The organism is Alteromonas sp. 07-89-2, assembly GCF_013113925.1.
GTDB classification, from domain to species: Bacteria; Pseudomonadota; Gammaproteobacteria; order Enterobacterales; family Alteromonadaceae; genus Alteromonas; species Alteromonas macleodii.
Genome location: NZ_VTYM01000002.1, coordinates 57,672 through 115,342, shown reverse-complemented (window position 1 = coordinate 115,342; position 57,671 = coordinate 57,672). Strand labels below are relative to the sequence as shown.

Below are 57,671 nucleotides of genomic sequence, written 5' to 3'. Positions count from 1 at the left end.
ACGGTCGCATTCATAGCGGTATCGATCCAAACTATGGTGCGTATTGGATTCTAGACCTTAAAGACGGGTATGGAAGCTGTCACAACTTCATCATCCACAAAGGCACTGACGATGCCGGAAAAGAAATGGGGGGCGGAGACTTCCAGGGTTCTTTAGTACAAGATGATGAAACATTTGTACGCATGAATTTTACCCTTTCAGGCGAGGCAACCATATTTGAGTTCCCTATCATGTCTCTTGGTCCTCAGCCTGTTGATATCGAGGGTTTTGGCGCGCATTGGTTAGATGCCAACACTATTTTATGGGACGTACCTGAAACCGTTTCAGAGGTGAAACTTCACTATTCAGCACAGGCTGACTTAGAGAGCACGCTGGAAGAGGGTATTAACGGTACTCAAGTAACGTTAATGAGTACAACACTTACCGAAGAGCAAACTGCCCGTGCGCCGCACTTATCGGCTATGCAGGCTTGGGAAGGCGACTGGTCGGTTGAAGATGCTAAAACCGTGTTGACGACACAAGCCGTAGTAGGGGGTTACGATGCTGACGGTGCGCTTGTTGTTGCGACCGGGATCCAACTGGCTAACGGAATAGACGCACTATATACGCTCGGTGAAGACGACGCCGACGAAGCTCAACTTGGTGGTATCTACTCTGATACAGGTATTACTGCCGCATTGTGGGCGCCTACTGCTTCAAATGTTGATCTTCTGATTTATAACGACAACAAGACATTAAGCCAGCGTATTGATATGGTTCGCGATGATACGTCTGGTGTCTGGCGTCATGAAGGCAATATGTCCCTTGACCGTCAGCTTTACCGTTATGAAGTTACCGTCTATCACCCTATTACGGGGAATGTAGAAACGCTGCTTGTTACAGACCCATATTCTGTGTCACTAAGCACAAACGGCCGTTTCTCTCGCTTCGTAAATCTAGCTGATGATGATTTAAAACCACAAGGCTGGGATACTCATACTATTCCGACGGTTGAAAATTATGAAGATGCAGTCATTTACGAAGGACACGTTCGTGACTTTAGCGTACGTGATATGTCTACGTCTGAGGAAAATAGAGGTAAATACCTTGCCTTTACTGAAGAGGGCACAGCACCGGTTGAGCACCTTAAAAAGCTTGTTGAAGCAGGGCTTACTTACTTCCATATACTTCCAGCAAATGACATTGCAACTATCGATGAGGATCCAACAAAAACGGTAGATTTATACGATACGGTAGGCAAACTGTGTCGCTTAAATAGCAGTGCTGCGGTATGTGAAGAAGAAAGCGCTGATGCATTGCTAATTGACGTTTACAACGGTTACGATCCTTTATCTCAAGCGGGTAAAGCCCAGCAGCTTACTAATGATTTACGCAATCTAGACACATTCAACTGGGGCTATGATCCTCATCACTTTAACGCGCCGGAAGGCAGCTATGCGTCGAGTGCAGAGGGAGTAGAACGCATTGTAGAAATGCGCGCCATGATCCAAGCACTTCACGAGATGGGGCTACGTGTTGCACTTGATGTAGTCTATAACCATACCAATGCGTCTGGTGTTTTCAGTAAGTCAGTATTAGACAAAGCGGTACCGGGTTACTATCACCGTTATGAAGTGGATACTGGTGCGATTGTTCGTGAAACGTGCTGTGATGACACAGAGCCTCGCAATGTCATGATGGAAAAGTTCATGGAAGATTCGCTGCTAATGTGGACTGAGCATTATAAGTATGATTCATTCCGTTTCGACATCATGAGCCAAGCTACAAAAGACACTATGGTACGCTTGCGTGATGCAGTCCAAACTATCGATGCTGACAACTATTTCTACGGTGAAGGCTGGACTAAAATAGACCGCGGTTACGAGCAAGCGAGCCAGCTCAATATGGCTGGTACCGAGATTGGTACCTATAACGACCGTATTCGCGAAGCTATTCGCCAGGGCGCTATCTTTAGACCGGAAGATGAAGGGCTATTAAGCGCGCAAGACCGTGTAAAAATGGGCATGATCGGAACGTTAAAAGACTATGTTTTGGAGACGTCTTCAGGAAGTGCAGGCGCTACCAGTAACTTAGGCGGCTACGCAGAAGATCCTGCGGATATCATTAACTACGTGTCGAAGCACGATAATGAAACACTGTGGGATCAGTTAAACTACACGCTTCCACAAGATATTACTTTAGAACAGCGGGTTCGTGCCCAAAATGTAGCAATGGGTATTAATCTTGTGTCTCAAGGTATTCCATTTTTACAAATGGGCGGCGACATGCTTCGCTCAAAATCAATGGATAGAAATACCTATGATGCGGGCGACTGGTTTAACTACGTCGATTTCACCTACGAAACGAACAACTGGAACGTAGGTTTACCGTTGGCACAAGACAACGAAGCCCGTTGGGAAGAAATGGGTGAATTCATTTACAATCCAAATCGCGCGGCCTCAATGGCAGATATAATGTTTGCCTCTGATGTGTTTGCAGAATTGCTTAATATTCGAATGACAAGTCCGCTGTTTAGATTAACCACCGCAGAAGACATCATCGACCGTGTAGGTTTCCACAATATTGGCGAACGCCAGCAGCGTGGTCTTATAGCGATGAGTATTGATGACGGCATATCTGAAAACAGCGAAGTACCTCGCCAAGATTTAGACATGATGAATGATGCGGTTATGGTGCTTGTGAATACGGGGTATGAAGATAAGTCTATCACGGTAAACACAGCAACAGGCTTTTCGCTTCACGCCACACAAATGAATTCTGTCGATGCAGCGGTACGCGGCGCCACATTTGTAGAAGGTGAAGATGGTAATGGAACCTTTACCGTTCCTGCACTAACTATTGCTGTTTTCGTAAAACCACAGTCTGGAGCTCAAGGTTATGGTCTATCAGCGTATGCCACGTCTGGTGCGCCTGATGTTGTTCCTTACGGCGACACCATCGCTTACCTGCGTGGAGATATGAATGGTTGGTCAACGGATGATGCATTTACCTATCAGGGTGACGGTAAGTACACCGTAACAGCTACACTTGAAGGTGGCGTTACATATGGATTCAAATTCGCATCTGAAGATTGGAGTACAGTGAACTTTGGCGCAGCGGATGGTGAAGAAGGTACAGTAATAGCGGGCGAAGAAAAGGTTCTTGCACGTACTAATACCAACCTTTCATTTACACCAGCGACGAGCGCGACCTATCTGTTTACTATTGATGCGACTGATAGCGAAGCACCAATCCTTATGGTTGAGAACGAAGAGCCCTATGTTGGCACACCAGTGTATCTTCGTGGTGCAATGAACGACTGGGGTACGGCTGAGGAGTTTGCTTACCAAGGCGGACGTATTTACACTTTCTCTCGTGATGTTGAGCCAGGGACTTACGAGTTTAAGGTTGCTTCAGAAGATTGGAGTACCGTGAACTTCGGTGCGATATCAGCCGATGATTCAGATCGCAACCTTGCGCCTGGCCAGACTTTGGGGCTCGCCGCTACCAACGACAATCTTATTTTGAACATTGAAACCGCCGACCGCTACGTGTTCGTATTCAACGTCACTGATTTAGTTGCGCCAACCATTGGTGTATTTAAAGAAGCGTTTTGGGGCGACACTCAAGTTTATATCCGTGGTGGTATGAATGGCTGGGGAGCTGTCGATATGTTTGAATATCAAGGAGAAGGTGTTTATACCGCAGACATTGAATTGAGCGCAGGTAGTATTGAATTCAAAGTCGCTTCTGAAGACTGGTCGACAGTAAACCTTGGCAACCCGAACGATGCAGCAAGCAACGTAGTAACGCCTAGCGAGCCGAAAATACTTGGCGCAAGTAACAATAATCTAATGATTGAAGTTGCAGAGTCTGGTCTATACGAGTTTAAGGTATCTGGCCCTGATGGAAATGCACCTACGTTAACGGTTACGAAAAAGTAAGACCGAACAGATGCTAACTTGGTAAATTTCTAATAAACCAAGATTTAAAAACCGCGACGTAGTTCGCGGTTTTTTGTTTTTGGCATATCTCTTGATTCTCTAGTAGTATCACCAAGAAAATAGTGGTCGTACCAGAATGGTTGAATTTATTCAAAAGGAGATGAAAATGAAACGTGCACTTGTTGTTGAAGGTGGCGCTATGCGCGGAGTTTTTGCAGCAGGCGTGTTAGACAAATTCATGGAGCATGACTACCATTCGTTCGACTTCGCGATTGGTGTTTCAGCTGGCGCAACTAATCTTTCAACCTACGTGTCGAAAATGCATGGGCTTAGTAAAACCATCATCACGCAATACGCCACAAAGAGGGAGTTTTTTAGCCCGCTTCGTTTCATAAAAGGTGGGCACATGACAGATGTTCATTGGCTATGGCATCACTCTAAACAGTCCATGAATATTCCTGCACCAGGTGAAAAAAGCAGCATGCCACTGTATGTTGGAATTACTAATGCAGAGTCAGGTGATTGTGAATATATACAAGCCACCAAAGATAATGTTGATGATTTAATGGTAGCTTCCTGTGCGTTGCCAACTGCATACCGAGACGAAATTTCAATAAACGGTACGCGATACTTGGACGGGGGAGTGGCAGATGCAATACCTGCTATTCAAGCATACAAAATGGGTGCGAAGGATATCACGGTTATTCTTTCTCAACCGTTAGGTTTTACAAAACCAGAAGTAAAGTCTGTTTGGCTAATGCAAAAGATGTATGGCAACCAGCCTGCGCTACTCGATAAGATGTTGCAGCGTGCCGCCATTTATAACGAAACGTTAGCTTTTCTCAATAATCCACCCGACGACTGCACAATCCGTGTGATAGCGCCTGATGAAGCTTTTTGCGTTAAGCGCCTAACTATGGATAAGAAGAAGTTATTGCGAGGCTACGGTCAAGGGCGGCGCATGGCAAGACGCTATCTTAAACATTGTTATGAGAATTCAGTGGAAAGACAGCGCAAAAGCGCATAGCTACCAGACTGATTTTTTCTTTCTGTACAAAGCCTGTATGCAAATCGCAACAAATGGCTTATAAAGCTTGGTTTTTTTTCCAAGCTTTTTTTTATCTCCAACAAAACTTTAATTTTCAGTATCTTACCCTGTTTCAATTTGGCAACAGTTAAAGCTTAAGTTACTAATTCTTACTTCTAGTACCAGTCTTACACATCGTGAATTGTTGAATTTAGCAACGCTATTTCCCTTACATCGCTTATAACTAGCGCTGTTGACTTCCCGCTTGAACATAAGTTGCCATTTTTCCTATTTTAGTAACATTTTGAAAAAAATGAATTTTATCGAGTTCATGAAGCATTCTTATGTAAACTTTGCAGGCAATGTGCAATATTTTCATTAAACTGGTCTGCATCTTGCTGAACAGGTGGCAATAAACGCTGTTTTTTTGAAGATGCGAAGATTTCAGATGGTTCATTTATCTCAACACTCAATTCTTCTTAAAAAAGGGATTGAGTAAATAGACCAAACTGTCACACGTTATTAAAATATAGAAATTATAATCGACCACGCTTTGCAATATCACGTGCTTCTCGATAACAAGAGGAGACCAATGCTCATTGGCAGAAATGCTTATTGGCATAGTTGAATCGCGAGTTTTGTGTCTACCGCTTTTTAGATAAATTTAATCATACTTAAGGTTAGTTTACGCTAACCTGTCTAGAAGCGTGAGAAAGAACGTGGCAATATCAAATGCTGAATAAAAAATAAAATAAATACAAACGTGCAAATTGCGAATCAGAAAATGTCAATTGGGTTAATAAACCCTAAAAATCCCGTAAATGTTGCTTCTATACTGCGAGCTGCAGGTTGTTATGGTGTGGCCAGCGTTTTTTATACTGGTCAGCGCTATCGATTTGCTAAAGATTTTAATGCGGATACGAAAGCGTTTCATAAAGTCATTCCGACCATTGGGGTCGACGACTTAAAAGAAGTGGTGCCTGAAGGTGCGTCAGTCGTAGCGGTTGAACTGGTAGAGGGTGCTACACCACTACCTTTGTTTGAGCACCCGAGCAATGCGTTTTACTTGCTAGGTCCTGAAGATGGCAGTATTGGCGAAGACGTTTTGTCTTGGTGCGATCATGTTGTCTACGTTCCTACTTTTTCATGCATGAATTTAGCGGCCACAGCAAATGTGTTGCTGTATGACCGTCTGTCAAAGTCTGATTACGTAAGTGGGGATGCACTTATCAGACAAAGTAGAGATACGAATAACAAATCAAAGATTAAATAGTAATTAATTAACTAAGGCTGTCGTTGCGAACAGGAAGTTACCCACAAGCCTAATAATAAATTAAATCAGGGGAGCTTTGCGTTGAAGATGAGAACAATGAGCGCAGTTCGAGCGTTTAATGGCGCCGTGTCTAACAAACTGAGTCGACTACCACAAACATTTTCTAGGGTACTCCCTAGTCGTTTCTCACTCGAAGAGAGTATTTCTAATTTCTTCTTTAGCCGTTACGAACTTGTGATTGCTAACGAAGAAAGTGAAAAGCAGGTGAGTTATAAAACGCGACACAAAGTGTATTGTGAAGAAATGAACTTCGAGCAGAAAAATGCCACTGCATTAGAAAAAGACAAGTTTGATGATCGCGCGATCAATTGCTATATCAAGCATTTGCCAACAGGAGAGTGTGCAGGGACGATAAGGTTGGTCTTGCCAACTGAAGCTGGCTTGGCACTTCCATTAGAAGAAAAGTGTGCGGAAGTAATTGGCGATGGTGCATTGCTACCTTCAAACTTGTCTCCACAAAGCGTCTGTGAAATCTCTCGCCTTGCAATACCGAGAGAATTTAGAGTGCGGCAATTACGCTCTAAAATCCTACCCTCTGAAAAAATTGAAAAAGTTAAACAAAAGAAAAATGTTCCATTTAACGTTGAGCATTTTCCTTATCTTTCAATTGCGCTGTACTTAATGGCAACGAGTGTGTGCCTTCATTTAAACGTTAAGCATGCCTATGTGCTAATGGAGCCTAAGTTAGCAAGAAGAATGAAGGCATTCGGTATTCATTTTAATCCAGTAGGTGAAGCTATTGAATTCAATGGCAAACGTATGCCATATAGATTGTCACCGCATGTACTGCTTGATGATTTAGCAAAACCACTAAAAGGTTTTCACAGAAAGATTCATTCAGAACTAAATAGTGCGTTACAAGCTATTGGCGATGTGGCCGTTCCCACCATTGAGCATACTCGAAAGCCTCTTCGCATAGCTCATGCAGCATGACACCATGCTATCTGGAATACTAAGCCGCCTCGTCAGGCGGTTTTTTTATGTCTGAATACGTATGCATGTTTTTTAACATCCAGTTAACGCGTATCCTGTTGGCATAATTTACGTTTATCACAATGATTACCATGCCAAATTTCCAATTTCGTTTTTGTCTTAAACCCTTGTCAATTGCTATGCTGTCAATTGGAATAACAGCGTGTACAGGGCCGACCTCTCCAGTGAATAATCAAAAGCCGGTGACCAAAGACGCTAGCCTGAAACCATCTGGTCAGAGCGGCGAAAGTTCGACGCTAAACGATTCGGCTGAAAGGCAAGGTAAACCTGTCGTTTATCAAGTTTTTACTCGCTTGTTTGGAAACACGAATACAAATAACCAGCCTTGGGGCACAATTGAGCACAATGGGGTAGGTAAGTTTAGTGATTTTACTCCCGAAGCGCTAAAGGCCATAAAATCTTTGGGAACCAGTCATATCTGGTATACCGGTGTGCCGCACCATGCGGTGATTAATGACTACACTGATTTTGGTATTTCAAACGACGACCCAGATGTAGTGAAAGGCAGAGCGGGCTCTCCCTACGCAGTTAAAGATTACTACAACGTTAATCCAGACCTAGCCGATGATCCAGCCAAGCGTTTAGAAGAATTTGAAGCGCTAATTGCCAGGACTCACGCAGCGGGAATGAAGGTTATTATCGATATCGTGCCTAATCATGTTGCCCGTGATTACCATTCACTTTCTGCACCTGAAGGTGTAAGTGATTTCGGCGCGCACGACGACACGTCTGTTGAATACGCCCGTGATAACAACTTTTACTATGTAGTAGGTGAAGCGTTTCAAGTGCCCACAGCTGATAACTATCAACCTCTAGGTGGTGAAAAGCATCCACTATCTGACGGTAAGTTCGAAGAGTTTCCAGCAAAATGGACAGGCAACGGTGCTAGAGCTTCGAAACCGGATATAAACGACTGGTACGAGACCGTAAAAGTGAACTATGGCGTGATGCCTGACGGCACTTACGACTTTCCAGTTTTACCTGAAGAGTACAGTGATAAGTCCTTTGAAGAACATGCCGCATTTTGGCAAGGAAAAGACGTACCAGACTCGTGGTATAAATTCAGAGATATTGCACATTATTGGATAGATAAAGGTGTCGACGGTTTCCGCTACGATATGGCCGAAATGGTGCCTGTCGAGTTTTGGTCGTTTCTAAATAGCAGTATTAAACAAAAGGCACCTAATGCGTTCTTGCTAGCGGAAGTTTATCAACCAGATAAGTATCGCGAGTATATCCACCAAGGCAAAATGGACTACCTTTACGACAAGGTGGGTTTCTACGACACATTAAAAACGATTATGCAGGGGAGTGGAGAAGTAAGCAAACTGGTTACTATTCATGATGAAATCAATGATATCGCCCCGCATATGCTCCATTTTTTAGAAAATCACGACGAACAACGTATAGCCAGCCCAGACTTTGCCGGTAGTGCCCAGAAAGGTAAACCCGCGCTTGCAGTGAGTGCGCTTATTAGTAGTTCGCCTACGCTGTTGTACTTTGGTCAAGATGTGGGTGAAGACGGTAGCGAGGAGACTGGTTTTGGAGATCCAACACGTACATCAATTTTCGATTATGTAGGTGTTCCTGCCCACCAGCGTTTTATGAACGACGGTAAGTTTGATGCAGGGAAATCTACCGAAGATGAAAAAGCACTTCACCAATTTTACCAAGACGTGATGGCTATTGCTGCCACAAACCCTGCAGTTACAGGTGAATATCAAAGCCTACACGCGCTCAATCTTGATGTGAAAGATTCAGCCTATACTGAGCAGCAATTTGCTTTTGTGCGCGCACAAGGTGAGCACGGATTTGTGGTTGTGGCTAATTTTAACGATAAGCCTACAGGTGCAATGAAGCTTGTTGTTCCTTCAAATGTTTTAGGTAAAGATAGCGATCGGATCACGCTAGCGCCTATGCTTTCTCATGAAGGCATAACACTAGAAAAAGAGGGCATTAACTACAACGCTTCGTTCTCATTGGAAGGGCTTGAGACTAAAGTATTCGCCTTCTAATTAGGTTTTATTACATGCTGCTGAGTTAACGCGAAACACCATGTTTTTTTACATGGTGTTTCGTGAATACGTATGCAGAGCATTGGTCAGATCGGACGGGCAAGGTAGTATCTCATCACCATCTTGTACTTAACGTATTTTTAACATGGGGTTGATGTGCCAAAACGTAATCGTGTAACTAATGACAGTGGTCATAAAAAAATCCAAAAGCGCGCAATTCCGCTTCTCCTCAGCTGTATCACTACATTTCCTTTGTTCTCAGTTCAATCATCTGCAAACAGTGGCATTGATGTTTACCCGCCGAATTGGTGGGTTGGTATGCAAAACAGTAATGTAGAGTTGATGCTTTATGGTGAAGATGTTGCCGATGACACTGTTTCAATAGCGAAAGGCGATGTAAGAGTTAAGCATAGCCAAGCCCTTGATAGTGAGAACTATCTATTCGTAACGCTAGATACGTCGAATGTTAGTGCCCAGGAACTCGTTATCAGGCTTACTGACAGCGATGGTACGACCCGTGATTTCACTTACACGTTAGAAAAAAGAGCACAAGGCTCAGCGTCGCGCGAAGGCTTTGGGCCTCAAGATGCTATTTACCTTATTGCCCCCGACAGATATGCCAATGGTAATAAGGAAAATGATAATGTTAAGGGTTATGGCGATCCCGCAGACCGTTCATTCAAAGGTGGTCGCCACGGTGGTGACATTCAAGGTATTGTTGATAACCTCAACTACATTCAGGATATGGGCTTTACTCAAATATGGACAATGCCCATGCTCGAAAATGCCATGGATAAATACAGTTATCATGGCTATTCCACCACGGATTACTACAAAATAGACCCTCGATTTGGTTCTAATGACGATTTTATTGCGTTAAGTACTGAAGCTAAATCACAGGGTCTTGGCATTATAATGGATATGGTACTTAACCATATAGGCAGTAATCATTTATGGATGAAAGATACGCCGTCACACGACTGGATCAATAACAACGGTAAGTTTGTAGGGACAACCCACAAGCGTGAAGCTCTTCACGACCCTCACGCCATAGCAAGCGATATACAAGGGTTTAGCGATGGTTGGTTTGTGCCAACCATGCCGGACTTAAATCAGCGCAATCCGCATTTAGCGAACTACCTTATTCAAAACGCGATTTGGTGGGTTGAAAGCGCTGGGCTAAGTGGAATACGTGTGGATACGTACTCCTATCCTGATAAGGCGTTTTTGAGCCAATGGACAAACCGCATAATGGACGAGTACCCGAATTTCAATATAGTAGGGGAAGAGTGGTCAGTTAACCCCGCAATCACGGCATATTGGCAGGCGGGTAGCCACCGCCACGATGATTACGATAGCGCTCTACCATCGGTTATGGATTTCCCGCTTCAAGCCGCAGTCGTTGAAGCGTTGAGCAATGACGAAAGCTGGAATTCGGGCTTCATCTCTGTATACGAAACCTTAGCTACTGACTTTTTGTACGGCGACCCGAATAATTTGGTCATCTTTCCTGATAACCACGATATGAGCCGCATTTTTACTCAGCTCGGTCATGATAAAGACAAATGGAATATGGCTATGACGCTATTGCTCACTACGCGCGGTATTCCACAAGTTTTTTACGGTACAGAAATTTTGATGGGTAACGAAGGCAGTGAAGACCACGGTATTATTCGTTCTGACTTTCCAGGCGGGTGGCCTTCGGACAATGACAAAAACGCTTTTACTGGGCACGGTTTAACGGATGATGAGCGTTGGGCACAGCAGCGTGTGAAGGGGTTACTTCAACTGCGTAAATCACACCCTTTGCAGTTTAAAGGCCTGTTGAAGCATTTTGCACCGGAGAATGGGGTTTATACCTATATTCGAGAGGCAAATCTCGATTCAGCCAGTGGTGCAGATAAATCAAATACTAATCAGTCTGATAAAATATTGGTCATCTTAAATAAAAAGCCAGTGGACCTGCCTCTAAGCAAGTATGCAGAGGTGCTAAGCACACACCAGACGTTAACACGTGTTAGCGATGGGATAACTTTTAAGACAACGGATACCTTAAGCTTACCAGCAATGTCTGCTAGTGTTTTCATTGTGCAGTAATTGTATTAATTATAGTAAAACAATAAATAGAGCAAAGTATGCAAGCAACTCAACCACGCCTTTCTTTCTGGCAAATATGGAACGTCAGCTTTGGCTTTCTAGGTGTTCAATTCGGTTTTGCACTGCAAAACGCAAACGTAAGTCGGATCCTTTCAGACTTAGGGGCAGACCTTCACTCGCTATCACTATTTTGGCTAGTCGCGCCAATCATGGGATTAATCGTTCAACCAATTGTTGGCTCAGCATCTGATAGAACGTGGAATCGATTAGGTCGACGCCGCCCGTTCATCCTTGCTGGTGCAATCGCCGCAGTATTAGGTATGATCTTACTGCCAAATGCGCCGATATTTGTTGCCTTCTTGGCACCTATGGTAATGGGCGCGTTAATGGTTGCACTTATGGACGCGTCGTTTAACGTTTGTTTTCAGCCGTTTCGCTCATTGGTGTCAGACATGGTACCGCCGTCACAACGCAATGTTGGCTATTCGATTCAGTCGTTACTGATTAATATAGGCGCAGTTATCGGCTCAATACTGCCATTTGTACTTACCAATGTTATTGGCCTTGAAAATACGGCACAAATGGGTGAGGTTGCACCTTCTGTTGTTTGGGCTTTCTACATTGGGGCTACAGTACTGCTTGGTACGGTCATTTGGACGGTAGTTCGTACCAAAGAATACGCACCAGATGAATACAACCGCTATAAAGGGCTTACCGAAGAGCAGCCTGCAACTGAAAAAGCGCCTAAAGCACCGCTAGGACAACGCTTAAGTGAGTTTTTCACGTTAGTAAAAGATATGCCAAAGACGATGAAACAACTTGCTGTCGTGCAGTTTTTCTCGTGGTTTGCGCTCTTTATTATGTGGGTATATACCACACCTGCTATCACGCAACATATATGGAATGTAGATAAGCAGTGGTTTGACCCAGCTTATATTGCTGCAGCCCCGATGGTGCCTGAAACCATCATCATGGCCAAGGGAGCTGCTGGTGATTGGGTAGGGATTCTATTTGCTGCGTATTCGGTATTTGCTGCTATTTTTTCTATTTTCTTGGCAAAACTTGCTGACAAGTTTGGTCGCAAAACGGTTTACGCTTCGTCTTTAGCGCTAGGTGGCCTGAGCTACGTAAGCTTCTTGTTATTCCAAGACCTAACGATGATCAACGTAAACTTACTGATTACTGAAGTAACAGTACCTTTGGGCGCAGTGAAGCTGTTAATCCCTATGGTAGGCGTAGGTATTGCGTGGGCTGCTATTCTTGCTATGCCTTACGCTATGTTAGCTGGTGCGTTACCTGCAAATAAAACGGGTGTTTATATGGGTATCTTCAACTTTACTGTTGCCGCCCCTCAAATTGTATCGGGCCTAACTGCTGGTTGGATTCTAAGTTCTGTTTTCGACAACGACGCAAAGTACATTATCGTTGTTGCCGGAGTTTCTATGTTAATTGGTGCGGTTTCAGTTTTCTTCGTGAACGAGGCCGATAAGCAAGACATTGAAGAAGCGCAGGGAGCTTAATATGTCATTTAATCGTACAACAATCGCTTTAACGTTAGCTGGTTTATTTTGCTCAGCCTGCTCGAGTACATCTGTTCCTTCATCTAACGATACACAAGAAAACAGCCATGCTATCGTGGGTACCACTACGCCATTTGCTAGCGAAGCGGTGTACTTTGTTGTGACAGATCGTTTTGTAGACGGCGACCCTTCGAACAATTATGAAGAGCAGGGAGGCGATCACCCTACGTGGCAACTGCCTTTAGAAGGTCCTGAAGGTAAGAAAGCCTATGTGGGTTACATGGGCGGTGATTTACAGGGTATCTTAAACAACGCCGATTATATTAAAGAAATGGGGTTCACGGCAGTATGGATGACGCCTGTCCACGATAACCCGGACTATGCGTTTAATGGCGATGAACCCATTACTTATGGCGGTGCCTTTAAAGACGGTGGTAAAACGGGTTATCACGGCTATTGGGCAACGAATTTCTATAAAGCTGACGAGCATTTGGTTAGCGCCAATTTAAGCGTTAGTGACTATACGGCGAAAATGCGTCAGCATGGCCTCAAGTCCGTGTTTGATATTGTGGCAAATCATGGCACACCAAGCTTCACCATGGAGAAGGACTTACCTGGCTACGGGGAAATATATGACAGGGATGGAAATCTGGTTGCTGATCATCAAAACTTGGCGCCTGAAGAACTTGACCCTGAAAACAACCCACTTCATAGCTTTTTTCACAACTATCCAGATTTAGTTAAGCTTTCTAATCTAGATGACGAAAACCCCGCCGTACGCGATTATCTCATCAACAGCTATTTGTATTGGATTTCTCAAGGTGCTGATGCATTTAGAATAGATACAATCAGGCATGTGCCTCATGCGTTTTGGCGTGAAGCGTCAGATCGTATACGCGAACAAAACCCTGACTTTTTTATGTTTGGCGAAGCATTTGACTATGAGGCGAATAACATTGCCCAACATACGTTGCCGAAAAATGGGGGCGTCAGTGTATTAGACTTTCCTATGCAAAAGGCCATGGTGAATGTATTTGAAAAGCCGCTAGAGAGTGATTTTGCTGACTTAGAAACGGTGCTTCACCTTACGCACGGGCCATATAACAATCCATATGAATTAACTACGTTCTACGATAACCACGATATGGCGCGCATTAATGCCACTGATGAAGGCTTTATTAATGCGCATAATTGGTTGTTTACAGTAAGAGGCATTCCGGTTGTATACATGGGATCTGAAATTGGCTTCATGCGCGGTACGGCGGAACATGCTGGCAATCGTAACTATGTTGGCCAAGAGCGCCTAGACCAAGCCAAGACACATCCTATTCAACAGGCGCTTACAAAGATTGCCAACGTGCGTAAAAACACGGTAGCACTGCAGCGCGGTGTTCAAGTCAACGTTGAACTTGACGGTCATCAAGCGGCGTTTTATCGCGTTGTTGATACTGCAGAAACACAGCAGACTGCACTTGTATTACTTAATAAGGGTAATGCCGCACAATCTTTTGAGGTTAGTGACTTTATGCAATCGGGCGACTGGACGGAACAATTATCTGGAGAAACGCAAACGGTAGAACTCGGTGATGCGTTAACCGCAACGGTTAAGCCCAATGGCGTTCAGGTATGGGTGCGCGAAGGTCAAGTAAGTAACAGTGCATTACTTGCTCAAATTAAGCATCAGTTGGCCCGCCAATAAAAAACGTGTTTAGCGCACAATAAAAAAGCCCCGTGGTTGTTTAACGCCCGGGGCTTTTTTGTTAATCAGTGATTGCTTAATTTCTAGCGTGTAATTTGCGCACGCTTACTCACTGCCACATGACTGCCTAATAATAATATCCGCAGGCATTAAATAATCCTGGACGTCTTCGTTGTTAATGGCTTTTAATAAGGTGTTTACCAATAACTCGCCCGCCAGTTTGGTATTTTGCTGAACAGTGGTGAGCGAAGGCGTGGTGTAGGCTGAAACCGCAATATTGTCATAGCCAACCACGGCTACATCATCAGGCACATTCACTTTTGCCTGGCGCAGCGCTCTAAGCACGCCCATTGCAATAAGGTCTGATGCGCAGACAATTGCTTGGGGAAGTTCGCCACTTTGCAGCAATGATTTCACTGCTTCTGACCCCGCATCCTCAGTCGAAATAGCATTGCGTTGAACACTTGACTGATCAAGCCCATGAGATTGAAGTGTTTCAAAATAACCGTTAAAACGCGCTTTGAATTCAGGGGCGTGATCGCCGTTGTCGCCAATAAACGCAAAGGAAGTTTTACCCAAGCTAATTAAATGTGACGTTATGCTTTGGCCACCTTGATAGTTATCACAACCGATACTAACCCCTGGGTGGGCTTCATCTGGCGCACCCCAACGAACAAAGTGGGTGCCCTGCGATTCAAGTTGCGCGACTTTGTTTTGGTAATCAGTATAGTCGCCATATCCTAATAAAATAATGCCGTCAGCCTTATTTGAGTCTTCATATTCTGCGTGCCAGTCATCATCTAAATTTTGGAAGGACACAAGCAGATCATAGTTTGCTTGCGCACACGCGCGGGTAATACTGCCGAGCATCGCTAGGAAGAACGGATTAATCATCGAATCATCGGACGTAGGATCTTCAAACAAGAGTAGGGCAATTGTGCTGCTCTTTTGCTTTCTCAAGTTACTTGCGTTTTTATCCACTTTGTAATTGAGTTCCCGGGCAATACGCTGAACGCGATCTCTAGTTTCTTGATTAACTAGCGGGCTATTATTTAACGCTCGCGAAACCGTCGACTGCGAAACACCTGCCAAGTGGGCAATGTCAAAAGAGGTTGCTTTTTCTTTCATAAACACCATGATTTGCTGCTACGACCTTGTTGTCGCGAATTTAGATTACCATATTTTTATAATGACGCGCGCATTTTGAGACGGAGTCGCTCAAATGCCACGCAAAGTTACGATTTCGTTAGTGCTTATTTATATTTGGGAAGTCATAACGGCATTTAGTTTTAGAAGGTATTTGCAGATCGCTCTTAATTCAATCACTTGTCAGGCTTCTTTGAATAAAACATGGTTGAAGTAATTGCGAGAGTGTTATACTCAGCGAGATTTTGAAATATTACGTGCATAAGGGGAACAAGCGAATGGCCGAGACTGAACACCGTCCGACCAATTTTATCCGTCAGATTATTGATAAAGACCTGTCTAGTGGTCTACATGACGCAATTAAAACACGGTTTCCACCAGAGCCGAATGGCTTCTTACACATTGGCCACGCCAAGTCTATCTGCTTGAATTTTGGTATTGCTCAAGACTACACAGGTACGTGCAATTTACGCTTTGACGATACCAACCCTGCAAAAGAAGACATTACCTTCGTTAATTCAATTAAGGAAGATGTGCAATGGCTTGGATTTACGTGGGACGGAGAAGCGCGCTATTCATCGAATTACTTTGACCAACTACACGCATACGCCGTTGAACTTATTGAAAAAGGCTTAGCCTATGTAGATTTTTCAGCGCAAGACGTTATGCGCGAAATGCGCGGCACACTTAAAGAGCCTGGTCAAAATAGCCCTTATCGCGATACAGACGTTGAAACCAACCTCAGCGAGTTTGCCAAAATGACGGCAGGCGAATATAAAGAAGGTGAGTGTAGTCTGCGTGCGAAAATTGACATGGCATCGCCATTTATGTGTATGCGTGACCCGGTAATTTATCGTGTTAAGCATGCTCACCATCATCAAACTGGTGATAAATGGTGCGTGTATCCAATGTACGATTTTACACATTGTATCTCAGACGCCATTGAGGGAATAACGCACTCCCTGTGTACACTAGAGTTCCAGGATAACCGTCGTCTTTATGATTGGGTTATCGAAAACATTTCTATCGACTGCACGCCAAGACAGTATGAATTCTCACGTCTTAATTTAGAATATACGGTATTAAGCAAGCGTCGTCTTATTCAGTTAGTCGACGAAAACCATGTACATGGCTGGGACGACCCACGCATGCCTACCATTGCGGGTTTACGCCGTCGTGGCTACACACCGGGTTCAATCGTTGAGTTTTGTAAACGCATTGGTGTGACTAAGATGGACAACATGGTTGAAATGTCCATGCTAGAAGCGTGTATACGCGACGACCTAAATGCAAATGCTCCTCGCGCAATGGCCGTACTAGATCCAATAAAGCTCGTTATCGAAAATTATGAGGAAGGCCAGACAGAAACGCTTGTTGCGCCAAATCATCCTAACGATGAAAGTATGGGTACGCGTAACATCGGCTTCAGTCGCGAAGTGTATATAGAAGCAGAAGACTTCCGAGAGTCGGCGAACAAGAAGTTTAAGCGCTTAGTGCTTGATAAAGAAGTTCGTCTTCGCAACGCCTACGTGGTTAAAGCTAATCGCGTTGAAAAAGATGAGAATGGTAATGTAACAACCGTTTTTTGTACTTATGACGCGGATACTCTAGGTAAAGATCCGGCTGATGGCCGCAAAGTTAAAGGTGTTATTCATTGGGTAGATGCAGCAACAGCACAGGCAGCGGAGTTTAGGCTTTACGACCGCTTGTTTAACGTGCCTAACCCAGCAGCGGAAGAAAGCTTTACCGATGCGATTAACCCTGATTCGTTGGAAGTAAAACACGGTTGGGTAGAAGCCGGATTGGCAGACAATGTTCCTGAAGTAGGAGCATGGCAGTTTGAACGCACTGGCTACTTCTGTGTAGATAAAGACAGCACAGACGACAAGCCGGTCTTTAACCGCACTGTAGGTCTACGAGATACATGGGCCAAAATGGGCGAGTAGGCACTGGCCTTTAGCCATTTATGCGCTGTAAATAAAAAACCGCTTAAGTGCTGCTTAAGCGGTTTTTTTGTTTAATGGAACATTGCTTTCGTTAATTACTTTGGTTGGCAATCAAGTGACTGTCCGGTTGTTTCCTTACTGTCTTCGCCCATAAGATAAAGATACGTAGGCATAATATCTTCAGGTGTTTTTAGTGTATCAGGGTTTTCTGCTGGAAACGCTTGAGCGCGCATTTGTGTGCGGGTACCACCTGGATTAATACAGTTAAAGCGCAGTGACTTATTTCGATATTCATCAGCAAGGGTTTGCATAACGCCTTCTGTTGCGAATTTTGATACGGCGTACGTTCCCCAAAATGCGCGACCTTTTCTGCCTACGCTAGAGGTGGTGAAAATTACCGATGCACTTTCTGCCTTCTCTAGAGCGGGAATAAGCGCTTGTGTCATGAAAACCATGCCATTTAGGTTAATTTGCATCACGTCTTGCCATTCTTGCGCATCAATATCTTTAAATGCACTAAGGTGGCCTAAAATACTCGCATTGTGAAGAACACCATCTAATCGGCCAAACTGGTCAATAATGGTTTGCGTCATTTGCTGATAATGAGAGGGCGTTGCGCCTTTGATATCTAAAGGAACAATGGCGGGTTCTTGACCACCTGCTGCGACAATGTCGTCGTACACAGCTTCAAGTTTAGACACAGTGCGGCCCAATAAAATACAGATAGCGCCATGTGCAGCATACGTTTTTGCGGCTTGTGCACCAATTCCATCGCCAGCCCCGGTGATAAGAATAACTTTATCGCGCAATAAATCCGCTGGTGCGTTGTAATCGTTCATCATTTTCCTTCAAAAGGTTCATTTATATCGCAATGATTGGGGCCTGTAGACCCAATTAAGAATCAAACCCCAGATCATACTCAGCCTGACTCACAAGTAAAACAATGAATGAAAATTTCTTCAAACGTAAAAAAAGTTAACAAAAGTAGTTAACAAAACTTTGCAAAGTTGCAACAAAGTCAATAAGATTGAGGAAGATACAACTGGTCTAACATGTTTAAAACTATCATCTACGCCTGTAAAGACAGGGTAGACCAAGCTACTTTTAATAGAGTTAAGTTTTAGACACAGAATAACAACAATGCTTGTAGGGAGTAGAGATGAGAAAACTCGTATTAAGTTCCAGTGTGGCCCTTGCGCTGGGTCTAGCAGGCTGTGGTGGCTCCGATGAAACCCTTTCCGACATTCAGGCCGAAACAGAAGTCCAAACACCATTTTCACGAATCGTTTTTGACCCAGCTAATGGGAACTTAAACATTCCAAACGACCTTCTGATGCTTCCAGGCGATGATGGTTTCTTTGATTACACACTGAATATTCCGGTCGATGACCCTACAGATTTTGCTGACCCGCAAAATGCACTCAACGTGTTAGACGGTTGGTCAACTCAACACCCGTTTGTAATTAATGTAGAAACACCTGCCGGCGCATCGCTTGATGCAAGTACATTATCTTCTGGCGTGTTGCTTTTTGAAGCAACGTTAGGTCTTGACCAAAGTGATCCTGACTGTGCGCAGGTTACAACACCTTCTGCGGGTTGTAAGCTTGGCGATCAACTTACCTTTGGTGTTGATTACGTACTCAGCCTTGCTGATAGTAACACAATCACTTTTGTCCCTCTTAAGCCGCTAAAAGCAGCTCAGGGCTACATGTTAGTAATGACCACTGATTTGAAAGACTCTTCTGGCAAGTCGGTTCAGGGCTCAACTACGTGGGACTCAGTAAGACAAGACATCGACACTAATCCTCTATCAAGTGCAGCACAGCTTCAATTACAAGGCTTAGTTAATTCGTTAGTTAATCCAGTACTTGGTGCGGGTTTCGACCGTGAAGACATCACTTACGTATCAGCTTTCACCACACAGTCTATTGCCAACTCGCTTGATACCATCAAGAAGGTCATGATTAGCCGTTTTGCACAACTGGCTGCTGGCGGAGACCCGTCTGCTCCAACCGCACTACCTGCAATCACGGTAAGCGATGTATCTGCAGCGCCTAATGTCATGGAAGCACTTGGTCTTGTAAACGCTACTGTTGTAGCTGGCGCAGTAGAGCTGGGTAAACAAGGTCAACCTGATAACATTCAAGCAGCGATTGACGCTACTGATTTCAGCTTGTTAGAAACTTGTGCAGGACTTGCGGGTACGGCGTCAGGTCAACTTGCTGCGCAGTGGGGGGCGCTAAATGAATTTGCTGTTGGTGTTTCTACGGGCATTTTAGCGCAAGCCGGACCATTCTGTGCAGCTCAACGTTATGAAGGTAATATTGCATTGCCTTATTTCTTGGGTGTTCCAAGTGCAGAGAACCCACTTGCTCCAGTTAATGATTTCTGGAAGGCAGCTTGTGACAGCGGAATTGTTTTAGCTGGTGCTCCTCAAGAATTACTTGCAGACGCAGAGCCAGGTCCTAATGCAGCAATGTGTTCTTCACTAGGCCTTGCTGACGTTCGTATTAACGGCGAAATGTTAGATAGCGCAAGAAACATTACTAAATTCAACCCATATCCACAGCCTACTGGCGGAAACATGGGTAAAGAAACGTTAGACGTTCAGGTTACTATTCCTGACCCAGCAATTGCAGGTGCTTTAGGTTTTCCTATCAGCATGCCTGAAGCCGGTTGGCCAGTGGTTATTCTAGCGCACGGCATTACCAGCCAAAAAGAAGATATGCTTGCCATCACAGGTACTCTGTCTCTAGCAGGTATTGCGTCAGTAGCAATCGACCAACCATTACACGGTAGCCGCGGTTTTGACCTTAATGGCGACGGTACAGATGAACTGAATGCGACTACGGTTAGCGCAACTCACTATATGAACCTTGCCAGCTTGCCTACGGCTCGCGACAATCTACGCCAAAGCGTGTCAGATTTACTTGGTCTACGTTTAGGACTAAACGCAGTTGTCGATACCACAGCAGCGCAAAATGTTAAGTTTGATATGTCACGTGTATCGATTATGGGTGTGTCTCTAGGCGCTATCACTGGTGGGAATTTTGCTTCAGTGGCAAACACGTCGATGGGTGGCGATTTAGCAGCACTTGATGGCATGTTTGCTGTCAAGCAAGCTTCTCTTGAGTCTCCAGGGGGCGGTGTTGCTCAGTTCCTAATTGAGTCAGCCGCGTTTGGTCCTCTTATCAAAGGTCTGTTGCTGTCTCAGGCTTCTGAAGAGTTTGTTGCCTTGCTAAATCAACTGTATGAAACCACTGATGTGAGCGAAGAACAACTTCGCGCAGCGGTAGCGATTTTTGAAGAAAATCTTACTGCTGAGCAGGCTGCAGAAGTGAATGCTGTATTTGCTGAATTTGCATTCGCTGCACAAACGGTGATGGACGCTGGTGACCCTACTAACTACGCTCAGACACTGGGTAGCAATACGCCAGTTCATATGATGACGGTAGTGGGTGATGGCAGCGACGCGAACCTTCCGGATCAAGTTATTCCAATTTCAACAGCGTTACCATTGTCAGGTCAGCTTCCTCTGGCAGCGACCATTGGCTTAGAGCAAGTGACAACCACGCAAGGTCCTGGTACAGATCCAATTAGCGGAATTGTACAGTTCAATAGTGGTGCTCATGCTTCTAGCTTAAGCCCAGCGGCGAGCGCAGCGGTAACAACGGAAATGCAAAAAGAAGTGGCGGGTTATATTGCGTCTGACGCACTTGTACTGCCAATTTCTGATGAAAGTGTTGTAGCGAACTAGCCAAGGGTAGTTTGCTCCAATGGGCAGCGTTACAACTGCTTACATTTTATAGAAAAAAAAGCCGGCGTTATTGCCGGCTTTTTTGTAGAAAAATTATAATGTTGTTTGAATGTTTTCATTTGTTAATGTAGTGTGAATTCAGGTCGGATCAGTTTTACTTTTGCTGTAATTAACACCGCTTTGAAGACGCGTGCGGTAAGAGTGGTTGACCTTTTTCATTTATCATTAGGGAACATTTGAGATGATTGACAACACCTTTAACGCTAAACGGACGCTTATTGCGTTATCACTCACTGCACTTCTCGGTGCGTGCGGCGATAACGATAACGACTTTTCTAACGTAGAACAACCAGCGCCCACAACGCCTACGACACCCGAACCAACACCAGCACCAATTCCAGCATTTTCTCCTGACGGTACACTGTCCGCGGATGTTACCTGGACCACCTATGGCGTTCCGCATGTGAAAGCCGATAACCTAGAAAGTATGGCTTACGGTGTGGGTTATGCGTTTGCACGCGATAACCTTTGCGTATTGGCCGACCAGATTGTTAAGTATAACTCTGAGAGAGCTAAGTATTTTGGTCCAGATACTGTACCTGGTAGCGGTGATTCAGAGCACCTTATTAACGATTTCGGTTTTCTTACGCTAGGTATTAGAGAGTTAGCAGAAGAGAACTTACCTCGGTTGTCTGCTAATTCACGTGCAATGTTTCAAGGCTACACTGCTGGATACAACCAGTACTTAGCTGAAACTCCTGTAGAAGAACAAGATCAAAGCTGTGCTGGCCAACCATGGGTCACTGAAATTGATAGTGTGGATCTATTAACCTACTCATTAGGCGTGGCGCTATTACCTGGGGCCGCTAATTTCTTAGGACCTATGTTTATTGCAGCGCCTGAAGGTGAGAGTTATCTACCTACTCCAGCTGCGTCCTCAAGTGACGTTGCTTCTACATTTAAGATTTCACCAACGGTAGGTCTGCCTGAAAAAAATCCTCAAGAAATGGGCTCTAACGGTTGGGGGTTAGGCAGCGATAAAACGACCAATGGCAAAGGTATGGTTTTAGGCAATCCGCATTTTCCTCACACAGGAAACCTACGCTTTTGGAATTTCCATGCTCAAGTACCCGGACACTTGAATGTAACAGGTGGCTCGTTGATGGGATTGCCTGGTGCAGTAAATATCGGATTTAACGAAAACGTTGCATGGACACACACCTTCTCGACGGCTGAACATTTTGTTGTGTATCAGCTGACCCTCGACGAAAATGATGAATCTGGCCTTACCCATATGGTTGATGGCAACAGACGCACCATCTATGAAAAGCCACTTCAAATTGATGTCGCAGTGGGTGGAGGGCAAACCATTAAGCTTAATAAGACCGCGTATTACACCAACTACGGTCCAATGATTGAAGTGCCTGGTAACTTTGATTGGAATGGTAGTAATGCCTTTGCCATAAAAGACGCAAACCTGCCTAACTTCGATATCGTAGACCATTGGCTTGCCATGAATATGGCGACATCCATGGACGAGTTTAAGCAGGCGTTTAAAGATTACGACGGTGTTATTTTCAATAATACAATGGCTGCCTCTGATGATGGTCAAGTCTTCTACATTGACGATTCAACCGTGCCGAATCTAACCGAAACCGCAATTGAGCAACTAACGACTAACCCGTTACTTATTCAAACTAAAGCAGCTGCTGGCTTTACCGTATTACCGGGTAACATTTCGCAGTTTGATTTCGAAGGACCCGTTCCATACGAAGAAGCGCCTAAGTACGAGGGCACGGATTCAGTTCAAAACTCGAACGACAGCTATTGGTTAACGAATTTAAACTCACCAATTGTTGTAAGCAATCCGCTATTTGGTAGCGTGGAATATCAACAAACACTACGCTCAAGAATGGGTCAACAGTTTATTGAAAACGAAGCGGGAAGTGACGGAACCTTTACGCCAGACGAAGTGGAAGGCTTACTGTTTAATAACAGAAGTTATTTAGCAGAGAATATTTTGCCTTCATTGCTTTCGCTATGCGCCGCGCAAGGTTCAACACCTGTAGATGTAGACGGAACTAGCGTTGATGTTTCACAAGCCTGTGCTGCGTTGGAGGATTGGGATGGCACCATGAACCTTACAAGTACTGGTGCACACGTGTTTAGAGAGTTTGCATTCCAGTTTAACCAAGCGCCACAGTGGGAGACGCCGTTTTCACTAGAATCACCAGTCACTACGCCTTCTGGCTTGATGCAAAATGACGTTACTCTTGAACAATTGGCAAGAGCAACTCAAGTTATTGAGCAAGCTGGTGTCGCATTTGACGCGCCGCTAGGGGAGGTTCAGTTTGTTGAGCGAAGCCTGCCAGATGGCACGGCGTCTGGTATCAAACTACCATGGGCTGGTGCACACAATATTGAAGGTGGCTTTAACGTGTTTGACGTTATAAGCAACAGGAACGGTACGTTGCTTCCACGTCATAACTACGAGCCTGTGAATAGTAACACCATAATGAGTGCAGAAGCTGAAGGCTACCATATTAACTATGGCACCAGTTGGGCTATGGTTATTAACTTCACTGATGAAGGCCCCAAGGGAAGGGGTATTCTGACCTACTCACAATCTCGCAAGTATGGCAGTGAACACTTCTTAGACCAAACTCAGCTTTATTCTACGCAGCCTACGCTAAGAGATATCTTCTTTACTGACGAGGAAATAGAGGCTAACAAGATAGAGCAAGTTACCCTATCGTCAGAATAAGATGAGACTGGTATTATAACGTAATTAGCAAAGCGGCGTTGCTTTTCACAAAGCAAGGCCGCTATTTACGTTGTGGGTAAACAACGACGCTTACCCGTTTTATTTTACTAGGAGTAAAGTTTGGAGTTTTTGTACGAGTACGGTTTGTTTGTTGCCAAGGCAGTAACGCTAGTTATCGCTTTTATTGTGGTTGTATCTACCATTGTTGGCTTAGCGAGTAAGCAAAAGCATGGGAAAGGGCAACTTGAGATCGTGTCTATTTCTGAGCAGTTGAAAGACATTACAAATTATGCGAAACAGGTTCTGCTAGATAAAAATGCGTTAAAGAAATTAGCCAAGGAACAGAAAAAAGAAGCGAAAGCTAAAAACAAAGCAAAAAACAAAGCCAAAATCACAGAACAGGGCGAAGAGTCTGAGAAGTCCCGTCTTTATGTCATCGACTTTAAAGGTTCGATGGACGCCAATGAAGTGGAACACTTACGAGAAGAAATTACCGCTATCTTATGTGTAGCGAATAAAGAAGACGAAGTCTTGGTTCGACTTGAAAGTGGTGGGGGTGTTGTACACGGCTATGGACTTGCAGCGTCTCAACTTCAGCGTATCAAGGAAAAGGGCCTTAAACTAACGATTGCGGTAGATAAAGTGGCGGCAAGCGGTGGTTACATGATGGCTTGTGTTGCAGACAAATTACTGGCGTCTCAATTTGCTTACATTGGCAGCATAGGCGTTTTAGCTCAGTTGCCTAACTTCAATAAACTATTGAAGAAAAATGATATTGAGTTTGAACAACACACCGCTGGTGAATTCAAGCGTACTCTAACCGTATTTGGTGAGAACAACGATGAAGGCCGCGCAAAATTTAAAGAAGAAATTGAAGAGATTCATGTACTGTTCAAAGACTTCGTTCAAAGCCAGCGTCCAGATATGGACATCGATAAAGTCGCCACAGGCGAGTATTGGCCAGGTATTAAAGCTAAGTCGCTTGGCTTAATTGACGACATCACAACCTCAGATGACTACATTCTTTCTCATTATCCCGCACGCGAAATATTTAGTGTTAAGTATGCTGTGAAGAAAAATGTAGCAGAGAAATTGGGGATGTCTGCAGCAAATGTTGTTGAGCGCGTGTTTATGAAATCAATGAGCAAAGCGCGTCACTGGTTTTAATAGCGAAAATTTGTCTGTGTTGATAATTCAGGACCGATAAAACTATTGTTAACACAGACATACGTTAAATTTTTAACCTACAAAAAGATAATAAAAAGAATATGGCACGGCATACTAAAACCGATATATTAGATGCGGCAGAATACTTATTTTCTCAAAGCGGGTTTACTCAAACATCCATGCGCGAGATTACTGCCAGAGCAGAAGTGAATTTGGCGTCGGTGAACTATCACTTCGGCAGCAAGAAGAATTTAATTCAAGCCGTGTTTAAAAGGTACTTTGATCATCTAATGCCGCAGGTAGAGTCTTGCTTGGCGTCTTTGACACCTATGGAAGGTGCGAAGGGCGTTGAGCAACTCTTGTATTCGTTGATCCCTCCTATGCTTAACCTCAACACCATTTCAGAGCAGGGTACTTCAACGTTTGTTAAGTTGCTAGGACGTGGGTACAACGAAACTCAGGGGCATTTGCGTAAGTTCTTAATGAATGATTACGGTGATTGTATCCGTGCACTTGTCGACGCTATAAGACGTTGTCTTCCTGATCTACCTGAGGAAGAACTATTCTGGCGCTTGCATTTTGCGATGGGAAGTTTTGTATTTTCAATGGCGTCGAGCCAAGCGCTAACGGAAATAGCTGAGTCTGACTTTCACAAGCATGTCGATATAAAAGAAGTTATCCAGCACCTAGTTCCATTCGTAGCCCAAGGGCTAGCAGGCAAATAATTCAAGCGCCCTCGTTAAATATTCAGTTGAGAAAGAGTGGTAAGCTATTGTTATTTCATAATAAATAGTGAATGGGTCACATAACATAAGTGCCTCAACGACACTTACGGTATGCGACATTTATTGCGTTTTTACACCAGTAGCTAAACTAGATATTAAATCATGTTATGCAAAATTATCGAGGAAGGGTTGCGCCAGGCGCCTCTGCATTGAGCTTTTCTGCCCAGAAATCCTTTACCGAAAATCCTGACTTTTTGGATGAAGGTGCCTTTTTCTTCGCTGGTTTCGCTGCGGCTTTTGCCTCTTTCTTTGGCGCTTTTTTCTCTTCGCTTTTACTCGTGCCGCCAGAAGAGCCAGAAGCTAACGACGCTGTCATCTCTTGAAGCTGTGCTAAACGGACGTTCTTACCGCCATCTACACTGTACCAACCACTTTTGCTCTCAATAGATGGTGCTTTGCCGTTCGCCTTTTTATAAGCTTCGGTAAATGCTGCTACCACTTCGTCTTTGTCTAAGTTTGCCATGCTTTTTTGCTCTTTATTTTGTTAAGATGACGAACGTTATGCGACGTATGTAATTGCTATAACGCTGAGAAAAACTCACCCAGCGTAACGACCAAGCCAGCAAGTGTCGCAAAACTAAAATTGGATCTACTCACCACTCATAATTGTCTAATTACAGGTATAATGCTAAACGTTCGCGTCTTTTTATAACGTTTTTTGAACAATTTGTCTAACTTTCAACCGGAGGACTTGTGTCTATTACCCGCCTAGAACTACAAAATTATCTTGATGGAATGTTAAGGGTTAGCGAGATCAGTGATTATTGCCCCAATGGATTACAGGTAGAGGGCGCAAGTAAAATTGAGAAGATAGTAACCGGTGTAACTGCGTCACAAGCACTCGTTGATGCCGCCATAGAAGCTAAGGCAGATGCGCTAATTGTTCACCATGGTTATTTTTGGAAAGGTGAGTCACAAGTGATTGCGGGCATGAAAAAGCGCCGCCTTCAAGCGCTACTGTTAAATAATATCAATTTGTTTGCTTATCACCTTCCACTGGATGTACACCCTGAATTTGGCAACAACCGACAACTTGCATCGCTATTAGGCATTCAAAATATAAGTGCGGTGAGCGGTGTGAAGCCTGTTGGCGTTGTTATGCACGGAAGTTTTGAAGAAGAAATTGAAGGGGCAGCGTTACAGGTTAAATTACAGAAGTTGCTAGGGAGAGACGTGCTGATTGAGGGGCCTGTATCAAAACCTATATCTAAGCTTGCTTGGTGCACGGGAGGTGGACAAGGGTTCATCGAACAAGCGGTTGAACTGGGCGTTGATGCATTTATTACCGGAGAAGTGTCGGAACAAACTGTACACACAGCGAGAGAAATGGGGATTACCTTTTTTGCTGCTGGTCATCATGCTACTGAACGCTACGGTGTGAAATCCTTAGGAGAGCATATTGGGCAGCAATTCGACGTGCCTGTCGAGTTTATTGATATTGACAATCCTGCTTAGCGATGACTGTAGTATATGAATAACGATCGTATCTTCGATGGTATTGCAGAAAAATTCTCAAGCAATATATATGGCACTACTAAGGGAAAGCTCAGGCACACCTTATTGTGTGATGTTCTCGAGCCTTATTTAACCACGCCTGTTCGCGCTATTGAAATAGGCGGGGGTACAGGTGTTATGACAGCGCATATTGCTTCTAAAGGGCATTCTGTTGTGTTAACTGATGCGTCGAAGGATGTACTTAAACAAGCTGGGACGCTGCTTGCAGATGCACCAAATATTACAATTAGGCATCAATATCTGCAGCAGATTGAGGATTTAGACAGTTTTGATTTAGTGATTTGCCATGCGGTTTTAGAGTGGCTGGATGCGCCCTTTGATGCTATCGATTTTATGTATAAGAACATGAAGCCAGGGTCCCGTTTAAGCCTAAGCTTTTTCAACCAAGATGCGAATTTGTTTGCCAATGCTATCTACGGCAATTTTGATTACATCGCGAAAGGGATGAAAGCTAAGAAGCAAGTTAGACTGAATCCAAAACAGCCGTTAAGTGCAACCCGCGTGGTTGAACATTGTGAATCATTGGGCTTCAAAATTATCGAAAAAGCAGGCATTCGTTGTTTCCATGATTACATGCGAGATATAACCCATCAAAGCAGCAAATTTGATGACTTACTTGCGCTAGAGCGGCAGTATCATAGGCAAGCGCCTTACCTTTGGTTAGGAAAATATTTTCAGCTGATTCTAGAAAAAGAGAAATAGAAAAAGCCAGTAAAAAAGAGTTTGTTGGATATTTACGTGGCGGACTACATAGGGTTATGAGCGCGCTAATACGTAAATAGTTGTAGTGACGCCTTAGAGCGCGTTCTCACCCGTCATAATATTATTGACCGTGATTTTTGCGATTTCCTCTAAGGCTTCGAGCGTGAAGAACCCTTGGTGGCCCGTTATTAAAACGTTCGGAAACGTAGTTAAGCGCTGAAAAATATCATCCTGAATTATGTCTTGTGAATGATCGTTAAAAAACAGTTCTGATTCTCTTTCGTAGACATCTAGACCTAAATATCCAATTTTTTTCGACTTAAGCCCTTTAATGATGGCATTGTCATCGACAAGCCCGCCTCTTGACGTATTAATTAGCATGACGCCTTGAGGCATTTTATCAATACTCTTCGCATTGATTATGTGATGACTCTGTTCGTCGAGCGGGCAGTGCAGGGTAACAATAACGCTTTTTTCAAGTAGTTCATTTAACGTTACATAATGGGCTCCCATTGTGGTTACATGAGTGTTTGGATTCGGATCGAAGCAAAGCACATGACATCCAAATCCCAATAGTATGCGAATAACCGCTTGCCCAATCTTTCCTGTGCCAATTACCCCTACGGTTTTACCGTGAAGCGTAAAGCCCATCAATCCTCCAAGATTGAAGTTTCCTTCGCGTACTCGGTTGTATGCTTTATGTGTTTTTCGGTTCAACGTAAGGATTAGCGCAATTGTATGTTCAGCTACAGTTTCAGGGCTATAAGCGGGTACGCGGCTTACGGTGATACCTGCCTTCGCTGCTGCATCCACATCAACATTATTGAAGCCAGCGCAGCGAAGCGCGATATGTTTAACGCCACAGTGTTTTAGAACTTCAATTGTTTTACTATTAATGTCGTCATTTACAAACACAACAACATCGCTGAATCCACTGCAACTCGCTGCGGTTGAAGCGTTCAGTGGGTGTTCAAAAAATGTGGCATTGATGGGTTTGTCACTAGCACCGTTTAATGTTTCCAGCAATTCAGAGAACAGAGCGTGTTCATAAGAGCGAGTACTAAAAAAAGCGATGTTTTTGTGTTGTTGGTCGCTGAGGTTATCGTGCGCTTTTTTACGTGCAGAGGTATTCATTTTAGTACCCAGTTAAGTCACTTAGACGGCAAAAATTTACCACATTCACATTCAAACTACGTAGATGTAGATCAATAAATCTAGCGAGATGTATTGAGCACTAACGCATTAGGTATATTTCATAACGCTCGTTCACTGCCGCCATGCCGGCGGCTATCTAAACTGCAAAGCGTATTAATTCGCTGATAAAAGCTTAGCGATGTCTTTCTCAATGGCTTCTGGTTTTACAGTAGGCGCATAACGTTTTAGCACCTTGCCTTGAGCATTAACTAAGAACTTAGTGAAGTTCCATTTTATACGTTTTGTGCCAAGAAGACCGGGGGCTTCGTTTTTCAATTCCTTAAAGAGCGGATTGGCATCTGGACCATTAACATTTGTCTTCTTAAATAATGGGAATGAAACGCCAAAATTAAGGCTACAAAATTGCGCAATATCTTCGTCGCTACCTGGCTCTTGATGTCCGAACTGATCGCAGGGAAATCCTAAAATTTCAAAGCCCTTATCGTTGTACTTTTTATAGAGCGACTCTAGTCCTTCATATTGAGGAGTAAAGCCACATTTGCTTGCCGTATTAACAATAAGTAATACCTTACCCTTGTATCGTTCAAGGGTAGTTTGTGCACCGTTGTTCAACGTAATAGCGTGTTCATAGAGCGCCAAAATTATTTTCCTATATTTTTGTTGTTGTTAAGTCTGTTACTCTTAGGTAATCCAACCATCTTTGTTAAGTATCTAGAGTATATTTTGTATGAGTAATTTGAAAGTGAGTTTTTTGGGCTTGGGTGTAATGGGCTATCCTATGGCAGGGCACTTGAGCAAAGCTGGCTATTCGGTCACTGTTTATAATCGTACCTCTCAAAAGGCACAGGATTGGCTAACAACCTATAACACTGGCGACGCTAAAGTCAGTGCTAACAATACCGTTGCGCAGGCGTGTGAAGGCGCTGACATCGTATTTATGTGTGTGGGTAACGACAATGATGTAAGAGATGTGGGCACACAGGCGTTAGCAGTGATGAAGACGGGCAGTGTGCTGGTCGATCATACGACTGCATCAGCAGATATTGCCAGAGAACTATATAAAAGCTGCCAAGATAAGCAAGTTGGCTTCTTGGATGCACCGGTTTCTGGTGGCCAAGCAGGGGCTGAGAACGGGCAGCTGACCATTATGGTGGGCGGCGATGAAGACGTATACAGCACGGTTGAGCCGGTAATGGCACATTATGCACGACACAGTCAGCTACTTGGTAAGAGTGGCAGCGGTCAACTAGCAAAAATGATGAATCAGATTTGTATTGCCGGCATCGTACAAGGCTTGGCTGAAGCATTGCATTTTGGCCAGCGTGCTGGGCTTGATTGTAATGCGGTCGTCGATGTTATTAGCAAAGGCGCAGCTCAGTCGTGGCAAATGGAAAATAGAGCCAGCACTATGCTAAATAACAGCTTTGATTTTGGTTTTGCTGTTGATTGGATGCGTAAAGACTTAAGCATTGCATTGGATGAAGCGCGTAAGAACGGTTCGACTTTGGCGCTTACGGCACTTGTTGATCAATATTATGCAGATGTTCAAAAGCTTGGTGGCGGCCGTTGGGATACATCGAGTTTACTTACCCGACTAAAATAACGCTAACAGACTAACAAGAATAAAAGGCCCGCTGGTTTACAATAAGATGTAATAAGCAACGAAAAACAGTGGCGTTCTGGAAGCGGTGCGTTGTTATCCATAACGCAGGTTATGGATGTTGCTTTAGTCATTTGCTAATTAAACATTACAGCGCCTGTTCTTGAGCAGATAGAGTAAGCTGTTCCAAACGGGCCTTGTTAACGTCATTCAAGGGGAGTGACATTATCTTGTCGAGTAGCTGTCTGACGTTAAATTTTCGGTAAACACCTGTGTCTGACTCAATCATGCACTGAAGAAGGTTTAAGCCAAACGCTGCGGTATCAGGTGAGAGTTGGAAAGCATCATAAAAATGCCTCATTGCCTTGTTAAATAAGCCTTCGATGAAGAGTTGTGTGCCGGCCTCGTTTATAGAAATGGCCTGTTCGTGATTTAAACCTAACCTTTCTCCACCCGAAAAAATCAGCTCGTCATTCATAACCTGTTCTGAAATAGCTTGTAACTCCGCGTTTTTGTGCTTAGCCATCAAGAGTAACTCGCCAGCTTTGCGTTCGTCTCCAAGACCGTGATGTACTTTTGCGGCAATAACGAGGATAGACGGCTCAGTACGAAGGTAGTTGTCGACGTAGTCGCTTTCAAGCAAATGTGCCGCTTTTTCTAAGTCGCCGTCCAGCACAGCCGAGAAAGCCAGAAGGTAGTCTCTTTTTTGTAAAGTCTGTGGGTCGCCCTGACTTCTTCCGGCAATGCCTACTAATTTTCTAGCCTGAGACAAGCTCTCTTTTCTATTGGTTTCAGGCGACTCTTCTGCAAGAAGCAAATAAAACTCAGCGAGCTCAAACGTAAAGTCATTGAACCTATCTTTTGCACTGCGATGCATAGCCCGTTTCTTCTGTAAGAGATCGATGGCTTCTACAACCTTGTCTTGCTTTTGATAGGCAATGGTTTTTAACTTTGCAGCCGGTAGGCTTAATTCACTAAACTTAATTTCACTTAAGTATTTTTCTACTTGATCGTAGGAATCTTGTTCAAATGATATGGATGCAAGCCATTCAAATGCCTTGTCGCGTGCCAAGCTAGAGTTAACCATTTGGCTCAAATGGCTTTTGCAATGTGGCCATTGACCCGAAGCGTACTGGCACTTTACTTTTCCCCATTGTGCCCAAAGGACTTTGTCAGAGCGGGTTAACACGTCGTCATAGATACTCAACGCTCGTTGTAAATCACCATTCTCGAAAAGAAGACGCGCATAAAGCTTTCTAATTTCAGCAACAAGCCGAGGAGGAATGCCTTCGGTGATCTTAGCTCTAACGACACTAATTGCTCGGTCAAGTTGTTTGTTATCCAGCGCGTGCAATACATTTTTAACAAAGTCTCGATAACTTAAGTAATGGTTAATTTGGCGGGTTAGTGAAGCAATGGTGTATGGCTTAATAAGCAAAACGTCAGGCTGTAAATCCATTATACGGCCAATAATTTGCGGTGAGCGATCAGACGTTAAAAAAATAATGCCTGTGCTAGGTCTTATAAAGCCTGCCTCTCTTAAACTCTGGATCCATTCCACGCCTGTTTTGCCTTGACCTAGGTGATAGTCCATTAACAGGAGTTCAAAGTTTTGCTTTTTAAGTGCCGCTTTCAGTTCTACACCAGATGCAAAGCTACTTACCGATAAGTTAGCAATTGACATTAAATGTCCTCGAAGCGCAGTCCGAGCAGTAGCATTGTCTTCTACTATAGCTATTCTGAATTCCACGGCGACCAAACAAGGTTTACTTACATCAACCTAGCTTATCAGCGGCGAGATAAAAGTGCATTATTAAAAAGGATAACTTTTTTCGGCTTCGTGCTGGAATCTATAAAGAAATAGCATTTCTCGTCACAAAATATTTACGTTAACCCTCAATGTTTTTAAATAATAATTTACCTTTACGTTTACGTAAGGGGTAAGTATTGGTTATTGTAGTTCAAAAGCAAATCAATTGAGGGTATGCCTAATGAATTTTGAATTAACCGATGACCAGTTAGCCTTTGAAGACACCGCCCGTCAATTCGCTCAGCAAGAGCTAGCACCTAATGCCGCTATGTGGGATAGAGAACATCACTTCCCAGTAGAAGCAATAAAGAAAGCGGGTGAATTAGGCTTCTGTGGATTGTATGCGCCTGAAAGTGCAGGTGGGCTGGGTTTATCTAGACTCGATTCCTCCATAATCTTCGAGCAGCTTTCAATGGGATGTACCACGACTACAGCTATGTTAACCATACATAACATGGCAACGTGGATGATTGCCACTTGGGGCACCAGTGAAGTTAAAGATATGTGGTGTGACCAACTGGTAACCGGTGACAAGCTGGCATCATATTGCCTAACCGAGCCTGGCGCTGGTTCTGATGCAGCGTCGCTAAAAACAAAGGCGACGAAAGCTGACGGTGGGTATGTCCTTAACGGGTCTAAGGTGTTTATCTCTGGTGCTGGCAGTACGGATGTTCTTGTTGTAATGGCGCGTACAGGGGAAGATGGTCCTAAGGGCGTATCTGCATTCGCGGTTCCGGCTAATGCCGACGGGATTGAGTACGGTAAAGCCGAAGAAAAAATGGGGTGGAATGCACAGCCCACTCGTATGATCACGTTCGATAACGTGAAATTAGATGCTACTTGGTTACTTGGCGAGGAAGGACAAGGCTTTAAAATGGCCATGCAAGGGCTTGATGGCGGCCGAATTAATATTGCAACTTGCTCGGTAGGAACTGCACAGCAGGCGCTAAACGTTGCGCGTGACTACATGAATGAACGCGAGCAGTTTGGTAAACCTATTGCAGGTTTCCAGGCATTACAGTTTAAATTAGCTGATATGGCTACTGAACTTGTCGCAGCGAGACAAATGGTACGTATGGCGGCTTGTAAGCTGGATAATAACGACCCAGACAAAACCACCTATTGCGCTATGGCGAAAAGGTTCGCGACAGATGTTGGCTTCAATGTATGTAACGATGCCCTTCAGCTACACGGCGGGTACGGTTATATCAAAGAATATCCGTTGGAGCGTCACTTCAGAGATGTTCGCGTACATCAAATATTGGAAGGCACCAACGAAATTATGCGCGTTATCATTGGTAGACGTTTGCTGTCAGATGAGAGAAGTGTACTGTAGTACACTTCGCTAACGAACTAATTCGGGCACGATTTAATGGACTATGGGAAGGAGTGAAAATGACAGATGTGGAATCGGTAGTCATTGTTGATGAAATCAAGACGTCTAGCAACGACTACACAATAGGCCGTTTAACGCTTAACAAGCCAAAGGCATTAAATGCATTGGATTTGGAAATGGCTGGCATCATGCTTGACGCGCTTCAGCGATGGCAGTCTCGCAACGATATCGTAGCTGTTGTGATCGATGCTGCTGGCGAGAAGGCATTTTGCGCCGGTGGTGACATAGTGTCTATGTACAAATCGATGGTGGAAGCTAATGGGCAAATTCCAGCTTTCTTAGAAACATTTTTCGAAACTGAGTACACGCTAGATTATACTATTCACAATTACAGTAAGCCCATTGTTGTATGGGGCAGTGGAATTGTTATGGGCGGTGGCATGGGGCTTCTATGCGGTGCAAGCCATCGAATAGTAACCGAAACCTCTCGTCTTGCTATGCCGGAAATTACGATAGGTTTGTACCCGGACGTAGGCGGAAGCTATTTTCTACCTCGCTTACCAGGTAAAGCTGGTCTCTTCCTAGGTTTAACAGGCGGCCAAATGAATGGCTCCGATGCTTGCTTTGTAGGGCTTGCAGACAGTTTGCTGGCGAGTACCGAAAAAGACACTTTGCTTAATACCCTTGTAGAATACACGTGGGAAAAGACCGACAGCGAAAGTTTGGCTTCTAGTGTTTCGCACATTATCGAGACAATGAAAATGCCTGAAGAACTTCCCAATGGCAACGTTGAGCCGAATATGGCACTTATTAATGACTTGTGTTCGGCTGACAATGTTACCGACGTAGTTCATGCCATTCTTAACGCAGACATGAGTGAGAATAAGTGGTTACAGAGAGCGCAAAGCACTTTAGCCAAAGGTTCTCCTATCACTATGCATTTGGTGTTCGAGCAATGTAAGAAAGGTGCGAATATGGCGTTGGCTGACTGTTTTAGAATGGAAGCTGATATGTCCTGTCGATGTGGAGAAAGTGGTGAGTTCCAAGAGGGTGTAAGAGCGCTTTTGATTGATAAAGATATGTCACCACAGTGGAAATACAAAACAGTAGATGAAGTGCCGCAAAGCGCAATAGCACATTTCTTCACTTCTCCATGGGCTGAAGAGCAACATCCATTGGCAAAGCTGTAGTGTAAAAGTTCTCCAAATAAGCACAAAAGCGCCCAGTATTAATGTTAACTCGGCGTGTGATGTTGTTACGCTTATTGCCGTAAAGGTGTCGGGTTTGATATCCTTTACGGCAAATTCTCAGTAAAAAGAACCTGTCATGTGGCACTGCCCACTTTGTAAACTCCCTATCTCATTACATACAACGCCTATTCGCTGCGAAAACAACCATACCTTCGATAAAGCGAAGTCTGGTTACGTTAACCTTTTGCCTGTTCAATTTAAAAAATCGAAACTTCCGGGTGACGACAAAGCAATGGTGAGAGCCAGAAGGGAATTCCATCAATTAAATGCCTATAAGCCGTTGAAAGATAAATTAGTGGCGCTGGTGGAAAAGATACTAAATGAAACGGCAACCAATGAAGAAGCATCAAAGAATGCCATAAAGGTTTATGACGCGGGTTGTGGTGAGGGGAGTTACTTGGATGCGATGGTACAAGGACTTTCGGCGAGTGGCTTAAAGGTTGAAGGAGCAGGTAGCGATATCGCCAAAATCGCAGTAGAGCTGGCAGCTAAAGCGTACAAACAAGCACAGTTCGTTGTTGCTAGCAGTTTCGATTTACCCCTAAGCGGTAACTCGCAAGACGTGATGATGCAGGTTTTCGCACCTGGGAGTAATGAAGAATATGTGAGGGCTCTTAAAAACAACGGCCTTTTAGTGACGGTCGATCCTGCGCCTGAACACCTGTTTGAGCTTAAGCAGCAGGTTTACGACAACCCGAGACGTCATGAAATAAGCGAAGAGGAACGGCAAGGTTTTAAACGGCTTTATAACGAATGTTTTTCCTTTCCCATTCAATTCGAGAGTAAAGAACACGCGCTGGCACTTATCAAAATGACGCCGTTTTACTGGAAACTTCCTCAGGGTAAAATCGACGGGATTGTTGAAACGTTGAAAAGCGTAACCGCAGACTTCCACATTCAGCTTTGGCAAAAAACACCGTAGTAATGTCTATAATGGATTACCCATCGATTCTACCGATGGGTAGACAGCCACTCCTTTAAAGCGGGACTTCCTACAAGTATAGTCTGTACTTGTTTTTTGCCGTTTAAAACAATGTAGGTAGGGAACCCGTTCTGACCGGTAGCTCGCAATAGTGCAGATTCACTGTATTTTCCTTCAAAGATGATAAAGGGGTATTCAACCTCATTAGTAATCAAATGCTGCTGAAATTCGGCTATATTGTCCGTGCCTGATAATCCAACTACTTTTATACCCTTATCATTGTTTAAACGATTGACTAGCGGAATGGACTGCTTACAGAAGCCACAGAAAGGGCTATATAGTTGGACGATGGTCGTAGTCGAAGTCTCAATGACATCGTTGAGTGTTTTGTCGTTAGATGTGGTAGCGGAGAAGCTCCAAATCTCTCCAATTATTGGAGCGTCCAAATGCATTTTTGCCAAAGCGGTAGTGATACCTTTGTTTCGCTCTTCATTATTGTCATGTAACTGTTGAAGATTTGTACGATTCTCAATTGAGTTAACTCTATACAACTGAACGATGACCTGGCCGTTTTCAAAATTCTCAGAATACAGATTAGCAATACTAATCCCCGTCTCGTTTTCAAAACCTACCGATGTCATCTTGGGGATAAGAAAATGCGTTGTTCCCTTGGTGTCGGTAACCGCCACTAAAAACTTATTTGCCGGGTTGTTATCTGCGCTATCAAAAGAATAGGGAGATGCCAGTGTTCCTTTCACCGTATCGCCATCAACGTACAGGTGCACAGGAGGATAGAGTGTAAGTGATGAAGAGTAAGGTAGTTGCGCTTCAACTTTGTACCACTCAATCCAATTATTTGGGTCGATGTCAGCAGAACCTTCAAAGCATGGTAGGCAAAATAAGCTAAAAAATAACTGCAATTTTATGGGGGTCAGTTTAATCATGAAAATCCTTTTCATATTAATATTTAGAGAGTTACGCTCTTTTATATGTTACGCGTAACCAGATAAATCCGTTTATATACTACACCTAAGCAAAGCGCGGCAAACGTTTTTTCGTTTGCCGCTGTTTTTTAATTCTGTGTTGAGAATCGTGATAGGTGTTTAATAGCCTGACTTAATAAATCGACATTTAGCGCTTCTTTGCTGCGCTTGCCGGTCGCCATGTCGCTTATTTCATAGCTGCCGTTACTAAGTACGTCAGTTCGCTTATTGTCATGGAACACAACAATGCGTTCACCAGAGGTGCTAACTAGCCATGGTCTTGAAGGAGAAAGTAAGCTTTGGCCAGTAGAATAAAACGTAGCAGGGGCGTTGCATCCCAATGCGCCTAAAATAGTAGGCGCTAAATCTTCCGTGCTGGCTAAGCTAGCATTCAGTTTAAGGGTACTGTACAGGGTGCCTTTGCCACTTTTGCTACCAAAGCCAGTTGCAACAATGACATCGTGTTTGCGCGCTAACGTGTTTTTCACATAGCTTTCGATATCAGCACTCTTCAAAAACGCAATATGCAAACCATCATGATTGTTGCTCAGTGGTTGCAAATATCCCGCTAATTGAGGTAACGGCAACGCTTCATCGCTGTGAATAGAGACCGGCATGCCAGACCCCAATGGAAGTGCTAATAACACCGGGCGCTTTTGAGATAAAGCGTCTTGGTATATTTCGGGAACACCAAATAGCGTAGTAGTCATTAAGCCTTCTATGCTGCTGGCCGTCGAATAGTAATTGGCTACTTTGTTTAAGGTGTTGCGCTTAATGTTACTTAAGTCCACCGCCTGTTCGTTATCGGTCTGGACAACCACGGTTAAGTTTCTATTAGTTTCAATAGAACAATAAACCGGCTCGGCTGGGTAAGTAATATTGTGAATATCAGGGTTGAACTGAAGTTGTTTTCTTTCTTCATAAGCCGCTAAGTCAAGCAAGCCATAACGCGACATCGTCGTTTTAGCAGTCGCAGGATAAGAAAGCGGAAACATGTTGTCCTGCTTGATGATAGGTTGATACAACTTGGCATCAGCCCACACGTGTATAGCGTGACTGGTAACAAAACAGCTGACAAAAAATGTAGTAACAGGGATGCCCACTTTATGGCGAGTGAAGCGTTCAACACGTTTCCAGATTGCATTGGCTAAGACCAGCTGGAAGCCAAGCCAAACGATAAACAGAAGAAATAAAAATGCCCACTGTTGCCAGCTTTCTATCGCCATTGTTGACTGAGCTTCACTGCGCAGTAAATCCGCGGCGTGAAAGCTTATATGGAAGCCTGTGCGATTAAATAGCAACGCATCGAAAGCCAAGAGCGCTAGCCCCACAGCTGCAATAATAGACGCGCTGACCTTTATGACTCTGGGGTTGTTAACCAAGTAGCAAAGAGGGAGGATAAAAATAACAAAGCCAAAAAAGGTCATAAAACCAATATGACCGAACCAGTTGGCTAGAAGATACAAGGTGCCGACACCTGTGCCAGGCATAGGTGATGAGAAAACAAAAATCGAGGCAATAACTATGGCGATGATAATGTTCGCCAAGGCAAACCAATGCCCCCAATTTACCAGTTTAGTAACACGCTGGCGACGAGGTGATTCGGCAAGTATCATGCAATCCCTTAGCTATTTTTAACGCTTTTCTTGAGTACGTCGGCAAACTGCGTTGCCATGGCTTCGCGATTTTCAGGGGCTACCTGAGTATTTAAAATGTGCGTAATGACATTTCCTAACACCATAAGTGAAAGATCGCGGTTTGCACCGCCTTCTTCAAGGGTTAGAATAACGTTATTCATTAGCGTTTCGAATTCGTCGTTGCTATAGCGGCTCTGTTGGGGCATTGCTACGCCTCTTTTTTATGATTTCTTTGATAAAAAGAATGGTTTTACACGTAAAATGATTATAATCGTTGTTTGAGTGAGTACAATCATTCATTCTAAAATCCCGCAATTCTTTGGATATTTCTGACACTTTTTAAGCAACAGGACACCCGATACTCTATGAGTGCACTGATTCATCACTTTGTTGTACATCGTTTGATTGTAAACAAAGAAGAGAAAATTGAAGCAATTCCACGTGACAACTGCTTAGCTGTCACTCCGGAAATCGAGCTTCTTGCCCATCAAATAAACCACAGTTTCAATGCTAAACCTGGAAAAGGGGTTGGCCACTTCGTGACGGAAGTTACCCGTGAAGCAAAAGTGGAAAACGAAGAAGGCGAAGCGACTACGCAAAAAAGCACCGAGAACGTAGCAGAGTTCGCGGAAGGCCTTAAGCAATACATGGATATTCAAAAAGCGGCGGGGGATAACGTTGAAGATGCATTCCATGCGTTTTCGGTATCAGCGACCAATCGCTTAGTTCGCACTTTGGCAGAAACGGGTACGGTTGAGACCGGCTTTCTTATTTTCTGCCAGTATGAGTATTTGGCCACACAGTATTTGATGATTGCATTGTTAAATACCCGCTCGCACGTTGAAGTGACAAACTCTTTAGACCTTTCCGCGCGTGAACACTTGGATTTAGCAAAAATGCAGCTCGCTGTGCGGTTCGATTTAACTCAGTGGGATATTCAGCCAGAACAGCAGCGTTACGTTAGTTTTATTAAAGGTAGAATGGGACGTAAGGTATCAGACTTCTTTATGCAGTTTGTAGGCTGCGAAGAGCTGGTTGATGTTAAACAGCAAAATAAACAATTGATTTCTACAGTTGATGCCTACCTAGCCAGTGAGTCACTAGACCCGCAAGAGCAGCACCAGCATAGAGAAGAAGTTAAATCATACTTTAAAGAAAAGATTGATGCTGGCGAGAGTTTATCGGTAGATGAACTGGCGAACCGACTTCCACAAAATGAAGAAACTAGCAGTAACTTTTCTGCGTTCACACAGTCTATGGAAGTACCGCTTGAAAAAGAAATTCAGCCAGACCCTGCAGCGCTGAAACAACTTGCTAAATTTACCGGTCAGGGCGGTGGTATATCGCTTAGCTTCGAACGCAAATTAATGGGCGATCGGGTGTTTTACGACCCGGCTACGGATACGCTAACGATCCGTGGAATTCCACCTAACTTAAAAGATCAGCTTAATCGCCAATCTTCAATGGACTAGTCGCTGCGAAGCAAAGATAAAAAACGTATACTAGTTAGTAGAATATAAACTCGATTCAAGGGTGTTATGCAATTATTTGTAAATGATTTGACAGTGATGGACTTCTCTTACCTTTGCCCAAAACGCGGCATGGTAGGGGAAAGCTGGATTGTCGATGTGATTTTGGACGGTGAGCTCAACGAAGAGAGCATGGTTCAAGACTTTGGTCATGTGAAAAAGAACTTAAAGCGACTAATCGACGAATATGTTGATCACAAGTTGCTTGTACCTGCTGAATACAGTGGTTCAGAGGTTATTCACGACGACGATTCTGAACAGGTAGAAGCGCGCTTCACCTGCATTGATGGTCGTAGCATCATGCTACATTGCCCCGCTGAAGCTTATGCATTTGTTTATTCTGATGAGATAAACATGGAATCTGTTGGCGTTTACTTAAAAGAAGTGTTGGCGACTCATCTTCCAGAAAACGTTGAAAACATTACGCTGCATTTACGTGAGGAAGTCATTAATTCTCCGTATTATCACTATACCCACGGGCTTAAAAAGCACGACGGTAATTGTCAGCGTATAGCGCACGGTCACCGTTCGCGAATCGATATTATCCTTGACGGCAAAGTGTGTGTTGAAAGTCAGCAGTATTGGGCTGACCGTTGGGCCGACATCTATATAGCCACCCGTGAAGACGAAATAGCGTACAGCGACAGAAAGCTTAAAGGTCACGTTTCAAATGAAGTGGATTACTACTGTTTTGCTTACGAGTCGTCACAGGGCTATTTTGAACTATTAATTCCTAAGTCAGATTGTGAAGTCATCGAAACCGACTCAACAGTTGAGTGTTTGGCTCAGTATCTGCTTGAAGAGCAGAAGAAACGCACGCCTGATGGCGTTTGCCAAGTTATCGCTTATGAGGGCGTAGGTAAAGGCGCCACAGTAAAGGGTTAACATTCGACCACAGCTCGTTATAGGGAAAGGAAACAACTATGGCATTCACGCTTTCAAGAAACGCATTGCATAGCGCAGTATCTCGTGTAATGAGTTGTGTTGTGACAATTAGCACAGTTGCCTCTATGTCATTTGCTTATGCAGATGTAGAGTTAAACGGCCAAAACGAAGCGTTATCTAGTCAAGAGCAAGTAAACGTTGTGTTGAACGGTAAGTTTACGCAAGGTGCCTTACTGCGCGGGCAAGCTCCCGCTGGGGCCAAAGTAACGCTTAATGGCGAAACTGTTCAAACCAACAAAGACGGAAAATTTGTTGTTGGCTTTGAACGGGAAGCGCCACTGCAGCAAACGTTGGTTGTAAAATTAGACAACGGCCAAAAGTGGCAGCGAGACATTACCCTTGAAAAACGCGAATACAACATTCAGCGAATTGACGGGCTAGAGCAAAAAATGGTTTCTCCGCCAGCAGAAGTGACGGCGCGTATTAAAAAAGACAATATCAACGTAGCCAACGCCCGAAGCGGTAATACTGATTTAGATGCATTATTCACCCGGTTTGAATGGCCTGCGAAAGGCGTGCTTTCCGGTGTTTACGGTAGTCAGCGCATTCTAAATGGTGTGCCGAAATGGCCGCATTATGGTTTGGACATCGCCAATGAAACGGGCACGCCTGTGTATGCCCCAGTTGATGGTGTGGTAACAATGGCTGATGATCTCTATTATTCGGGTAACACCTTGATTCTCGACCACGGCATGCGCGTGTTTTCAACGTTTCTTCATATGGATACTATAACGGTAGAAGTGGGTGAAACCGTCAAGCAAGGCGAGCAGATTGGAACGATAGGTTCAACAGGGCGCTCTACAGGGCCGCATCTGGATTGGCGTATTAATTTGGGCAACACTCGTTTAGACCCACAGACTATCATTTCGGGGTCTCCCGAAGAGTAACCATTAATTTGATTTAGTTTTAACAGTTATAAAGAAGAAGGCGCTTTCAGATAAACACTCAAAGCGCCTTTTTAGTTTTTACGCTACTGGGCGGTGTTATTTCCCCAGCCACTGATTGAGCTTTTCTTCATCAGTGATTTCAAAATAAGCCATTTCGTTTCTTGCCTCACTTACCTCAAGAGGCAGGGTTAGAAGCCGCCCGTCTCGAATAAGCGTTAACTCTACCTTCGACGTGTGGGCATTATCTAATAGGCGCTGAAGCTTCTGGGCATTAACAATGTGGCCGTTTAACGCAATGATGACGTCGTTTAAAAGAACACCTGCCTTCATTGCGGCAAGACCCTCAAATACCTGCATTACCGTAAGTCCGAAGGTAGCTTGCTTTAACGTGGCGCCAAGCTGATTTTTAATAGCAGGCAGCGAGGAGGCGCCGCCTTTATCTTCACCTGACACGCGAGCACGAACCGCATAGTTAACGCCCATTCCAGATACTAACGAAGCCAATTCTACATCGTCTGTGCCATACACCACGCGATTTAAGTATTCTGAAACATCAATGCCAAAATGTGTTGTACATAGATTTTGGATCACGTCATCAGGCGTACCTTTTTCATCCACGCCATAGTGTTTCCACAATAACTGCATCAAGGTATCTAAATTCACCTCTTCGTTTGACTGCTTACGAAGGAGTAAATCTAACCCAAGGGCTATAATGCCACCCTTTGTGTAATAACTGACAATATTGTTAGTAGCGCTTGCGTCTTGCTTATAAAACTTTGTCCATGCGTCGAAGCTACTTTCTGCTGCACTTTGTTTAAAGCGACCTGCGTTTTGCAAAAGTCGACTGACATTTTGCGCAACAATATCGAGGTATTTCTGTGGTTCAATAACGCCGGCTCTAGCAAGGGTGACGTCATCATAGAAACTGGTAAAGCCTTCATAAATCCACAGCTGATTCGTGTATGTTTCCTGAGATAAGTCTGGTTTCACCATTGCGCTAGGTTTAATGCGCTTAACATGCCATGTGTGGAAAAATTCATGGCTGCACAGACTTAAGAACGTGATGTAGCTGTCGGTTTTTTTCTCACTTTCACCAACTTGAGGAAGGTCGAAGCGAGGGTAAAGAAGGGCAGTAGAATACTTATGCTCTAAACCGCCGAACCCATTGTCGGCAAGCAGCGTCATAAACAGGTAGTTATTAATAGGTTGTGGAGCACCAAACAAATCTAGGTGGTGCTTGCAAATTGGCGTTAAGTCATTTGCTATGCGCTCATAATCAATATTGTTATTACCTGAGAAAAGTAACGTAAACGTAATGCCGTCAACCTCAAAGCTGTGAGTGTCTGCAATGCCTACATAAATGGGATGATCAATGAGCTCATCGTAATTTTTTTCAACGAAGTGCCACCGAGACGGGCTTGTGCTTTCACAACGAGAAGGCATTGACGTATAAGCCTTCCAATTCGAGGTTGCAGAATCGCTGTCGTTAAGCTCAATGTCCACCTCACACGGCACATTCTCAAAGCCGGAAACGTTTAAAAACGCACTGGTTCCATTTATAAACGCATATTGGTCGTTCATAAAAGCAGAGCGAATAGATAAGTCGTTGGCATAAACCGAGTAAACGACCGTACATGGTTTTCCATCTGTGTCTACACGCCAAGTTTGTTTATCGAGCTTAGTTACCGAAAGGCTATAAACGCTTCTATCGCCAACATTTTCAGTACTATGACCTTCAGAAGTGTTTGCAGTTAGCTCGATAATGCTTTTTGCAAAATCGCGTACCATGTAGCTTCCCGGGATCCAGCTTGGAAGGCTAAGCTCAATTGATGAGCCAGAATGCTCAGGTATTTGCAGCGCGACAGTAAATTGATGGGCACGCCAATTGGAAATAGTTAACGTATAGCGAAGAGCAGAGGTCATAAACGTCCGAAAAGATAAGCAAAACTATCCCTCAACTATATCAACCTATTGAGTTAATCCCAATAGATTGCCTGCTACTAAGGGGCAATTTTTACGTTTATTGAACATGGTTTTCAATCGTAGTATTGATAAGTTTTTGTTTGATGCGTACATTGAGTTAAATGACATTAAATCCAGCAATAACAAATACAAATGGCTGAAAAAATACAAAGCAATTTACTAAGCGAAGATAATTTGGAATCGTTGCGTACGTTGGTACCCGGCGATACAGTAGATTTACAAATTGCTATGCCTGCAGCGCCAAAGCGTGTAAAGACTGATTACATAGGCATGCTTATTGATGAATGTTTGCTTTTTCATATTCCAACATCGGCGAAGTGGATTACCGTTAGGGATGCACTGACTGTTGGCAACGAAATCGTGGTGCGTTCTGTGCTTGAGGGTGACACTGGCCAGGTTATTGCGTTTAAAGTGAAAGTACTCAAATTGCTTTCCAAGCCATCAGGCTTACTTATTACGACCTTTCCGAAACGTATTGAAAGTATAGGGCTTCGCGCTGTAAAGCGTGCTCAACTTGGCGTTTCAGTAACGTTAGAAGCTGACGTTTATCCCAGTGACGAAAACGTAACGGGGATCATCATAGATTTAAGTGAAAAAGGGTGCAAAGTAGTGTTACAGGTCAAGCCAAATTGGCCGGTAATGCTTGATGAAGCTGAGGTTAAGCTAAACTATTCGTTAGACGGTAAAGAAGTAGCGCTTACTGCAAAAGTTAAAAATCATAAGCTTGATAGTGATGTGGTTTTTTATGGGCTCGCCTTTACCTGTGAAGAAAAATTGATAAAAACGCTGTTGTCCCGACACACATTGTTAACGTAGGAAAACAATAGTTGGGTGCTCTTTAGATAATAATCAAAATAACAGGCTAAGGGGATCTACATGAGAAGTATTGAGCGACTGTTAATGGAGTACGGTGAAAGCCACCAAAACAAGACCAACGTTATCATCCATGCTATTGCCGTACCCAGCATCTATTTCGTAACGATAGGTTTGCTTTGGAGTTTGCCGGTACCCGATGTGATAGCGCAGTTTGATATCACATGGGCGCACATCATAGCGGTTCCCGTATTGTATTATTATTTTATGTTGTCTGGCCCGATAGGGGCTGCAATGACCCTCTTAACTATACTGTGTTTCGGTGCAATTAATACCCTAGACCACTTCAGTATCTCAGTATGGTTATTTTCCCTTGTACTATTTGTCGTTATGTGGATTTTGCAGTTTATTGGCCATCATATCGAGGGTAAAAAGCCTTCGTTTTTTGACGATTTGCGCTTCTTGCTGGTTGGCCCAGCCTGGTGGTGGGTGCACTGGCTGAAAAGAATGAATATCAGTTACTGAGCTTAATCAGCGAATTGATATAGCCAAAACATGTCTAATTTCAAGATTTTGCCCTGCGACAAGAAGCATAAGGGGCACGACCAAGGCGCTTGGGTCGTGGCAAGGCTTGCGTATAATCTTCCTATAAGTTTTTAAATTGGTAATATTGTGAGTCGCTTTCAGCGTGTAATAGAAAGTAATGAACGTTTATTTTGGACATTGCACAGTGCAGGCTGGGCAGGGTTCGCAATAATTTATTACATCGGATCTTTTCTCCATGATGTTCGACCTATTTGGGTTTTCATCATCATGCTTAATGCCTATGCAGGATGGTTGCTAACCATTCCGCTTCGCTACATCTATCGATGGGCAAGAAAGCAATCACCGCTCAACATGATCATCATAGTGATTGTGTCGTGCTACTTAATCGCTTTGCTATGGGCCGTGGTAAAAAACATTAACTACTGGGAAATCTACAAGCACGGATATCGCCCAGACGAATGGTATATGTATTTTACCAACACTATTAACTCGCTAATAATGGTGGGGTGTTGGAGTGGTGTGTACTTTGGCATCAAGAACTTCCAAATGCTTCAAAAAGAGAAGCAGAACGCGCTAAAGGCGAGTACCATGGCGCACCAAGCTCACATAAAGATGTTGCGCTATCAACTCAACCCGCATTTTCTCTTTAATACGCTTAACGCTATCTCAACCCTTATTCTTTTAAAAGAGAACGACACAGCAGAAGCGATGGTGTCGCGTTTGAGTGACTTTCTACGTTATTCATTAGACAACGACCCGATAAAGCGAGTACCGCTAGGTCAGGAAATAAAGGCATTACGACTCTATCTAGAGATAGAGAAGGTACGTTTTGACGATCGTCTAGAAGTGCTATGGGACATCGATGAAGGGTGTGAAAGTGCCCTTGTGCCGAGCATGATCTTGCAGCCCATTATTGAAAACGCAATAAAGCACGCCATATCTAAGATGGAAAATGGTGGTCGTATAGCGATTACGGCACGTACATTTGGCAATGACTTGTTAATGGATGTTGCCGATAACGGCCCTGGTGCAGATATCAAAGACGGAACACTTAGTCGAGAAAACGGCGTAGGCCTAGCCAATATAAAAGAGCGTTTGCAATCCCTCTATCATCGTAATTTTGCATTCTCTATAGAACACAATCAGCCTTCAGGCGTGCGAGTTAGAATACGCATTCCCTATGAAGTTAAGGACGTATAACATGACAAAGCAAGTGATTAAAACCATTGTAGTGGACGACGAACCTTTAGCACGCAAGGGCCTTCGTGCCAGGTTAGAGCGTCATGATGATGTGCAGGTGCTTGCAGAGTGTCAGAACGGCCTAGAGGCTGTAAGTAGCATTTCTCAACATCGTCCAGATTTGGTGTTCTTAGATATTCAAATGCCTGGCTTAAACGGCTTTCAGGTTATTCACAAGTTGCGCGAACTGAAACAGCCCATTCCCATGATCGTTTTCGTAACTGCTTATGACAGTTACGCAATAAAGGCGTTTGACGTGCATGCTTTAGATTATCTGTTAAAACCAGCAGACGACGAGCGCTTAGGTGCGGCGTTAAACAAAGTACGTGAATATTACTCAACTCAGCATCAAGATGAGCAGTCACAAAAATTGGTAAGCCTTGTTGCTGAACTTACTGGCGATGATTGCGAAGAGATTTTACGCAAGTTAGCTAATGGTGAGCCGGTTGAAACCAATCCATACCCAGATGTATTGGCTATTAAAGATGGCTCAGAAGTAACGCGCGTAAACGTTCAAGACATTCAATGGATTGATGCTGCAGGTGATTATATGTGCGTTCACGCACTGGATGGCATGCATATAATGCGCAAAACCATGAAAGAACTTGAGCAGGAACTCAACCCACAGTTTTTCGTTCGAGTGCACCGTTCAGCTATTGCCAACATCCGTTTTGTTAAAAAGTTAGTGAGCCATATTAGTGGCGAGTATCATTTAATACTTCAAAATGATACAGAACTCAAAGTGAGTCGCAGTCATCGCGATAAAGTGAAAGCGGCGATGAAAATGTAAAGAGGCTTGAGCATTAAGTAGTATAAGGCGGTGTTTTATTATAAAGCACCGCCTTTTTTGTTTTTACAATCTATAAATGTTTCAAGTTAAACAGCGTCTGAACCATCTTACTTAGTCGCAGCTGTATCTTTCGTTCATTAGGGTACGCATAGCGTCAACCCGGGCTTGATTGAGGGGCTTTGTTTCTTCCCAAGTTTTGGGTAGGGGTACGGTAATAGGGCGCTGATTAACTTCACCAACCATTATATTGGTGACATCGCTTCCTACTAAGCTTATGGCGAATTCGCCAAGAGTAGTGGCGAGTAGTCGGTCCTGTGCTACCGGCGAGCCGCCACGTTGGACATGTCCCAAGGTTACCGGCCTAACGTCGTTGATATTGTGATACTGCAAAGCTTCGGTTAATCCTGTTAAGCCATTAGGCCAAACGTTTTCAGCTACTACAACAATAAAACTGACGGGCCCTTTCAAAGCACGTTGCGCTTTTATCTGGTTTACGATTTTTTTGATTTCAGTCTCAGCGGATTCAAAAAACTCAGGAACAACCACATAGTCAGCAGCCGCGGAAAGGGCACCATTTAATGCTAAAAAGCCAGCATTGCGACCCATTACTTCTACAAGGAAAATACGTTCGAAGGCATCAGCTGTATCACGAACTTTATCGATAGAACTCATGGCGGTATCTATTGCGGTAAAGTAGCCTATAGTGGCATCAGTACCCGCTATATCGTTATCAATTGTTCCCGGAATACCAAGAATCTGGCCATCCCATAGTTCGCTCAACTTTGCTGCGCCGCGAAAAGATCCGTCACCACCGATTACAATAAGTGTGTCGACCTCGGCCTGTCTCAAATTATCAGCCGCTTTGATAAGCCCTTCACGATTTTTAAATTCTTTACACCTTGCGCTGTGCAGTATGGTGCCGCCTTGCTGGATAAGATTGTGCGTTGAATCAAGAGATAGAGGAATAAACTCTTGCTGTAGTAATCCGTTGTAGCCGTGCTTGTAGCCAAGCAAGGTAAAATTAGCTTTCTGACACGCAATAATTGCGGCACGTATACATGCATTCATACCTGGGGCGTCGCCACCAGAGGTTAAAATTGCGACACGTTTTGACACATTAAAGTCCTTCTTTTTACAGGCAATGCCATTAAAGTAGAGTAAAGGCTGTGCAACGTAAAGTTCTCTATTACGGATATTTATTGCGTAATATCAAAGTAAAATTCAATTTTTCAGTACGCAGCAATAAGCGTTTTTGCTTGTCACGACGTAACTAACGTAAAAAAAGGAAATACTATGCGTTCATTGTTGGTTGTTGCCTTTATTATTTTTCTTACTTCATGCAGTTCTAAGCTGGCCTATAACAACCTAGATTGGTGGGTGTATTGGTACATGGACGATTACATCGAGCTTAAAGATGAGCAAGAGGAGAAGTTTGATGCGCATTTACAAAATTGGTTGAGCTGGCACAAGAAGAGTGAACTTACTCGCTATAAAGCGCAATTAGAGGATATAAGAAAGCAGATTCAGAATGACACCCTTAATTCGAGTATTGTTTATAACAACCTTGAGCTAGCTAGATCGCATTGGGAGCGCGTACGAGACGAGGTCAGTCCTGAATTAGCGGCTATTGCTAAAACACTCGATGATGAACAAGTTGTCACCCTGTTTGCGGCTTTAGAAAAAGACAATAAAGAAAAAGAGGAAGAGCGACAAGAGGCGCTGGAAAAGTCTGAAGCACAGAGACTTAAAGATAGAATTGAGCGAATACAAGAAACAATACGTGAGCGTATTGGAGATCTAAGTAAAGAGCAAAAACAAATTGTTAGCACCTACGCGCAACAGTTTATTTCTACAGGTGACGCTTGGATAACGTATCGCAGAAACATACAAAATGCGGCAAGAAAGCTATTCGTTTCGCGCAAGCAAAACGAAAGGTTTGAGCAAGAGTTGGTGGTTCTCATGCAAAATCCGGATAATTATAAAAGCGATGTGTACAAGCAAAGTAGTGCTCATAATATGACTGTGACTGCAACGCTACTGGCCGAGATATTTTCAACCCTTTCAGAGAAACAGCGTCAAACACTGATTGAAAACGTGGATGAACTAATCGAAACGGTTGATAATTTTATGGATTAGTTAGTAATACTTTGGCCTCGCCGGTTAAAATATGAACAGTAAAAATCTAACAATCTCATAGCTCACCAGTTTTCTAATTCAAAAGCCAATATATTTAGAGAGTTCATCTCTAAGGTTGGTGTATTTTTCTTTGTAAGGCGCCTTAAGTGACATATCGTCAATCAATTTGAACAACCGCTTACACTCGTTAATGAGTTTCATTTCGGCTTTATCTTCTTTGATTGCAATTTGTAGAAGACATTGTAATAGATTAAGCGCAACCCCTGTATTTACAGGAGCAAAGCCTTGAGCAAGGGCAAACGAAGCTTTAGCACGTTCGTAATCTTGCTGCTGATAGTGTTGAATGCCTTCGCGGTTGAACTGTTGATAACTGGCTAAGTTTTTCTGAGCATTGAGGGCTTGCGCATCAAGCATGTTTTGACTGTTTTGGTCGAGCTCATCCTGTCTTGAAGTCAAAAGTGCATTCAACTGTAGCGCATCATCAAACTCACCCAGTTTATACATAACGTTAATACTGTCAGGAATAAACGCGGTAGGAACTTCCGTGTACTTATCATCAAGAAGCGTTTGTGACGTTGTTAAGTGGCGTTTGGCATCAATCAGTTTGCCGTCTATAGCGCTAATTCTAGCGTTGACGATTGTACCAAATATATCTACGTCAAAATCTCTGTCCATTTTTTGAAGATGTTCATCAAACTTTCCTCGTTGCAGAGTAAGTAATGCTTCTTGCTGATACTTATTGCGCTGGCGCTTGTCGTCTGCAAACTCTGCGACATCTAGAAGGCTTCGGATAATACCGCACCAGTGTAAACTTGTTTTATGAACGGTTCGTTTTGATAAATCCCAGATCGCTTGGCTTGAACTCGCTGCAAGCACTAAATCGTCATTTTGCCGACCTATTTCACAGGCTTTGAAATGCCTGGGTAGGGAGTAGGGCGACAGTTTTATTGCCTCTTTTATTGCATCTAGTGCTTTGTCGCCAGCCGTCGTGGCTTGGTGTGCTTGCGCAAGAATATCGTGAGCGTCTGCATTGAACCGATTACGCTTTAGCGTTCTCTTGGCAATTGAAATCGCTTTCTCATATTCCTTTAAAAGCAAGTAAGTTTTTCCAATAGCTATTTGCGCCCACAGCACGGGTTTTCCGTCAATGTAATCACGTAACACATCTAGCGCTTTATCGGGTTGCTCTATACGCCAGTATAGCTCGACTAATAGCTGTTCACAGTGACCTTTATAGTGGGAAGGGGCGTCAAGTAAGGCTTCGATATGGTCGATCGCACTGTTTATTTCACCCTGTTCAACGAGACTAAACGCTTGCTGGAGAAACTGTCTTTTTTGCCACGCACGAACAATACGAGACTTCAGCTGAACTTGAGAAAAGGGCTTAATTAAAAAATCATCGGGTCTACGTTCAATACTGCCCAACACTATCGGTCGAGCGCTATCTGCGCTTATCAGAATGAACACCGATGTGGGACTGATAAGCCTTCGAGTGCGCAACTCTTCAATGAGTTCATAGCCATTTTTGTTGTCAGCTCCCAAGTGTAGATCACAAATGACGATATCAAACTTATGCTTTTTACATAGTGATACCGCTTGTTCAGCAGATGACTTCGTAACTACATCAGATGCGCCCATCGAATGCATCAGCCCCTTTAATAAAAGAAGGAAAGGGCGTTGGTCTTCAACAATCAGTACTTGTTTGTTGCTAAATTGCATTTCAAATCCATGAATGAGCGCGCGATTACTTTATAGGAGTATATCTAATTTTAGATAATAAGCTTAAGAAAAACATTATCTTGCCGAAAACATAAGTATACATATGAAGTTATAAATAAGAATGTCGCAAGAAACTGTCGAGGCTCGTGAGCAAATACCTATTGACCCCAGTATATACTGGGAGCGCAGTGGTGTGCTTGCTAAAGCATCTGCGCAGGGAGCGTTGTTCTCTTTATATCTCGCTATGCAACAACATAGTGTGGCTGAGCCATTTGAAATTGAAGCGGTAGCGTCAGAAACTGATGATAAAAGCAACATCGAATCCAAGCTTGCATCGTTAAATTTTTATAGAAGACCATCGCTAGCCGCTAATGAATGCGAATGGGGCAGAATGCACGTTTTGTCTGAGTTAGTGTCTCAAGACTATGCGGCAGCAAGATTATATTTAAGTATGAATCCTTCTCCACTATCACAAACTGATGATGCTAAACGTCTACCCGACGATGTAGTAGATAATTGTAGTTTGGCAACACAAAAACGGTTGAAAAAGGAATACGCTAACACCGTGAAGGAAGATAATACGCTGCTATACGATATCCTTTCATCACAAGATAAAGAACACCATTCACAACAAGAAAATTCGTCACACTCCACATCTTTTGAGAATATTGCATAGCAGTTATTTCAATTCGTTGTTGCGTGCTAAGTTTGCGTTGACGTACGAGCGCTAATTCGTATCCGCCCTAGTTTTTATCATTCCTTTTTGTTATATTGCGCGCCGCATTTTTGCACTGGTCTTACGCTCCAATCAGCAAAGGTTAAAATATGTCTAAATATATTGTATGCGCAATGTATAAATTTGTTGCGCTTGAAAACTTCAAAGAAATCCGCCAACCGCTTCTCGAAACAATGGAAGCTAATGGTATTAAAGGTACACTTCTTCTTGCCCACGAGGGGATAAACGGTACGGTTTCTGGTACCCGCGAAGGTATCGACGCATTACTTGCTTATTTAAACAGCGACGAACGTATTAATCCTATTTCTTGCAAAGAATCTCTTCACGATGAACAGCCGTTCTATCGCACCAAGGTAAAACTGAAAAAAGAAATTGTGACCATGGGCGTTGAGGGTATTGACCCTCGCAAAACCGTTGGTACTTACGTAAAACCTAAAGACTGGAACGCACTTATTAGCGACCCAGACGTTACGGTTATTGACACGCGAAACGGTTATGAAATTGAAATTGGTACGTTCAAACACGCTATCGACCCTAAAACCGAAACGTTTCGTGAGTTTCCTGAATACGTAGCGAAAGAGCTCGACCCGTCAAAAAATAAAAAAGTGGCTATGTTCTGCACCGGTGGTATTCGCTGTGAAAAATCGACGGCTTATTTGAAAGAGCAAGGGTTTGACGAGGTTTATCACTTAGAAGGCGGTATTCTACAGTACCTTGAAGATGTACCGAAAGAAGAGTCATTGTGGGAAGGCGATTGCTTTGTATTTGATAATCGCGTTGCAGTTAACCACGACTTAGAGAAAAGCCATTATGAGCAGTGCTACGCGTGCAGACTTCCAATTACTGAAGAAGACAAGCAGAGTGATAAGTATGAGCCGGGTGTAAGCTGCCCACACTGCTTTGGTAACCATACCGACGATCAAATTGCTCGCTTTAGAGAACGTGAAAAACAGGTTCAGCTGGCAAAAGAGCGTCAACAAGAGCACGTAGGAACGGAAGCGCGTTTGACCATGGAACAAAAGCGTCAGGAAAAAGCAGAAGCTCAACGTTTACGCGCACTTAAAGCAAAAGAAAATCAGGCGTAGACAGCTAGAAAGAAGGGCGTTACACTCGTGCTTATTGCAGTTGAAATAAGGAATGCGAGTGAGCACTCAACTTTCAGAATCTAAAATTGAAGAAATTAGAAAGGACTTCAGCTTTTTCGATCGTGATGGCAACGGCCAAATCGATTTGCCGGAGTTCATCGAGCTTCTAACCGTTATTTCACCAAAAACGAAAGCTAGCCACGTACAAGAAGGCTTTAAGCTTATCGATAGTAACGACGATGGTTACATCGACTTTGAAGAGTTTTTGGAGTGGTGGCAAGAAGGATGGTGGGAATACTAAGTTTAAACTTAGTAACACTTATCGTCGACTGAGGCTTTTCGACTCGCTAGGCTAAGTGTGAAAACGAGGGCTAGGCCACGTAAAAGATCCAATTGAAAACGAGTGCTTTTAAGCACTCGTTTTTTTATGTGTTGAGTTTGGCCATTCGTGTTGGGAGTGAGATATAGCTTCCTTTGAATAGCCTTCAATGTCGACTTCGAGCGTAAAGCGGCCGTTGAATAAACTATTCTATTTCTCAATGGTTATTTTCCCCTTATTAATACTAACAGGCAATTTGCCTGTTTTCTGAAACAGATAAAATGTTAAATTTCAAATCACTATCTGACTTGTAGCAACTAATTATCAGTGTTATAGATTGTTGCAAAATGTAAACAGGCGATGTAGCGGCAAAAAAGAGGCAACATGCCTATTGATAAACTTTTATGCGTCAGAATGGTTTGCCAATTTATGGATTAAAGATCAAGGAAGTTGAATGACTGATTTGTTAAATGATGCTCGACAACAATTCATCGCCTGCGAATGGCAGTATGATGTACAACCTGAAAATCATTATGGGTACTCTTCTGTCATGCAAAGCCTTCAGAAGCATGCAAAAGTGAAGGCAGAAGCTGGTTTAGAAGAACAAGCAAAAATTCTTGAATTACTTGGACGAGCCGCATCAATGATGCTTGCTCCTGGCAGCTTAAACGAGCCTTTTAATCCCTACTTTGCAGATTATCAGGCTGGAAGGCGTTCGGCTATTCCTGAAGATTTCACGGTAGATGACTTAGCTTTTTTCGAAGTAATACTGAATGACATAGTTGAGCCTTGGTTGAAGGCAAGGCTAGCGGATTTATTATGGCTGTGTAAAAAGCCAAGAAATCCGGAGCATGCGAAAGTTGCTATAGAGAATTATATTGTGCACGCCATCGATCCTGATACTTGGCATCGTGACATAAATGACTGTTGGGAACGTTCTGCAAGATTATGTATGCAAGTAAAGGACTTTGAGAAGCTAAATGATATCAAGAACCAACTATTTGGAGCATTTGGTATTGAGTATCCAAGTAATAAATTCATGGCTCTACGAATCGCGGGTTTACTGGACAAACTCAAAATAGATCATGAACTCAGAGAAAATATAGCACATGAATTAATGAGATCTGGCTCTGGACTAAAGCGTGAAGGTGATTTCAATTCTGCGAGATCTTATTTGGAGTTGGCGGCAAAGAAATTCCAACAGTGTCGTGATGAGCAAGCCTGGCTGGAGTGTTTGGTTTCGATAGCTGATTGCTTCGAAAAAGAAGCTGATTCTCGATCTGGCGGCAGTAATATGGTCTCCAACTCCTTCTATGAAAATGCAATACAAGCATACCGTCGTATTCCAGTCAAAAATCGTGAGAATTACAACGTCAACAGCAGGATAGAAGTAATTCGTACAAAGATAACAGAATCAGGCAAGGCTTCATTAGATGAAATGGGGCTGGTGAAAACACCGGGAGTGGACATCTCCGATATGGTCGAATCATCAATAGCGCATGTCTCAGGAAAACACTCTATTGAAGAGGCATTAATGTATTTTACCGGACTTTATCCTGGCCCTGAATACCAAAGGCTAGCCGATAGTGCTAAAGAAAGTATGCAGCATAGCCTCCTAGGAAGTCTAATTGGCTCCAGTCACATGAGTGGCGATGGAAGAGTAATCGCAAAAACACCACCAATGAATCTAAATGCAGGTGAAGATGATCCGGCCAACCAAGCAGTTTTACATAGGCAGATTCAGCGGCAATTTTCTATCGAAACTCAGATTACTGTTGAGGGACAAATAATACCCGCTTTAAGACAATTGCTTATGGAGCATAGATTTACGAAAGAATTCATGGAGGCGTTGTGTCATCATTCTCCTATTGTTCCGCAAAACCGGAAACACCTTCTAGGTTATGCGTTGTGGCTAGGTTTTGAACACGATTTCGGAAATGCAATTCACCTATTGTGTCCGCAACTCGAACATATCGTTCGTGTTCAATTAAAAGAAGTTGGTGCACATACTAGCAACATAGACCGAGAAGGTATTGAAAACGAAAATAGTTTGAGCACACTGATGGATTTGCCGGATGCAGTAAACGTTTTTGGCCAAGATTTAGTTTTTGAAATTAAAAGTGTTTTCACTGATGCTTTGGCTTTCAACTTGCGAAATGAGGTCGCACATGGGCTTTTGGACGACAACTCATCATCATCAATCTCGGCCATATATGCATGGTGGATGATTCTTAGGTTAGTGGTTCGGTCCATGATGCTTGGAGGTCTTCGAAAACCTGAAGAGTCTCCTGAAGGTGGGCAGCCTAGCGAATGACCTGCATAACAAATTAAAGATCTCGGAGTCTGTAAACGACGCCAGTGTTTATGGCGGTACGAATGACAGCTTCTGGCACAAAGCAGAAGTAGCCAGTCAACAATCTGTTCGTCGGCAACTTGTCTATAGCAGAACTTAAAGCCTCGACAGATGAACCTACACGTTGGGCGAAGCTAAAAAAGTATGCTATGTAGTAAAGACTACCAATCAGCGCTGTATACTTTATTGGCTGCGGACGCCTCTACTTCTAGTGGGGCTTTATCGTAACCGTATTCAGCCATGTCGAAAAAGTGTTGGGTGACAACTTCATCTAAACTGGCTCGTTCAATCTGTAATACATGCACTAATTCGTGGGCTAACTTGGGTCTATTAAGCTCGAAATCTTTACGAGCATAAATCGAATAGCCGAAAACTTGTGCGTTATTTATTATTCCTTCTCCAATAAGTCCAACGGCTTCGCCAAACACTTTAAGCGCGAAGTTTTCGTAGGGATATGGCACTTCATCTACATAAACAATTCTTACTTTCTTAGGTTGTTTTATGCCTATCTCCGCTGCTAGCGCCAATTCTTGTTCGTTCAACGATTGACCTATTTTTAAGCCTTTCATATCTGTTTCATGTGCCCACTCTATGTACTGCGGCAACAATACGCGTGCTATTATTTTTTCATAGGAGAGTGCCACAACGACTATTACTATAAACAAGGCTAACAATACGAACTTTACAAATTTCATGTAGTTAAAATCCATTTTAAAGGGGGGAGTGTGAGCCGCTTACACGCTATGTTACAAACAGTTGAAGCGTGTAGTCAGCACAATCGACTTATTGCTATATGCGTAGTAAAGCATATGATGGCGAGGTGTACTATCAAAGTGCTGTAAGAAAATGTGATTAAAAACAAAGTGAAAGGTTACACACCGCTATTCAACAGTGAATTGTGACTAGCGGCGGTGATGGTTCAAACTACGATATAGAGTTTTATTCATCGTCGTCAGACAGAGTGTTTCTTGGCTTGCGTTTCACAGGAACCATACCAATATCTTCTCCAGACATGGTATCGACACGTTTTTTAGTACCGGGTTTTGCTGGTTTCGCTACGCGCTTTTTACCATTTTTCGCATTTGATTGTTTTGACACTTTTTTCTTCGGCGTAAAACCTTTAAAAGACGCCGAGAATTCGTCATGCGGTGAACACTCTAACGCATATTGAAGGTGATTCTTAAGCCCCTCGAAACTGTTCCAATCACGAGGGCCAATTAGCGAGAATGCTTCGCCTTTTTGCCCAGCCCGGCCTGTACGGCCGATACGGTGAATGTATTCATCCGCGTTCTTAGGAAGGTCAAAGTTAACCACCAATCCTACTTTTGACAGATCTAGTCCACGAGAGGCGAGGTCGGTAGTAACCAGAATACTGTGCTGTCCACGAGCAAACGCACTCATTACTGCTGCGCGTTGGCTTTGTAGCATATCACCACGAAGCGCAATAGCTTCTAAGTTCTTTTCGTTAAGCAGGGCTGCAATTCTATCGGTATCTTCACGGGTAGCTGT

Annotated in this window: 45 protein-coding genes (2 of these 45 cut by a window edge); 31 read left to right on the top strand and 14 right to left on the bottom strand. The window is 43.6% G+C overall.

The features are described 5' to 3' along the window. The 8 genes from F0261_RS01830 to F0261_RS01795 form a co-directional block, all read left to right on the top strand. Window positions 1-3,923: the 3' portion of an alpha-1,6-glucosidase domain-containing protein gene (locus F0261_RS01830; protein ID WP_171337071.1), read on the top strand. It extends 409 nt beyond the left edge of the window; the window shows 3,923 of its 4,332 coding nt (coding positions 410-4,332); the start codon falls outside the window, past its left edge; it ends in the stop codon at window positions 3,921-3,923. Window positions 3,924-4,089: 166 nt separating this feature from the next. Next, window positions 4,090-4,950 (top strand): patatin family protein, encoded by an 861-nt coding sequence (locus F0261_RS01825; protein ID WP_171337070.1) that lies wholly within the window; start codon window positions 4,090-4,092, stop codon window positions 4,948-4,950. Window positions 4,951-5,734: 784 nt separating this feature from the next. After that, on the top strand, window positions 5,735-6,223 hold the full coding sequence (locus F0261_RS01820) for an RNA methyltransferase (protein WP_207198495.1): 489 nt from the start codon (window positions 5,735-5,737) through the stop codon (window positions 6,221-6,223). 96 nt (window positions 6,224-6,319) lie between these two features. After that, window positions 6,320-7,216 carry a PEP-CTERM/exosortase system-associated acyltransferase gene (locus tag F0261_RS01815; protein ID WP_014949457.1) on the top strand — a complete coding sequence of 299 codons (897 nt, stop codon included), beginning with the start codon at window positions 6,320-6,322 and terminating at the stop codon, window positions 7,214-7,216. A gap of 122 nt (window positions 7,217-7,338) precedes the next feature. Further along, complete coding sequence (locus F0261_RS01810) at window positions 7,339-9,291, top strand: alpha-amylase family protein (RefSeq protein ID WP_041449845.1); 1,953 nt, start codon at window positions 7,339-7,341, stop codon at window positions 9,289-9,291. Window positions 9,292-9,447: 156 nt separating this feature from the next. Further along, entirely contained in the window at window positions 9,448-11,388 is a 1,941-nt protein-coding gene (locus F0261_RS01805; protein WP_171337069.1) for a glycoside hydrolase family 13 protein, read from the top strand. 38 nt (window positions 11,389-11,426) lie between these two features. Beyond that, window positions 11,427-12,908, top strand: coding sequence for an MFS transporter (locus F0261_RS01800; protein ID WP_171337068.1), 1,482 nt, complete (start codon window positions 11,427-11,429; stop codon window positions 12,906-12,908). A 1-nt stretch (window position 12,909) separates the two neighbouring features. Next, window positions 12,910-14,607, top strand: a complete 1,698-nt coding sequence (locus F0261_RS01795; RefSeq protein ID WP_171337067.1) for an alpha-amylase family glycosyl hydrolase — start codon at window positions 12,910-12,912, stop codon at window positions 14,605-14,607. A gap of 105 nt (window positions 14,608-14,712) precedes the next feature. Here the strand turns inward: F0261_RS01795 and F0261_RS01790 are convergent, their stop codons facing one another. Next, window positions 14,713-15,735 carry a LacI family DNA-binding transcriptional regulator gene (locus F0261_RS01790; protein WP_014979291.1) on the bottom strand — a complete coding sequence of 341 codons (1,023 nt, stop codon included), beginning with the start codon at window positions 15,733-15,735 and terminating at the stop codon, window positions 14,713-14,715. A 296-nt stretch (window positions 15,736-16,031) separates the two neighbouring features. On the opposite strand from F0261_RS01790, the gene glnS reads away from it, so the two are divergent. After that, on the top strand, window positions 16,032-17,699 hold the full coding sequence (gene glnS / locus F0261_RS01785) for a glutamine--tRNA ligase (RefSeq protein ID WP_171337066.1): 1,668 nt from the start codon (window positions 16,032-16,034) through the stop codon (window positions 17,697-17,699). A gap of 95 nt (window positions 17,700-17,794) precedes the next feature. Here glnS and F0261_RS01780 read toward each other — a convergent pair whose 3' ends face one another. Further along, entirely contained in the window at window positions 17,795-18,538 is a 744-nt protein-coding gene (locus F0261_RS01780; RefSeq protein ID WP_014949464.1) for a YciK family oxidoreductase, read from the bottom strand. 320 nt (window positions 18,539-18,858) lie between these two features. Between F0261_RS01780 and F0261_RS01775 the strand changes: the two genes are divergently transcribed. The 4 genes from F0261_RS01775 (at window position 18,859) to F0261_RS01760 (ending at window position 26,112) form a co-directional block, all read left to right on the top strand. Continuing rightward, on the top strand, window positions 18,859-21,456 hold the full coding sequence (locus F0261_RS01775; RefSeq protein WP_171337065.1) for a VolA/Pla-1 family phospholipase: 2,598 nt from the start codon (window positions 18,859-18,861) through the stop codon (window positions 21,454-21,456). 241 nt (window positions 21,457-21,697) lie between these two features. After that, window positions 21,698-24,220: an acylase gene (locus F0261_RS01770; protein ID WP_171337064.1), complete on the top strand. Its 2,523-nt coding sequence runs from the start codon at window positions 21,698-21,700 to the stop codon at window positions 24,218-24,220. 120 nt (window positions 24,221-24,340) lie between these two features. Continuing rightward, entirely contained in the window at window positions 24,341-25,387 is a 1,047-nt protein-coding gene (gene sohB, locus F0261_RS01765; protein WP_039227763.1) for a protease SohB, read from the top strand. A 101-nt stretch (window positions 25,388-25,488) separates the two neighbouring features. Further along, the gene (locus F0261_RS01760) at window positions 25,489-26,112 is read left to right on the top strand and encodes a TetR/AcrR family transcriptional regulator (protein WP_014949468.1); all 624 of its coding nucleotides are present in this window, start codon (window positions 25,489-25,491) and stop codon (window positions 26,110-26,112) included. 175 nt (window positions 26,113-26,287) lie between these two features. Here F0261_RS01760 and F0261_RS01755 read toward each other — a convergent pair whose 3' ends face one another. Beyond that, the gene (locus tag F0261_RS01755) at window positions 26,288-26,635 is read right to left on the bottom strand and encodes a hypothetical protein (RefSeq protein WP_171337063.1); all 348 of its coding nucleotides are present in this window, start codon (window positions 26,633-26,635) and stop codon (window positions 26,288-26,290) included. Between the two features lie 230 nt (window positions 26,636-26,865). Here F0261_RS01755 and F0261_RS01750 point away from each other — a divergent pair, with 230 nt between their 5' ends. Then, on the top strand, window positions 26,866-27,627 hold the full coding sequence (locus F0261_RS01750; RefSeq protein WP_343212224.1) for a Nif3-like dinuclear metal center hexameric protein: 762 nt from the start codon (window positions 26,866-26,868) through the stop codon (window positions 27,625-27,627). A 15-nt stretch (window positions 27,628-27,642) separates the two neighbouring features. Continuing rightward, window positions 27,643-28,389: a methyltransferase gene (locus tag F0261_RS01745; protein ID WP_014979297.1), complete on the top strand. Its 747-nt coding sequence runs from the start codon at window positions 27,643-27,645 to the stop codon at window positions 28,387-28,389. A 93-nt stretch (window positions 28,390-28,482) separates the two neighbouring features. On the opposite strand, the gene F0261_RS01740 is transcribed toward F0261_RS01745, so the two are convergent. Next, entirely contained in the window at window positions 28,483-29,523 is a 1,041-nt protein-coding gene (locus F0261_RS01740) for a 2-hydroxyacid dehydrogenase (RefSeq protein WP_014979298.1), read from the bottom strand. A gap of 174 nt (window positions 29,524-29,697) precedes the next feature. Continuing rightward, entirely contained in the window at window positions 29,698-30,183 is a 486-nt protein-coding gene (locus tag F0261_RS01735) for a glutathione peroxidase (RefSeq protein ID WP_171337062.1), read from the bottom strand. 88 nt (window positions 30,184-30,271) lie between these two features. On the opposite strand from F0261_RS01735, the gene F0261_RS01730 reads away from it, so the two are divergent. Then, on the top strand, window positions 30,272-31,147 hold the full coding sequence (locus F0261_RS01730) for an NAD(P)-dependent oxidoreductase (RefSeq protein WP_014979300.1): 876 nt from the start codon (window positions 30,272-30,274) through the stop codon (window positions 31,145-31,147). A gap of 145 nt (window positions 31,148-31,292) precedes the next feature. Here F0261_RS01730 and F0261_RS01725 read toward each other — a convergent pair whose 3' ends face one another. Next, complete coding sequence (locus F0261_RS01725; protein ID WP_080591995.1) at window positions 31,293-32,876, bottom strand: response regulator; 1,584 nt, start codon at window positions 32,874-32,876, stop codon at window positions 31,293-31,295. Window positions 32,877-33,135: 259 nt separating this feature from the next. Here F0261_RS01725 and F0261_RS01720 point away from each other — a divergent pair, with 259 nt between their 5' ends. The 3 genes from F0261_RS01720 (at window position 33,136) to F0261_RS01710 (ending at window position 36,462) form a co-directional block, all read left to right on the top strand. After that, a complete protein-coding gene (locus tag F0261_RS01720; RefSeq protein ID WP_171337061.1) occupies window positions 33,136-34,290 on the top strand; it encodes an acyl-CoA dehydrogenase family protein in 1,155 nt (384 codons plus the stop codon). A gap of 59 nt (window positions 34,291-34,349) precedes the next feature. Next, window positions 34,350-35,480, top strand: a complete 1,131-nt coding sequence (locus tag F0261_RS01715; protein WP_171337060.1) for an enoyl-CoA hydratase/isomerase family protein — start codon at window positions 34,350-34,352, stop codon at window positions 35,478-35,480. 136 nt (window positions 35,481-35,616) lie between these two features. Beyond that, window positions 35,617-36,462 (top strand): putative RNA methyltransferase, encoded by an 846-nt coding sequence (locus F0261_RS01710; protein ID WP_171337059.1) that lies wholly within the window; start codon window positions 35,617-35,619, stop codon window positions 36,460-36,462. A gap of 29 nt (window positions 36,463-36,491) precedes the next feature. On the opposite strand, the gene F0261_RS01705 is transcribed toward F0261_RS01710, so the two are convergent. From F0261_RS01705 to F0261_RS01695, 3 genes are all read right to left on the bottom strand, one after another. Next, a complete protein-coding gene (locus tag F0261_RS01705) occupies window positions 36,492-37,406 on the bottom strand; it encodes a redoxin (protein ID WP_171337058.1) in 915 nt (304 codons plus the stop codon). Window positions 37,407-37,534: 128 nt separating this feature from the next. Further along, the gene (locus tag F0261_RS01700; protein ID WP_171337057.1) at window positions 37,535-39,061 is read right to left on the bottom strand and encodes a DUF3413 domain-containing protein; all 1,527 of its coding nucleotides are present in this window, start codon (window positions 39,059-39,061) and stop codon (window positions 37,535-37,537) included. Window positions 39,062-39,069: 8 nt separating this feature from the next. After that, on the bottom strand, window positions 39,070-39,288 hold the full coding sequence (locus F0261_RS01695) for a DUF1414 domain-containing protein (RefSeq protein WP_014949499.1): 219 nt from the start codon (window positions 39,286-39,288) through the stop codon (window positions 39,070-39,072). 159 nt (window positions 39,289-39,447) lie between these two features. Here F0261_RS01695 and yejK point away from each other — a divergent pair, with 159 nt between their 5' ends. From yejK to F0261_RS01680, 3 genes are all read left to right on the top strand, one after another. After that, window positions 39,448-40,554, top strand: coding sequence for a nucleoid-associated protein YejK (yejK, locus tag F0261_RS01690; RefSeq protein ID WP_014979307.1), 1,107 nt, complete (start codon window positions 39,448-39,450; stop codon window positions 40,552-40,554). Window positions 40,555-40,620: 66 nt separating this feature from the next. Continuing rightward, window positions 40,621-41,496 carry a 6-carboxytetrahydropterin synthase gene (locus tag F0261_RS01685; protein WP_171337056.1) on the top strand — a complete coding sequence of 292 codons (876 nt, stop codon included), beginning with the start codon at window positions 40,621-40,623 and terminating at the stop codon, window positions 41,494-41,496. Between the two features lie 38 nt (window positions 41,497-41,534). Then, the gene (locus tag F0261_RS01680) at window positions 41,535-42,443 is read left to right on the top strand and encodes a M23 family metallopeptidase (protein WP_171337055.1); all 909 of its coding nucleotides are present in this window, start codon (window positions 41,535-41,537) and stop codon (window positions 42,441-42,443) included. Window positions 42,444-42,539: 96 nt separating this feature from the next. Here F0261_RS01680 and F0261_RS01675 read toward each other — a convergent pair whose 3' ends face one another. Continuing rightward, window positions 42,540-44,366 carry a M61 family metallopeptidase gene (locus F0261_RS01675; RefSeq protein ID WP_171337054.1) on the bottom strand — a complete coding sequence of 609 codons (1,827 nt, stop codon included), beginning with the start codon at window positions 44,364-44,366 and terminating at the stop codon, window positions 42,540-42,542. Window positions 44,367-44,558: 192 nt separating this feature from the next. Here F0261_RS01675 and F0261_RS01670 point away from each other — a divergent pair, with 192 nt between their 5' ends. From F0261_RS01670 to F0261_RS01655, 4 genes are all read left to right on the top strand, one after another. Continuing rightward, window positions 44,559-45,242, top strand: a complete 684-nt coding sequence (locus F0261_RS01670) for a PilZ domain-containing protein (RefSeq protein WP_014979311.1) — start codon at window positions 44,559-44,561, stop codon at window positions 45,240-45,242. Window positions 45,243-45,302: 60 nt separating this feature from the next. Continuing rightward, complete coding sequence (locus tag F0261_RS01665; RefSeq protein ID WP_014979312.1) at window positions 45,303-45,764, top strand: DUF962 domain-containing protein; 462 nt, start codon at window positions 45,303-45,305, stop codon at window positions 45,762-45,764. Window positions 45,765-45,911: 147 nt separating this feature from the next. After that, a complete protein-coding gene (locus tag F0261_RS01660; protein ID WP_171337053.1) occupies window positions 45,912-46,985 on the top strand; it encodes a sensor histidine kinase in 1,074 nt (357 codons plus the stop codon). Window position 46,986: 1 nt separating this feature from the next. After that, on the top strand, window positions 46,987-47,814 hold the full coding sequence (locus F0261_RS01655; protein WP_014949507.1) for a LytTR family DNA-binding domain-containing protein: 828 nt from the start codon (window positions 46,987-46,989) through the stop codon (window positions 47,812-47,814). Between the two features lie 111 nt (window positions 47,815-47,925). On the opposite strand, the gene F0261_RS01650 is transcribed toward F0261_RS01655, so the two are convergent. Continuing rightward, entirely contained in the window at window positions 47,926-48,930 is a 1,005-nt protein-coding gene (locus tag F0261_RS01650; RefSeq protein WP_014979313.1) for an ATP-dependent 6-phosphofructokinase, read from the bottom strand. Between the two features lie 177 nt (window positions 48,931-49,107). Between F0261_RS01650 and F0261_RS01645 the strand changes: the two genes are divergently transcribed. Then, on the top strand, window positions 49,108-49,950 hold the full coding sequence (locus F0261_RS01645) for a DUF6279 family lipoprotein (RefSeq protein WP_171337052.1): 843 nt from the start codon (window positions 49,108-49,110) through the stop codon (window positions 49,948-49,950). 78 nt (window positions 49,951-50,028) lie between these two features. On the opposite strand, the gene F0261_RS01640 is transcribed toward F0261_RS01645, so the two are convergent. Beyond that, window positions 50,029-51,669 carry a response regulator gene (locus tag F0261_RS01640; RefSeq protein WP_171337051.1) on the bottom strand — a complete coding sequence of 547 codons (1,641 nt, stop codon included), beginning with the start codon at window positions 51,667-51,669 and terminating at the stop codon, window positions 50,029-50,031. Window positions 51,670-51,790: 121 nt separating this feature from the next. Between F0261_RS01640 and F0261_RS01635 the strand changes: the two genes are divergently transcribed. The 4 genes from F0261_RS01635 to F0261_RS01620 all read left to right on the top strand — a co-directional run bounded on the left by F0261_RS01635 (window position 51,791) and on the right by F0261_RS01620 (window position 56,123). Beyond that, the gene (locus F0261_RS01635; RefSeq protein WP_171337050.1) at window positions 51,791-52,345 is read left to right on the top strand and encodes a VC2046/SO_2500 family protein; all 555 of its coding nucleotides are present in this window, start codon (window positions 51,791-51,793) and stop codon (window positions 52,343-52,345) included. Window positions 52,346-52,494: 149 nt separating this feature from the next. Then, window positions 52,495-53,490 (top strand): rhodanese-related sulfurtransferase, encoded by a 996-nt coding sequence (locus F0261_RS01630; protein ID WP_171337049.1) that lies wholly within the window; start codon window positions 52,495-52,497, stop codon window positions 53,488-53,490. Between the two features lie 58 nt (window positions 53,491-53,548). Next, window positions 53,549-53,791 (top strand): EF-hand domain-containing protein, encoded by a 243-nt coding sequence (locus tag F0261_RS01625; RefSeq protein WP_012518428.1) that lies wholly within the window; start codon window positions 53,549-53,551, stop codon window positions 53,789-53,791. A gap of 472 nt (window positions 53,792-54,263) precedes the next feature. Next, window positions 54,264-56,123: a DUF4209 domain-containing protein gene (locus F0261_RS01620; protein WP_171337048.1), complete on the top strand. Its 1,860-nt coding sequence runs from the start codon at window positions 54,264-54,266 to the stop codon at window positions 56,121-56,123. A gap of 200 nt (window positions 56,124-56,323) precedes the next feature. Here F0261_RS01620 and F0261_RS01615 read toward each other — a convergent pair whose 3' ends face one another. Together F0261_RS01615 and F0261_RS01610 are read right to left on the bottom strand one after the other, a co-directional pair. After that, window positions 56,324-56,857, bottom strand: coding sequence for a hypothetical protein (locus F0261_RS01615; RefSeq protein WP_171337047.1), 534 nt, complete (start codon window positions 56,855-56,857; stop codon window positions 56,324-56,326). A gap of 244 nt (window positions 56,858-57,101) precedes the next feature. Further along, on the bottom strand, window positions 57,102-57,671 hold the final stretch of the coding sequence (locus tag F0261_RS01610; protein ID WP_014979320.1) for a DEAD/DEAH box helicase. 756 nt of this gene lie beyond the right edge of the window; 570 of the gene's 1,326 nt are visible here — the last part of the coding sequence; its start codon lies off the right edge, out of view; the stop codon is at window positions 57,102-57,104.

Coding starts and splice junctions, on each gene's coding strand:
- F0261_RS01825 (WP_171337070.1), top strand. CDS start 4,090: ATGAAACGTGCACTTGTTGTTGAAGGTGGCGCTATGCGCGGAGTTTTT.
- F0261_RS01820 (WP_207198495.1), top strand. CDS start 5,735: ATGTCAATTGGGTTAATAAACCCTAAAAATCCCGTAAATGTTGCTTCT.
- F0261_RS01815 (WP_014949457.1), top strand. CDS start 6,320: ATGAGCGCAGTTCGAGCGTTTAATGGCGCCGTGTCTAACAAACTGAGT.
- F0261_RS01810 (WP_041449845.1), top strand. CDS start 7,339: ATGATTACCATGCCAAATTTCCAATTTCGTTTTTGTCTTAAACCCTTG.
- F0261_RS01800 (WP_171337068.1), top strand. CDS start 11,427: ATGCAAGCAACTCAACCACGCCTTTCTTTCTGGCAAATATGGAACGTC.
- F0261_RS01795 (WP_171337067.1), top strand. CDS start 12,910: ATGTCATTTAATCGTACAACAATCGCTTTAACGTTAGCTGGTTTATTT.
- F0261_RS01790 (WP_014979291.1), bottom strand. CDS start 15,735: ATGAAAGAAAAAGCAACCTCTTTTGACATTGCCCACTTGGCAGGTGTT.
- glnS (WP_171337066.1), top strand. CDS start 16,032: ATGGCCGAGACTGAACACCGTCCGACCAATTTTATCCGTCAGATTATT.
- F0261_RS01780 (WP_014949464.1), bottom strand. CDS start 18,538: ATGAACGATTACAACGCACCAGCGGATTTATTGCGCGATAAAGTTATT.
- F0261_RS01775 (WP_171337065.1), top strand. CDS start 18,859: ATGAGAAAACTCGTATTAAGTTCCAGTGTGGCCCTTGCGCTGGGTCTA.
- F0261_RS01770 (WP_171337064.1), top strand. CDS start 21,698: ATGATTGACAACACCTTTAACGCTAAACGGACGCTTATTGCGTTATCA.
- F0261_RS01760 (WP_014949468.1), top strand. CDS start 25,489: ATGGCACGGCATACTAAAACCGATATATTAGATGCGGCAGAATACTTA.
- F0261_RS01755 (WP_171337063.1), bottom strand. CDS start 26,635: ATGGCAAACTTAGACAAAGACGAAGTGGTAGCAGCATTTACCGAAGCT.
- F0261_RS01745 (WP_014979297.1), top strand. CDS start 27,643: ATGAATAACGATCGTATCTTCGATGGTATTGCAGAAAAATTCTCAAGC.
- F0261_RS01740 (WP_014979298.1), bottom strand. CDS start 29,523: ATGAATACCTCTGCACGTAAAAAAGCGCACGATAACCTCAGCGACCAA.
- F0261_RS01730 (WP_014979300.1), top strand. CDS start 30,272: ATGAGTAATTTGAAAGTGAGTTTTTTGGGCTTGGGTGTAATGGGCTAT.
- F0261_RS01720 (WP_171337061.1), top strand. CDS start 33,136: ATGAATTTTGAATTAACCGATGACCAGTTAGCCTTTGAAGACACCGCC.
- F0261_RS01715 (WP_171337060.1), top strand. CDS start 34,350: ATGACAGATGTGGAATCGGTAGTCATTGTTGATGAAATCAAGACGTCT.
- F0261_RS01710 (WP_171337059.1), top strand. CDS start 35,617: ATGTGGCACTGCCCACTTTGTAAACTCCCTATCTCATTACATACAACG.
- F0261_RS01705 (WP_171337058.1), bottom strand. CDS start 37,406: ATGATTAAACTGACCCCCATAAAATTGCAGTTATTTTTTAGCTTATTT.
- F0261_RS01700 (WP_171337057.1), bottom strand. CDS start 39,061: ATGATACTTGCCGAATCACCTCGTCGCCAGCGTGTTACTAAACTGGTA.
- F0261_RS01695 (WP_014949499.1), bottom strand. CDS start 39,288: ATGCCCCAACAGAGCCGCTATAGCAACGACGAATTCGAAACGCTAATG.
- yejK (WP_014979307.1), top strand. CDS start 39,448: ATGAGTGCACTGATTCATCACTTTGTTGTACATCGTTTGATTGTAAAC.
- F0261_RS01685 (WP_171337056.1), top strand. CDS start 40,621: ATGCAATTATTTGTAAATGATTTGACAGTGATGGACTTCTCTTACCTT.
- F0261_RS01680 (WP_171337055.1), top strand. CDS start 41,535: ATGGCATTCACGCTTTCAAGAAACGCATTGCATAGCGCAGTATCTCGT.
- F0261_RS01675 (WP_171337054.1), bottom strand. CDS start 44,366: ATGACCTCTGCTCTTCGCTATACGTTAACTATTTCCAATTGGCGTGCC.
- F0261_RS01670 (WP_014979311.1), top strand. CDS start 44,559: ATGGCTGAAAAAATACAAAGCAATTTACTAAGCGAAGATAATTTGGAA.
- F0261_RS01665 (WP_014979312.1), top strand. CDS start 45,303: ATGAGAAGTATTGAGCGACTGTTAATGGAGTACGGTGAAAGCCACCAA.
- F0261_RS01655 (WP_014949507.1), top strand. CDS start 46,987: ATGACAAAGCAAGTGATTAAAACCATTGTAGTGGACGACGAACCTTTA.
- F0261_RS01645 (WP_171337052.1), top strand. CDS start 49,108: ATGCGTTCATTGTTGGTTGTTGCCTTTATTATTTTTCTTACTTCATGC.
- F0261_RS01640 (WP_171337051.1), bottom strand. CDS start 51,669: ATGCAATTTAGCAACAAACAAGTACTGATTGTTGAAGACCAACGCCCT.
- F0261_RS01635 (WP_171337050.1), top strand. CDS start 51,791: ATGTCGCAAGAAACTGTCGAGGCTCGTGAGCAAATACCTATTGACCCC.
- F0261_RS01630 (WP_171337049.1), top strand. CDS start 52,495: ATGTCTAAATATATTGTATGCGCAATGTATAAATTTGTTGCGCTTGAA.
- F0261_RS01620 (WP_171337048.1), top strand. CDS start 54,264: ATGACTGATTTGTTAAATGATGCTCGACAACAATTCATCGCCTGCGAA.
- F0261_RS01615 (WP_171337047.1), bottom strand. CDS start 56,857: ATGAAATTTGTAAAGTTCGTATTGTTAGCCTTGTTTATAGTAATAGTC.